Annotated in this window: 47 protein-coding genes (1 of these 47 running past the window's edge); 9 read left to right on the top strand and 38 right to left on the bottom strand. The window is 60.7% G+C overall.

The genetic code is table 11. The annotated features are described in order from the left end of the window. From JMN22_RS07250 to JMN22_RS07100, 31 genes are all read right to left on the bottom strand, one after another. Positions 1 to 54, bottom strand: the 5' portion of a protein-coding gene (locus JMN22_RS07250) for an STAS domain-containing protein (RefSeq protein WP_030141081.1). Its footprint begins 252 nt before the window's first position; the window shows 54 of its 306 coding nt (coding positions 1-54); it begins with the start codon at positions 52 to 54; its stop codon lies off the left edge, out of view. A gap of 101 nt (positions 55 to 155) precedes the next feature. Then, the gene (gene fliJ / locus JMN22_RS07245; RefSeq protein WP_198797723.1) at positions 156 to 605 is read right to left on the bottom strand and encodes a flagellar export protein FliJ; all 450 of its coding nucleotides are present in this window, start codon (positions 603 to 605) and stop codon (positions 156 to 158) included. Positions 606 to 611: 6 nt separating this feature from the next. Continuing rightward, on the bottom strand, positions 612 to 1,970 hold the full coding sequence (gene fliI, locus JMN22_RS07240; protein ID WP_030141083.1) for a flagellar protein export ATPase FliI: 1,359 nt from the start codon (positions 1,968 to 1,970) through the stop codon (positions 612 to 614). Next, positions 1,960 to 2,790, bottom strand: coding sequence for a flagellar assembly protein FliH (gene fliH, locus JMN22_RS07235; RefSeq protein ID WP_198797722.1), 831 nt, complete (start codon positions 2,788 to 2,790; stop codon positions 1,960 to 1,962). Before fliH ends, fliI begins: the two co-directional genes overlap by 11 nt. A 7-nt stretch (positions 2,791 to 2,797) precedes the next feature. Further along, entirely contained in the window at positions 2,798 to 3,817 is a 1,020-nt protein-coding gene (gene fliG / locus JMN22_RS07230) for a flagellar motor switch protein FliG (protein WP_007958288.1), read from the bottom strand. After that, positions 3,810 to 5,594 carry a flagellar basal-body MS-ring/collar protein FliF gene (gene fliF, locus JMN22_RS07225; RefSeq protein WP_030141085.1) on the bottom strand — a complete coding sequence of 595 codons (1,785 nt, stop codon included), beginning with the start codon at positions 5,592 to 5,594 and terminating at the stop codon, positions 3,810 to 3,812. The genes fliG and fliF overlap by 8 nt, the downstream gene beginning before the upstream one ends. Positions 5,595 to 5,609: 15 nt before the next feature. Next, on the bottom strand, positions 5,610 to 5,936 hold the full coding sequence (gene fliE, locus JMN22_RS07220) for a flagellar hook-basal body complex protein FliE (RefSeq protein WP_003199082.1): 327 nt from the start codon (positions 5,934 to 5,936) through the stop codon (positions 5,610 to 5,612). Between the two features lie 221 nt (positions 5,937 to 6,157). Continuing rightward, complete coding sequence (gene fleR, locus JMN22_RS07215; RefSeq protein ID WP_030141086.1) at positions 6,158 to 7,543, bottom strand: sigma-54-dependent response regulator transcription factor FleR; 1,386 nt, start codon at positions 7,541 to 7,543, stop codon at positions 6,158 to 6,160. A gap of 5 nt (positions 7,544 to 7,548) precedes the next feature. After that, positions 7,549 to 8,757, bottom strand: a complete 1,209-nt coding sequence (locus JMN22_RS07210; RefSeq protein WP_272929131.1) for a sensor histidine kinase — start codon at positions 8,755 to 8,757, stop codon at positions 7,549 to 7,551. 110 nt (positions 8,758 to 8,867) lie between these two features. Then, positions 8,868 to 10,343, bottom strand: coding sequence for a sigma-54 dependent transcriptional regulator (locus JMN22_RS07205; RefSeq protein ID WP_030141088.1), 1,476 nt, complete (start codon positions 10,341 to 10,343; stop codon positions 8,868 to 8,870). A 173-nt stretch (positions 10,344 to 10,516) separates the two neighbouring features. Then, positions 10,517 to 10,813 carry a flagellar protein FliT gene (locus JMN22_RS07200; RefSeq protein WP_198797721.1) on the bottom strand — a complete coding sequence of 99 codons (297 nt, stop codon included), beginning with the start codon at positions 10,811 to 10,813 and terminating at the stop codon, positions 10,517 to 10,519. A gap of 11 nt (positions 10,814 to 10,824) precedes the next feature. Beyond that, on the bottom strand, positions 10,825 to 11,220 hold the full coding sequence (gene fliS / locus JMN22_RS07195) for a flagellar export chaperone FliS (RefSeq protein ID WP_039593095.1): 396 nt from the start codon (positions 11,218 to 11,220) through the stop codon (positions 10,825 to 10,827). 130 nt (positions 11,221 to 11,350) lie between these two features. Further along, positions 11,351 to 12,781: a flagellar filament capping protein FliD gene (fliD, locus tag JMN22_RS07190; RefSeq protein WP_198797720.1), complete on the bottom strand. Its 1,431-nt coding sequence runs from the start codon at positions 12,779 to 12,781 to the stop codon at positions 11,351 to 11,353. Between the two features lie 82 nt (positions 12,782 to 12,863). Next, complete coding sequence (locus JMN22_RS07185) at positions 12,864 to 13,229, bottom strand: flagellar protein FlaG (protein ID WP_198797719.1); 366 nt, start codon at positions 13,227 to 13,229, stop codon at positions 12,864 to 12,866. A gap of 72 nt (positions 13,230 to 13,301) precedes the next feature. Beyond that, entirely contained in the window at positions 13,302 to 14,150 is an 849-nt protein-coding gene (locus JMN22_RS07180) for a flagellin domain-containing protein (protein WP_198797718.1), read from the bottom strand. Positions 14,151 to 14,430: 280 nt separating this feature from the next. After that, positions 14,431 to 15,357 carry a ketoacyl-ACP synthase III gene (locus JMN22_RS07175; RefSeq protein WP_198797717.1) on the bottom strand — a complete coding sequence of 309 codons (927 nt, stop codon included), beginning with the start codon at positions 15,355 to 15,357 and terminating at the stop codon, positions 14,431 to 14,433. Positions 15,358 to 15,806: 449 nt separating this feature from the next. Continuing rightward, positions 15,807 to 18,701 (bottom strand): TIGR00180 family glycosyltransferase, encoded by a 2,895-nt coding sequence (locus tag JMN22_RS07170; protein WP_198797716.1) that lies wholly within the window; start codon positions 18,699 to 18,701, stop codon positions 15,807 to 15,809. A 63-nt stretch (positions 18,702 to 18,764) separates the two neighbouring features. After that, positions 18,765 to 22,346 carry a glycosyltransferase gene (locus JMN22_RS07165; RefSeq protein WP_198797740.1) on the bottom strand — a complete coding sequence of 1,194 codons (3,582 nt, stop codon included), beginning with the start codon at positions 22,344 to 22,346 and terminating at the stop codon, positions 18,765 to 18,767. A gap of 109 nt (positions 22,347 to 22,455) precedes the next feature. After that, on the bottom strand, positions 22,456 to 24,021 hold the full coding sequence (locus JMN22_RS07160) for a flagellar hook-associated protein 3 (protein ID WP_198797715.1): 1,566 nt from the start codon (positions 24,019 to 24,021) through the stop codon (positions 22,456 to 22,458). A 13-nt stretch (positions 24,022 to 24,034) separates the two neighbouring features. Continuing rightward, positions 24,035 to 26,101 carry a flagellar hook-associated protein FlgK gene (gene flgK / locus JMN22_RS07155; RefSeq protein WP_198797714.1) on the bottom strand — a complete coding sequence of 689 codons (2,067 nt, stop codon included), beginning with the start codon at positions 26,099 to 26,101 and terminating at the stop codon, positions 24,035 to 24,037. 10 nt (positions 26,102 to 26,111) lie between these two features. After that, on the bottom strand, positions 26,112 to 27,410 hold the full coding sequence (flgJ, locus tag JMN22_RS07150; RefSeq protein WP_198797739.1) for a flagellar assembly peptidoglycan hydrolase FlgJ: 1,299 nt from the start codon (positions 27,408 to 27,410) through the stop codon (positions 26,112 to 26,114). A gap of 14 nt (positions 27,411 to 27,424) precedes the next feature. Then, the gene (locus JMN22_RS07145) at positions 27,425 to 28,495 is read right to left on the bottom strand and encodes a flagellar basal body P-ring protein FlgI (protein WP_162488974.1); all 1,071 of its coding nucleotides are present in this window, start codon (positions 28,493 to 28,495) and stop codon (positions 27,425 to 27,427) included. Positions 28,496 to 28,555: 60 nt separating this feature from the next. Continuing rightward, entirely contained in the window at positions 28,556 to 29,251 is a 696-nt protein-coding gene (flgH, locus tag JMN22_RS07140) for a flagellar basal body L-ring protein FlgH (RefSeq protein ID WP_198797713.1), read from the bottom strand. A gap of 63 nt (positions 29,252 to 29,314) precedes the next feature. Further along, positions 29,315 to 30,100: a flagellar basal-body rod protein FlgG gene (gene flgG / locus JMN22_RS07135; RefSeq protein WP_039593104.1), complete on the bottom strand. Its 786-nt coding sequence runs from the start codon at positions 30,098 to 30,100 to the stop codon at positions 29,315 to 29,317. A 49-nt stretch (positions 30,101 to 30,149) separates the two neighbouring features. After that, the gene (locus JMN22_RS07130) at positions 30,150 to 30,887 is read right to left on the bottom strand and encodes a flagellar basal body rod protein FlgF (protein WP_123342203.1); all 738 of its coding nucleotides are present in this window, start codon (positions 30,885 to 30,887) and stop codon (positions 30,150 to 30,152) included. Positions 30,888 to 31,192: 305 nt separating this feature from the next. Beyond that, a complete protein-coding gene (locus JMN22_RS07125; protein WP_198797712.1) occupies positions 31,193 to 34,699 on the bottom strand; it encodes a glycosyltransferase family 2 protein in 3,507 nt (1,168 codons plus the stop codon). A gap of 112 nt (positions 34,700 to 34,811) precedes the next feature. Beyond that, positions 34,812 to 35,369 carry a GNAT family N-acetyltransferase gene (locus JMN22_RS07120; RefSeq protein ID WP_198797711.1) on the bottom strand — a complete coding sequence of 186 codons (558 nt, stop codon included), beginning with the start codon at positions 35,367 to 35,369 and terminating at the stop codon, positions 34,812 to 34,814. Next, positions 35,366 to 36,346 carry a hypothetical protein gene (locus tag JMN22_RS07115; protein WP_198797710.1) on the bottom strand — a complete coding sequence of 327 codons (981 nt, stop codon included), beginning with the start codon at positions 36,344 to 36,346 and terminating at the stop codon, positions 35,366 to 35,368. The genes JMN22_RS07120 and JMN22_RS07115 overlap by 4 nt, the downstream gene beginning before the upstream one ends. After that, a complete protein-coding gene (locus JMN22_RS07110) occupies positions 36,339 to 37,097 on the bottom strand; it encodes a WbqC family protein (RefSeq protein ID WP_198797709.1) in 759 nt (252 codons plus the stop codon). The genes JMN22_RS07115 and JMN22_RS07110 overlap by 8 nt, the downstream gene beginning before the upstream one ends. Further along, on the bottom strand, positions 37,094 to 38,212 hold the full coding sequence (locus JMN22_RS07105; protein WP_198797708.1) for a DegT/DnrJ/EryC1/StrS family aminotransferase: 1,119 nt from the start codon (positions 38,210 to 38,212) through the stop codon (positions 37,094 to 37,096). The genes JMN22_RS07110 and JMN22_RS07105 overlap by 4 nt, the downstream gene beginning before the upstream one ends. A 177-nt stretch (positions 38,213 to 38,389) precedes the next feature. Then, on the bottom strand, positions 38,390 to 39,949 hold the full coding sequence (locus tag JMN22_RS07100; RefSeq protein ID WP_198797707.1) for a sigma-54-dependent transcriptional regulator: 1,560 nt from the start codon (positions 39,947 to 39,949) through the stop codon (positions 38,390 to 38,392). A gap of 328 nt (positions 39,950 to 40,277) precedes the next feature. Between JMN22_RS07100 and phhA the strand changes: the two genes are divergently transcribed. From phhA to JMN22_RS07085, 3 genes are all read left to right on the top strand, one after another. Beyond that, positions 40,278 to 41,063: a phenylalanine 4-monooxygenase gene (phhA, locus tag JMN22_RS07095; protein WP_198797706.1), complete on the top strand. Its 786-nt coding sequence runs from the start codon at positions 40,278 to 40,280 to the stop codon at positions 41,061 to 41,063. 99 nt (positions 41,064 to 41,162) lie between these two features. After that, positions 41,163 to 41,519: a 4a-hydroxytetrahydrobiopterin dehydratase gene (locus JMN22_RS07090; RefSeq protein ID WP_030141118.1), complete on the top strand. Its 357-nt coding sequence runs from the start codon at positions 41,163 to 41,165 to the stop codon at positions 41,517 to 41,519. Continuing rightward, entirely contained in the window at positions 41,519 to 42,712 is a 1,194-nt protein-coding gene (locus tag JMN22_RS07085; protein ID WP_198797705.1) for an amino acid aminotransferase, read from the top strand. The genes JMN22_RS07090 and JMN22_RS07085 overlap by 1 nt, the downstream gene beginning before the upstream one ends. Positions 42,713 to 42,905: 193 nt before the next feature. Here JMN22_RS07085 and JMN22_RS07080 read toward each other — a convergent pair whose 3' ends face one another. Further along, entirely contained in the window at positions 42,906 to 43,469 is a 564-nt protein-coding gene (locus JMN22_RS07080; protein ID WP_198797704.1) for an NAD(P)H nitroreductase, read from the bottom strand. A gap of 155 nt (positions 43,470 to 43,624) precedes the next feature. On the opposite strand from JMN22_RS07080, the gene JMN22_RS07075 reads away from it, so the two are divergent. Beyond that, complete coding sequence (locus JMN22_RS07075; protein WP_030141121.1) at positions 43,625 to 45,079, top strand: TrkH family potassium uptake protein; 1,455 nt, start codon at positions 43,625 to 43,627, stop codon at positions 45,077 to 45,079. Here the strand turns inward: JMN22_RS07075 and JMN22_RS07070 are convergent. Beyond that, entirely contained in the window at positions 45,036 to 46,091 is a 1,056-nt protein-coding gene (locus tag JMN22_RS07070; RefSeq protein WP_198797703.1) for an AraC family transcriptional regulator, read from the bottom strand. The two genes, JMN22_RS07075 and JMN22_RS07070, sit on opposite strands and share 44 nt — an antisense overlap. Positions 46,092 to 46,248: 157 nt before the next feature. Between JMN22_RS07070 and JMN22_RS07065 the strand changes: the two genes are divergently transcribed. Both JMN22_RS07065 and JMN22_RS07060 read left to right on the top strand, forming a co-directional pair. After that, entirely contained in the window at positions 46,249 to 46,560 is a 312-nt protein-coding gene (locus JMN22_RS07065) for a DUF962 domain-containing protein (RefSeq protein ID WP_030141123.1), read from the top strand. An 11-nt stretch (positions 46,561 to 46,571) separates the two neighbouring features. Next, positions 46,572 to 47,156, top strand: a complete 585-nt coding sequence (locus JMN22_RS07060) for an HD domain-containing protein (RefSeq protein ID WP_030141124.1) — start codon at positions 46,572 to 46,574, stop codon at positions 47,154 to 47,156. 129 nt (positions 47,157 to 47,285) lie between these two features. Here JMN22_RS07060 and JMN22_RS07055 read toward each other — a convergent pair whose 3' ends face one another. Then, complete coding sequence (locus JMN22_RS07055; protein WP_030141125.1) at positions 47,286 to 48,104, bottom strand: UDP-2,3-diacylglucosamine diphosphatase; 819 nt, start codon at positions 48,102 to 48,104, stop codon at positions 47,286 to 47,288. Between the two features lie 135 nt (positions 48,105 to 48,239). Between JMN22_RS07055 and JMN22_RS07050 the strand changes: the two genes are divergently transcribed. Continuing rightward, positions 48,240 to 48,989, top strand: coding sequence for a helix-turn-helix transcriptional regulator (locus JMN22_RS07050; RefSeq protein WP_198797702.1), 750 nt, complete (start codon positions 48,240 to 48,242; stop codon positions 48,987 to 48,989). Between the two features lie 92 nt (positions 48,990 to 49,081). Next, positions 49,082 to 49,972 carry a DMT family transporter gene (locus JMN22_RS07045; protein ID WP_030141127.1) on the top strand — a complete coding sequence of 297 codons (891 nt, stop codon included), beginning with the start codon at positions 49,082 to 49,084 and terminating at the stop codon, positions 49,970 to 49,972. Positions 49,973 to 49,978: 6 nt separating this feature from the next. On the opposite strand, the gene JMN22_RS07040 is transcribed toward JMN22_RS07045, so the two are convergent. Continuing rightward, the gene (locus JMN22_RS07040) at positions 49,979 to 50,266 is read right to left on the bottom strand and encodes a SelT/SelW/SelH family protein (protein ID WP_030141128.1); all 288 of its coding nucleotides are present in this window, start codon (positions 50,264 to 50,266) and stop codon (positions 49,979 to 49,981) included. Positions 50,267 to 50,337: 71 nt separating this feature from the next. On the opposite strand from JMN22_RS07040, the gene JMN22_RS07035 reads away from it, so the two are divergent. Beyond that, positions 50,338 to 52,539: a patatin-like phospholipase family protein gene (locus JMN22_RS07035; RefSeq protein WP_030141129.1), complete on the top strand. Its 2,202-nt coding sequence runs from the start codon at positions 50,338 to 50,340 to the stop codon at positions 52,537 to 52,539. 131 nt (positions 52,540 to 52,670) lie between these two features. Here the strand turns inward: JMN22_RS07035 and JMN22_RS07030 are convergent, their stop codons facing one another. The 3 genes from JMN22_RS07030 to recQ all read right to left on the bottom strand — a co-directional run bounded on the left by JMN22_RS07030 (position 52,671) and on the right by recQ (position 57,425). Then, entirely contained in the window at positions 52,671 to 54,635 is a 1,965-nt protein-coding gene (locus JMN22_RS07030; protein WP_198797701.1) for a FimV/HubP family polar landmark protein, read from the bottom strand. Positions 54,636 to 54,746: 111 nt separating this feature from the next. Continuing rightward, a complete protein-coding gene (locus JMN22_RS07025) occupies positions 54,747 to 55,181 on the bottom strand; it encodes a MarR family transcriptional regulator (RefSeq protein ID WP_030141131.1) in 435 nt (144 codons plus the stop codon). 117 nt (positions 55,182 to 55,298) lie between these two features. Beyond that, positions 55,299 to 57,425, bottom strand: coding sequence for a DNA helicase RecQ (recQ, locus tag JMN22_RS07020; RefSeq protein ID WP_030141132.1), 2,127 nt, complete (start codon positions 57,423 to 57,425; stop codon positions 55,299 to 55,301). Positions 57,426 to 57,671 lie beyond the last annotated feature (246 nt).

Below are 57,671 nucleotides of genomic sequence, written 5' to 3'. Positions count from 1 at the left end.
GATCGAGATCGTCAGTTTTTGCCCATCCGGAGATACTTCGGTAATGACAGACATATTCACTTCCTTGTCATGGACATACGTGTACAAGGTTTAGCACTTGGTAGAGGTCTGAGCAAGGTTTCAATCGCCTACCCGACAAAACCCTACCGCCGTTATCAATACGGATCGTGGCGCGGCAGCCGCTGGGACAGCTCGTCCAGCAATTTCTGCTCACGCTTGTCCTCCAATTGCCGCGCCTCGTCGATGTAGCGCTGTACGAGTTTGCGCAACCCTTCGACGCGGGCGAACGCCTCTTGCCAGCTCTGGCGGGCCTTCTCCAGGTTGTTCTGGTGCCAGACCAGACTCTGGCGCTGCTGGTCGATGGCCGTACCCAACTGCGCGAGGAATCCTTGGTAGCCCAATAGCCATTGCCCGGAAACGCCATGGCTGCCGCGGGCGATCCATTGCTCCTGGTATTCGAGGCGAAAATTTTCCAGGTCCGCCAACTTGCTTTCGGCAACTGCCACCTGCCCCTGAAAATAGGCCAGCCGCTGGACGGCGGTCTTCTCGGCCTTTTCGGCCATGTCCACCACTGGCGCCAGGCGCGCCGCACGACTCGTGGCCATGATCGGTTACGTGCCGGAGACAGGGGCGAAAATGGTTTGCAGGTGCGCTTCGCTGGCGCCCATGCCGATGCTGTCGTTAAGCGCCTGGCGCAGATATACCGCCATGGACGGGTAGAGGCTGATGGCCGTGTCGGTCTCACGATCGCCGCCAGGTACATACGCTCCGACGCTGATCAGGTCGCGACTTTGCTGGTAGCGAGACCAATACTGCTTGAACTGTTGCGCACGCTTCATGTGCTCGGGGCTGATGACCGATGGCATGACCCGGCTGATCGACGCCTCGATATCGATAGCGGGGTAATGCCCCTCCTCCGCCAGGCGTCGGGACAACACGATGTGGCCGTCGAGCACGCCTCGGGCCGAGTCGGCGATCGGGTCTTGCTGGTCGTCACCCTCGGACAGCACCGTGTAGAACGCCGTGATGGAACCGCCGCCCTTCTCCGCGTTACCGGCACGTTCCACCAGCTTCGGCAGCTTGGCGAACACTGAAGGCGGATAACCCTTGGTCGCCGGCGGCTCGCCGATGGCCAGGGCGATTTCCCGCTGGGCCTGGGCGAAACGGGTCAGCGAGTCCATCAGCAACAGGACGTTCTTGCCCTTGTCGCGGAAATATTCGGCGATGCGCGTGCAGTACATCGCAGCGCGCAGGCGCATCAGCGGCGCATCGTCCGCCGGCGAAGCGACGACAACGGAGCGCTTGAGCCCTTCCTCGCCGAGGATGTGCTCGATGAATTCCTTCACCTCGCGGCCCCGCTCGCCGATCAGCCCGACCACGATGATGTCGGCCTCGGTGAAGCGGGTCATCATGCCCAGCAGCACACTCTTGCCCACGCCGGTACCGGCGAACAGGCCCAGGCGCTGACCGCGTCCGACCGTCAACAAACCGTTGATGCAACGAATGCCCACATCCAGCGGCACGCTGATGGGGTCGCGCTTGAGCGGGTTGATCGTCGGGCCGTCCATCGGCACCCAATCCTCGGCCTTCATCCCGCCCTTGCCGTCCAGCGCCCGACCAGCGCCGTCCAGCACGCGACCGAGCATGCTCATGCCCATGGGCAGGCGGCCGGTATCGGCCAACGGCACCACACGGGCACCCGGGGCAATGCCGGCGACACTGCCGACCGGCATCAGGAATACCTTGCTCCCGGAAAAACCCATGACCTCGGCTTCGACCTGAACCGGGTGATAGCTGTCGTCATTGATCACCAAGCAGCGACTGCCCATGGCCGCACGCAATCCTTCGGCTTCGAGGGTCAGGCCGACCATGCGCAACAGGCGACCTTCCAGGATCGGTTGGCCGGCCAGTTCGGTGGCCTCGGCGTAGCTGCCCAGGCGCTTGCCGAAGCTGGTTCGCTCAAGGCGCATCGTGGCCTGCCACTTCAGGTGTGATCGGCTCGCCGCTGTCGGGATCGACGATGGCGGCCGGCTTGGGTTCGTCCGGCAAGTCCAGGCTCAGGTCGGCGGGCGCCGGGTGCAAAGCCTGTTCGTGCAGTTGGTCGAACAGCTTGGCCATGATCTGGCTGATGCGGGTCTCGACGGTAGCGTCGATGCGGCTGTGCTCGGTTTCCACGCGGCAACCGCCCGGCAGCAGGGTTTCATCTTCGACGATGCGCCAGGTTTCCTCATGGCGCTCGCGCAAAGCCTTGACCAGTTCGAAGTCCTGCGGGTTGATGTACAACCGCACGTTGCCCACACCCAGCGGCAACAGCTTGAGGGCTTCGCGCATGACGTGTTCGATCTGGCTCGAATCGATGGCCAGTTCGCGCTGGATCACTTGCCGGGCGATGTGCTGCACCAGCCCGACCAATGACTTTTCAATCTGCGTGTCCTGCTCGGCGATGGGCTCGAACAGGTTCTGCATCAACGATTCCAACGCGCGCAGCTTGGCCGTGAGCGCCACGTCGGCTTCCTGACGGACCTTGATCGTGGTGCTGTGGAAACCTTCTTTTTCGCCAATGGCGAAGCCTTCGTTGTAAGCCTCCTGGCGGATGCTCTCGACTTCTTCGAGGGTCAGTGGCTGGACTTCTTCCAGCGGCACCTCTTCCATCTCCGGCAGTTCTTCCACCGGTTCCGGCTCGGGCTCGGGCACGTAGGGGTCGAAGCTGGGCAGCGACCAGACGTCGAAACCACCGACGTCACGGGCGCGGATCAGGTCGCTGGGTGAATCATCACTCTTGGCAGACATAACGACCTTAGATCATCTCTTCGCCGCCCTTGCCACCGAGCACGATTTCTCCGGCTTCGGCCATACGGCGGGCGATGGTGAGGATTTCCTTCTGTGCGGTTTCCACGTCGCTGACGCGCACCGGGCCCTTGGCCTCGAGGTCGTCGCGCAACAGTTCGGCCGCCCGTTTGGACATGTTCTTGAAGATCTTTTCCTTGACGCCTTCGTCCGAACCCTTGAGGGCCAGGACCAGGACGTCGGAGGACACTTCGCGCAACAGTGCCTGGATGCCACGATCGTCGACATCGGCCAGGTTGTTGAACACGAACATGAGGTCTTCGATCTGACCGGACAGGTCTTCGTCGACTTCGCGGATCGAGTCCATCAATTGACCTTCGATCGAACTGTCGAGGAAGTTCATGATGTCCGCCGCGCGCTTGATGCCGCCCAACGTAGTGCGCGAAGCATTGGAGTTGCCCGAGAACTGCTTCTCGAGGATCTGGTTCAATTCCTTCAGGGCGGCCGGCTGTACGGTGTTCAGCGACGACACCCGCAGGATGATATCGAGGCGCACCTTGTGGTCGAAATTGCCCAGCACTTCGCCGGCCTGGTCCGGGTCGAGGTACGCCACCACGATCGCCTGGATCTGGGGGTGCTCGTAACGGATCACGTCAGCAACGGCGCGTGGTTCCATCCACTTCAGGCTGTCGAGGCCGCTGGTGTTGCCACCCAGCAGGATCCGGTCGATCAGGCCGTTGGCCTTGTCCTCGCCCAGGGCCTGGGTGAGCATCTTGCGCACATAGTCGTCGGAACCGACGCCCAGGCTGGTCTGGTCGCCGACGATGTCGACGAACTCGCTCATGACCTGCTCGACCTGTTCGCGGTGCACGTTACCCATCTGGGCCATGGCCACGCCGACGCGCTGGACCTCCTTGGGCCCCATGTGACGCAGCACTTGGGCGGCGTCGGTCGACCCCAGGGACAGCAGCAAGATCGCGGCTTTGTCGACCCGGGACAATTTGGCAACAGCGGCTCGATTATCACTCATCTGCGTTAATCCACTCTTTCACGACCTGGGCCACACGACCCGGATCTTCTGCCACCAGACTCTTGATGGCGTTCAACTGAGCGTCATAGCCTTCGCTCGGGCTTGGCAGCAGGATGCTCTGCGGCCCGCCGAGGCTGACGCGATCGTTGGCCAATTCGCCATCCAGGCCGCCCATGCCTCCCAGCTCTACATCACCCAAGCCAGCCAACTGCTTGTTCTTGCCGCCACCGGTAATGTTGTTGAGCACCGGACGCAACACACCGAACACCAGTATCAGGATGAACAGCACACCCAATACTTGCTTGACCACATCCCAGAACCAGGGTTGCGAATAAAACGGAATGTCGGCGATTTCTTCACCGCGCTCCAGGGAGAACGGCACGTTGATCACGCTGACGCTGTCGCCACGGCTGGCGTCGAAACCGACCGCGTCCTGCACCAGGCGAGTGAAGCGCGCCAATTCGTCGGCGCTCCACGGTGCACGGCTGGTTTCGCCGTTGGCCGGGTTGATCTTGACCTGATCGTCCACCACCACGGCGACCGACAGGCGATTCAAGCGACCCTGTTGCTGCTTGGTGTGGCTGATGGAACGGTCGAGCTCGAAGTTCTTGGTGGATTGTTGACGCTTGTCGGCCGGGTACGGCGCGAGCATCGGCTGGCCGGTGGCCGGGTCCATGATCTGTTGGCCGTTGGCATCGATCAGCGGCTGGCCTGGCTGCACCATGCCTGCGGCGGCGGTGGCGCCACCGGTGGTTTGCGGCGCGCTGGCCGGCGACGGCGGCTGGTTGCTCAGGGCACCCGGCACGCCTTGCGGGCCATTGCTGGCAGTGCGCTGTTCGTTCACCGACTGCTCGCTGCGCAACGCCGGCTGATCCGGGTTGAACTGCTCGGAGGTCGATTCAACCGCACTGAAATCCACATCCGCCGACACTTCGGCCTTGTAGCGGCCGTTACCGAGGATCGGTTGCAGGATGTTATGCACCCGCTGAGTGAACATGCCTTCCATGCGACGGCTGTAGTCGTATTGCTTGCCGGCCATGGTCAGTTCGGAATTTTCCGCCTGGTCGGAGAGCAGGTTGCCCTTCTGGTCGACCACGGTGATCTGCGACTTGCTCAGCTCGGGAACGCTGGTCGCCACCAGATTGATAATGGCCAGGACCTGGCCTGGCTCCAGGGAGCGGCCGGAATACAGTTCAACCAGGACCGACGCACTCGGCTTGCGCTCATCGCGCACGAAGACCGAGCTTTTCGGGATCGCCAGGTGCACACGGGCACCCTTGACGTTGTTGAGGCTGGAGATGGTGCGCGCCAGTTCGCCTTCCAGGCCGCGACGATAACGCGTCGCTTCCATGAACTGGCTGGTGCCCAGGCCCTGGTCCTTGTCGAGAATCTCGAAACCGATGTTGCCATCGGTCGGTGTGACACCCGCGGCAGCGAGCTTGAGGCGCGCGCGCGCCACGTCGTCGGCCTTGACCAGCAAGGCGCCAGAGTTGGGTTCGACAGTGTAGGGAATGTCGGCAGAAGCCAGGGTTTCCATGACTTGCTTGGCATCCATGCCTTCCAGGCTACCGTACAACGGACGGTAGTCTGGCTGCTGGGACCACAACACGACGGCGAAACCAATCGCCACGCTGGCAGCCAGGCCGACCAACAGGCCAACCTGACGCAGCATGGTCATCTCGGAGAGGTTTTCCAGGAAAGACAGACCGAACAACGGCGGTTTGCCGTCTACCGGAGTGGCCTTGGCTGGAACGTTATCAACGGCTGCTTCTGCCATGACTCAATAGTTTCCTTAGACCGGCATCTGCATGATGTCTTGGTAGGCTTGAACCAGTTTGTTGCGTACCTGGGTCAACGCCTGAAACGAGACACTGGCTTTCTGCGAAGAGATCATTACGTCCGTCAGGTCGACGCCACTTTTGCCAATTTCAAAAGCACTGGCCAACTGGTTCGAAGCCTGCTGGGTATCGTTCACTTTATTGACGGCCTGACCGAGCATGTCGGAAAAGCTGCTGCCACCCACCTGGGGGACCGCGACCGATTTCGGCTGGGCCATGGCGTCCATTTGCATGGCCCGCATGTCCAACATCAATCGATTAAATTCAATACCTTGGCTCATGGTCTATTCTCTCTGGCGGCCCGCGTTTTTTTGACACTTACTCAGCGGGTACGTAGGTATTAGCAACAAGGGTGCCAGCTCGATGGCCGGCAGAAACAATTGCGCGCACCGCTCCACTGTGGGAGCGAGCTTGCTCGCGATGCCATCACATCCGACATCAACTTGACTGACCCACCGCTATCGCGAGCAAGCTCGCTCCCACAGGGATTGGTGGCGAATATTCAACTGGCGAAAAGGTAGGCCTCCACGTCCATCCCCGCATCACGCATCTGCGCCAGCTTGTAGCGCAGGGTCCGCGGGCTGATGCCAAGGCGTTCGGCCGCCTCCTTGCGACGGCCGCGCTCGGCACGCAGGGTGTCGATGATCATCTGGAACTCGCGTCGACGCAGGTCGTCCTCCAGCGCACCCGCGGATTCCGCCACTTCCATCGGCGGAACCACCGCTGGGGCTGGCTGCAAGACCGGCAACGGCGCACAAGCCACCGGACCGGCCAGGCAAAAATCTTCGGGCTGGATCAAGCCGCCCTGTTGCAGGATGAGGGCCCGCTGGATGGCGTTATCCAGCTCACGGACATTGCCAGGCCAGGGATAAGCGATCAGGCAAGCCTGGGCTTCGGCGGACAGTCGCGCCGTTGCATGCTTCATTTTATTGACGTGCTTGGCCAGCAGGCGCTCGGCCAGCGGCAGGATATCGGCGGTGCGCTCGCGCAACGGACGCCAGGCCAACGGAAAAACCGACAGCCGGTAATAAAGGTCTTCCCGGAAACGCCCCGCCGCCACTTCGCCCGCCAAGTCGCGGTTGGTCGTCGCCACCACGCGGATGTCCAGGCTGATGGGCTTGCGCGCGCCGACCCGCTCCACTTCGCGCTCCTGCAGTACACGCAACAGCTTGGCCTGCAGGCCAAGGGGCATTTCGGAGATCTCGTCCAGCAGGATGGTGCCGCCGTCAGCCTGTTCGAACTTGCCGGCCTGGGCCGCGATGGCGCCGGTGAACGAGCCCTTCTCGTGCCCGAACAATGTGGCCTCGAGCATGTTGTCGGGAATCGCCGCGCAATTGATGGCAATGAACGGTTCGTTGGCGCGACGGGATTGCTGATGGATATAGCGGGCCAGTACTTCCTTGCCCGTACCCGACTCGCCGGAAATCAACACGGTTGAATCACTGCGGGCCACTCGCGCGGCCAGCTCCAGCAATTGCGCGCTGGCGGGCTCGATGGCCACCGGCCCTTCACCCTCGACCGCAGGGCTTCCCAGGGCATGACGCGCCACCAGATCAAGCAGCGCCTTGGGCTCGAACGGTTTGACCAGGTAATCCGCCGCGCCTTGGCGCATGGCATCCACCGCACGCTCGACCGCACCGTGTGCGGTCATCAACAGGACCGGCAATTGCGGCTGGCGCGCACGCAGCAAACCCAGCAGTTGATGGCCGTCCATGCCTGGCATGTTGACGTCGCTGACCACCAGGCTGAACGGCTCGCGGGCAACGGCCAGCAGCGCCTCCTCCGCCGAACCGACGGCGGCATGATCATGCCCGGCCAACAGCAGCGTATCGGCCAGCGCCTCGCGCAGCGCACGATCGTCCTCCACCAGCAAAACCTTGATCGCCATTGCCTTCACTCCACCCCTGGCGCACTGGAAAACAGCGGCAGGACGATCAGCGCACAAGTGCCACGCCCCAGCCGCGAGCGCAGCAGCAATTCTCCCTGATGGGCACGCGCAACGGCCTTGACCACGGTCAGGCCCAAGCCCGTCCCAGTGGCCTTGGTGGTAAAAAACGGCTCGCCCAGGCGGGTCAATACGGCTGGATCGATGCCACTGCCGCTGTCGCTGACACACAGGCGCAACGTGCTGCCACGGGTGTACAGATGAACCTTCAACCGGACGTCACCGCCGCTGGCCTGGATCGCATTTTCAATCAGGTTCAATACCGCGCCCACCAAGGTGTCACGGTTGCACAAGACCTCGCCCACATGGCTGTCGCACTGCCAGCGGATCGGCAGATCCTGCACATGGGTCAACGCTGCGGCCTGCAAGGATTGCAGCAACGCCTTGGGTGTCACGCGGTCGGTCAACGGCAACTCGCCCCGGGCGAATACCAGCATGTCGCGCACCTGGTGCTCCAGCTCATGCAGGCGTTCTTTCAAGCGGCCAGCAAAGCGTTGCTGGGTGTCCATGGGCAATTGCTGTTCGGTCAGATGACTGGCGTAAAGCAACGCGGCGGACAGCGGCGTGCGGATCTGATGGGCCAGCGACGCCACCATCCGGCCGAGGGACGACAGGCGCTCGTGGCGAGCCAGTTGATCTTGCAGGTGACGGGTTTCAGTCAGGTCATTGAGCAGCACCAACTGCCCAGGCTCGGCATCCAGCGAACGGGTCGAGATAGAGAGACGCCGACCGTCCTTGAGGGAGATTTCGTGGCCATCGTCTTCGCGAGGGGCGAAGCAGCGGGCGATGACGTGCCGCCAAAGCTCGCCCTCCAGGGGCAGGCCGAGCAGCTCGCACGCCGCCGGGTTGGCTTCGCGCACGAAACCGTGCTCATCGATGACGATGACGCCGCCAGGCAAGAGGTCGAGGAGATTTTGCAGCCGATTGGCCAGGCGTTCTTTTTCCGCCAGTTCCTGCATGCGCTGGGCGCTGACCACCGCCAGCTCACCCTTGAGTTCGGTCACCCGAGCTTCAAGCAGGCTGTAGGAATCGGTCAACTGGCTGGACATCTGGTTAAACAGCGAAAACGCCTGTTCAAGTCCAAGCCGGCTAGCCTGTTCGGCGGACGGCATGTGTCCCGGCTCGGGGACAGGCGACATCAGGGCGGCTTGGGTCATCGTGCTCTCTCGCTTGGCTGACCGTCAGTTAAACGGAACGTTGCGAGGGCTGTAGCAATACCCGTGCCGAAAAAAAACCGCCTGAAAATCAGGCGGTTGCAAAACAGGCGTCAATCATCCGCCTGTTCATCTCCTTCGCGCCGGCTCATGCCGTACTTGCGCATCTTTTCTACCAGGGTCGTACGGCGGATACGCAAGCGCTCCGCCGCGCGGGCCACGATACCGTTGGCATCGTCCAGGGCCTGTTGGATGAGGCCTTGCTCCAGGCCGCCCAAGTAGTCCTTGAGGTCCAGGCCTTCCGGCGGCAGCAAGGCGTTGCTGGTGAAATCCGGCGTATGGCCGTTGATCGCCACGCGCTCTTCCAGGTCGCTGCGCAGGCTGTCGACCATTTGCTCGTCTTCGTCATCGACGTAGCGGAATTTCTTCGGCAGCTCAGCGACGCCGATCACACCGTAGGGGTGCATGATCGCCATGCGCTCCACCAGGTTCGCCAGCTCGCGAACGTTGCCCGGCCAGCCATGGCGGCAGAGGGACATGATCGCCGCCGAGTTGAAGCGGATCGAACCGCGCTTCTCATGCTCCATGCGCGAGATCAATTCGTTCATCAGCAGCGGGATGTCTTCGACGCGCTCACGCAGCGGCGCCATTTCGATCGGGAACACGTTGAGGCGGTAATAGAGGTCTTCGCGGAAACTGCCGACCTCGATCATGCTCTCGAGATTCTTGTGGGTCGCGGCGATGATCCGCACGTCGACGCTCTGGGTCTTGTTGCTGCCCACGCGCTCGAACGTACGCTCTTGCAGCACGCGCAGCAGCTTGACCTGCATCGGCAGCGGCATGTCGCCGATTTCGTCGAGGAACAGCGTGCCGCCATTGGCCAGTTCGAAACGCCCGGCGCGGCTGGTGATTGCACCGGTAAACGCACCCTTTTCGTGGCCAAACAGTTCGCTTTCCAGCAGCTCGGCAGGAATCGCCCCGCAGTTGACCGGCACGAACGGCGCCTCGCGACGCTTGGAATGGTAATGCAGGTTGCGCGCGACTACTTCCTTGCCAGTACCGGACTCGCCCAGGATCAGCACGCTGGCGTCAGTGTCGGCCACCTGCTGCATCATCTGGCGCACGTGCTGGATCGCACGGCTGGTGCCGACAAGGCTGCGGAAAAGATTGGGTTCACGGTGCCGACCGCGCTCGCGGGCCTGGTCGTACATCTCGCGATAAACCTGGGCACGGTGCAGCGAATCGAGCAATTTGCTGTAGCTCGGCGGCATTTCCAAGGTGGAAAGTACCCGGCGGCGCTGGTCCTCAGGCAAGTCAAGGGAAGAATTTTCGCCCATTAACAAAACTGGAAGGAACTCATCCCAGGTTGAGAGTGTCTTTAGCAAGCCCAAAAGCGAAGCGGGAGCATTTACGGTCCCGATAAGGACACAAATGACTTCACGGCTGGACGACAAAGAGCCGACAGCCTGCTGCCAATCATGGCTGCCGCAGGGCAAATTTTCTTCGCCAAGAAAATTCAGAATCACCGCCAGGTCACGGCGGCGGACGCTATCGTCATCGATCAGGAGAATTTTGGTTTCACGCCACATGCAATAGCAACTTCCCTAGTCAACTCAGTGCCCGAATTTGGGGGCAAGCTAGACGCTTGCAGACTTGTCATGCCTGTAGACGCCTGAAATCTGTAAACAGCCACTAGTTAAGTCAAAAAATCGTGCACAGTCAAATTTATGGCGCACTTTGTTCGGATTAAATGAAAATTAAATCATCCGAACAGGTTGTAAACCTTCGCCGCGTTCTGTGACTGATGAATCTGCGACATTTCGTTCACGATCGCCTGGCGCTCTCCCGTCGCCGCCTCCAGCAACTGCCGATACACGCCAAGCAATTCTTCCAGGTTATTACGCAACGCCGCCTCGTCCACCTCGGACTCGCTCAAGACGTCTTCCATGCAGGAACGGCACGCCAGGTCCAATTGACCGATGGCCTCCCAATTGCGCTCAGCCAAGGCGCCAACCAAGGCATCGCGGGTTTGTTCAATTCGCTGCAAGACAAGACTCATGAGCATATTCCTCAGAATTGCGGGCCAGGCGTGGCAATGGCGTCCCAGCCTTCCTTGACCGTGCGAAGCAGATCAGCGACTTCGTCGAGGATCTTCGGATCGGCCTTGACGTTGGCCTCAGCCAAGCGTTTCATCATGTACGCGTAAAGAGCATCCAGTTCTGCGACCGACTCGGCCCGATTTTCCAGGTCCAAGCCTTCTCGCAAGCCGCCGACGATGCCGATGGCCTTGCTGATCAGGATGCCTCTGTTTGCAATATCCTTGCGCTCCATCGCGCCCTTGGCTTGGGCGATACGGTCCAACCCGCCTTCCATGAGCATCTGCACAAGACGATGGGGACTTGCTTCGGAGGTTTGCGCTTGGGCGCCAATCTTCTGGTATTGGCGAAGGGCCAACATCGGATTCATGTTCTACCTCTTCAAAAAACTTCGGTTCGTATAAACAGCGTATCGACGCCGCGTCAAAAAACTTTAGACCGAAAAGCCGAAAGCCCGGAACGTTGTCAAAACGTTGCCGGGCTTTTTGCATCGGTCAAAGTCAGCTGTTTTTCTGTTGTGCCGTCATCGCCTCGAACATCGAGGTGATGTTGCTCGCAGTGGCCTTCAACTTGCCGACCAAGGTATCCATGTCGTTGTACTTCTTAGTCAACACTGCGGTCAGGGTCTCGACCCGACGATCCAGAGCCTCCTGATCGGCCTTCAAGCGGGTCTGGGTCCTGGTCAGCGCTGTGTTCCGCTGGTCGAGAATGCCACCCGTCTGGCTGAAGGGTTCGATCGCCTTGCCCATGCGTTCCAGCAGACCGTTGGTGCCCGTGAACAACGTCTGGACTTCACCGCTGAGCTTTTTATCGTTCATCGCTTCAGTGAATTTGACGCTATTGAAATTCAACGCGCCCGTCTTCTGATCGGTGGTAATACCCAGTTGGGCCAGCGACGTCAGCTTGTCGCCAGCGCCGGTTTCAGACAAGGGCGTTCGAATCGCCGCCAGCAGCGAGCGAGGCAACGCGTCACCGGTCAATTTTGCCGGCACTGTCAGCTTCCCATCAGCGTCGAGCGACGGCTTGGTCAGTGCGGTGATGCTATTGGCGACCGCGTTATAGGCATCGACGAATTTCTGGATCGAGGCTTTCAGGCCATCATTGTTCGGCGCCACGGTAACGGTTGCAGTGCCCCCGTCTGCTACGCCGAGCAAATTCAACGTCAATCCGGAAATCGCCGTGCTGACCGTATTGCTCTTGCTGGTCAGCACCATGCCATCGACGGTGAAACTGGCATCCTTGGCCAGGGCACCGATGGCGCCCGCCGAAGTGGCAGTCAGCGCGGTATTGCCAGCGCCCACAACGTTCGTGCCATCGATCTCCAGCCCTGCGATGCCGCTCACCGAGATATCGGAACCTGCACCGGTCGTGGTCGAACCCAACACCAGGCGCGAACCAAAGGAGTCGGTGATGATGTTCGCACTGACACCGGCAGCCTTGAGCGCAGAGTCGGCGTTGATCGCGTCGCGAACCGATTGCAAGGTGGAGCCATCCGGCACATTGAGGTTGTAGTTGTTACCCCCCTGCGAGATGGTCATCGTACCCGTCGGAATGGCACTGGTCGTACCACCCGCGAAGGCCGCCGAAGTGACCTTGGACGCAGTGGCCAGGTTGGTGACTTTGATCGCGTAAGTGCCGTTCACCGCCGTGTTACTGGCGGTAGCCGTGAGAACACCGGGAGCTGAAGATGTCGCAGCAAAACCCGAGAATTGCGGGGTCGTTGTGCTGGACAAGTCCTTCATGGCGGTATTGAAAGCTGCCAACAATGACTTCAGGGTGCCCACCCCGGAGATACTGTTGGTAGTCGTCGTCGTCGCTCGGGTGATCTGACCTTGCTTGGCCGCCTTGTCGGAATCGACCAGCGCCTTGACGATAGCGCCGGTATCAAGGCCAGAGCCTAAACCCAAGCCAGGTAGAATTGGACTTGCCATGTGGGACTCCCTTCAGTGTGTCGCCGGCCTTTTGACCTTTACAACGCCCAAAAGAACATAACAACAAAATTCGTGCCGGTTGTCAGGCTTCAGCGCTGAACAACAAGCTGTTTGCATCATTCAAACTGTTGGCCAGCTTCAGAACTTCTTCGTTCGGGATCTGGCGAATTACTTCACCGGAACCACTGGCGATCACTTTGACCACTACTTTGCCTGAAGGCTCATCGATAGAGAACTCCAGATTGCGCTTAACCGACTGGACGAACTTCTCGATTTCCTGAACGGCCTTTTTGAGCTTGTCCTGCTCGGCGGCAGCGTCTTTAGGCGCTTGCTTGACCGGTGTCACGGTAGCAACGTCGGCTTGAGGCTTCTCCACGGGCTTGTCGGCCACCGTGGGTGCCGGCTTCGCCGTTGGATAAGACAAGTTCAGCTTCACGCTCATATCCATGTCCATCACCTCTTGAACGGAAAAAGCGAGAGAGCACGCAAGCGCACTCCCCCGCTAAAACTCATCCGGCTATTACTGAAGCAGCTTCAGTACAGCGGATGGCAGTTGGTTGGCCTGGGCCAGAACCGAAGTAGACGCTTGCTGCAGAGTCTGCTGCTTGGTCAGTTGTGCAGTTTCAGCGGCGAAGTCGGTATCTTGTACGCGACCCAGTGCAGCACTGGCGTTTTCGTTGATGTTCTGCAGGTTGGAGATGGTGCTGGAGAAACGGTTTTGTGCAGCACCGAGGTCGGCACGAGCACTGTTGATGGTGTCGAGCGCGCTGGTGATTGCGTCCATGGCAGCCGAGAAGGCGGTTTCAGCAGCAGCGCTGTCGGAACCAAGGATGGTAACTGCCGAACCAACACCCAGGCTCGTAGCGTCGAAGCTGGCGCTCAAGGTCAGGGAGATCTGGTTGTCAGCACCGGTGTTCGAACCGACCTGGAAGGTCATGGTGCTGGCGGTACCGTCGAGCAGGTTCTTGCCGTTCAGGTTGGTGCTGTTGGCGATACGGGTCAGTTCGTCGCTCATCTGCGAGAACTCTTTGTTCAGAGCGACACGGTCGTCTGCACTGTTGCTGTCGTTACGGGACTGGATGGCCAGTTCGCGCATACGTTGCAGAATGTTGGTCTGCTCCTGCATCGCGCCTTCAGCGGTTTGCGCCATGGAGATACCGTCGTTGGCGTTTTTGATCGCCATGGTCTGACCGCGGATTTGCGAGGTCATACGGGTAGCGATCTGCAGGCCGGCGGCGTCGTCTTTGGCACTGTTGATTTTCAGGCCGGAAGACAGGCGGGTCATCGAAGTAGAAAGAGCGTCGGAAGCGCGGTTCAAGTTCTTCTGAACGTTCAGCGAAGTGGTGTTGGTGTTTACTGTTAAAGCCATGACGAATTCCTCGTTGGTTGGGTACTGCGGCTTCCGGCCCTTGGCAACCGCCGGGGGTGTGGCCTAGAGAACCTTCGTAATAGTTATCGTCGGGTTGGGAACTTGCTTGAGGGCTTTTTTCAAAAAATTTGCTAGCAGACTGCCACCCCTTGAGAAACAAGGGCTTAGCGGCAAACAAAAGCCCAAAAAATGGCGTCAAGAAACGGCGGGGATAGCGTCACGCGCAAAAAAATAGCGCTTCAGGCGAACCTGAAGCGCTATTGGAAGCACATAAATCGGATCAGTCGCGATAGAGAATCGCAGAGCCCCATGACAGGCCGACACCGAAACCGCTGATCGCCACGCGCTTCCAGTCGGCATCCAGGACGTGCTTCTCCAGTAACAGCGGAATGCTCGAAGACACGGTATTACCGGTCTCGACCATGTCCTTGATGAACTTTTCAGGCTCACCCTCGAAACGCCGCGCCACGGCATCGACAATTGCCGCGCTGCCCTGGTGGATACAGAACGCGTCGATATCGCTGGGTTGCAATGACGACTCGTTCAGCAGTTCATGCAAATGAGCCGGCACTTTCAGCAAGGCGAAGTTGAAGACCTGGCGGCCATTCATGAAAAACACACCGTCGCTCACCTTCAGGTGCGGCGCACCGGAACCGTCAGTCCCGAACTTGGACTTGCCCAACTGCCAATTGGCCCCTTCGGCCATCCAAGTGGCCGTGGCGGCGTCGCCGAAGAGCATGGTGGTGTTGCGGTCTTCAGGGTCGACGATTTTCGAATAGGGGTCGGCGGTGACCAGTAACCCGTTTTTCAGCCCTGCGGCCTCCATGAAGCCTTTCAGGGCATAGATGCCATAGACATAGCCCGAGCAGCCCAGGGATATGTCGAACGCCGCCACATGGGTTGGCAGCCCGAGTTTGTCCTGCACGATGGCGGCCGTGTGCGGCAATCCTTCCTCATCACCGTTCTGGGTGACGACGATCAGCGCGTCAATCGATTCGCGCGAAAGCTGTGGGTTGTTGGCGAACAGCGCGTTCACTGCTTCGACACACAGGTCCGATGTTTCCTGATCAGCGTCTTTGCGCGGCAGGAACGCCGAACCAATCTTGCCGAGGATGAACTCTTCATCCTTCTCGAATTTGGCACCCTGAGCGTAGTTATCCACACCAGCGGTCGGCACATAACTCGCTATGCTTTTTATGCCAATCATCATGGCTTCCCGATCATGTACTGCGACTAGGTTCACCCCCAAAAGCTCAGGGGCGCTTCAAAATGGTTGATTTCCGAGGGCGGAAGCCTTGCCAGGCGAACGAACGGGCCTCCACTCCGGGGAATACAATACAGTGAAGATGCACTTTATGACCTATGCGTCACGCTGTTTTGTCCTCAAGGGGCATTTTTTCATGACAAATGAAGCAGTGTCATTTCTCGCGATCGGATTGGACACCGGACAGGAATGTAGGGGATGGCGATGCAATTGTGTGAGAGCGACGGTAGATTTACCTGCCGTACCCGGTGGGAAACTGCAGAAGGCGTTTGATTAATTGTGGCGAGGGAGCTTGCTCCCGCTGGAGTGCGAAGCGCTCACAAAAGGGCTGCTTCACAGCCCAGCGGGAGCAAGCTCCCTCGCCACGATTCATCCGCACGGATATGCGGCGGTTAGTTCAGCAAGTCGGTCCAAGGTACGTTGCGCACCGGTCCGAGGGTAAAACCCACCCCTTGCAGCGCCAGGTTGCCGTTGTAGAACCGATCCTGGGCGAACGCCCCGGACCACTTCTCACGCAGCGCCGCAAGCGCCTGCGGCGTACTCGCCAGCACGCCGGGCTGGATCACTTGCACATGCGGCGTCCATACCGTCAGATAACCTGCCTGGCCAACCCGGAGGCACAAGTCGACGTCACCCAGCGCATCGTCGAACAATGCCGTATCAATGCCGTCGGCCGCTTCGAACAATTGCTTGGCAATCATCAGGCAGGCGAAAGACACCGCCGAACAGTTCTGCTCGACTACCAACCTGTTCATGTAGCCCCGGGCGGTCTTCGGCTCACCGACGAAAGCCGAGCCGACTGTGTCGTTCAGTCCCAGGATCAGGCCAGCCTGGGCGATGCTTCCATCGCGCTCGACCAGCTTGGCGCCGACCACGCCGACCTCCGGGCGCAACACTTGATTGAGCAGCGATTCGATCCAGTTGACGTTGACCACTTCGCTGTCGGCCGCCAGTGTCACCAAATAGTCGCCCTTGGCTTCCTGGCTCGCAGCGTTGATCAAAGTCCCCGTCGCGACGCCCGCGTCGATATCGAGCAACCGAACGCGACTGGCCTGGTGCCCCTGGCCGCCGAGCCAGGTACTCAGGGGGGGATGGTTTGCGGCCGCGGTAGGAACCAGCACTTCGTAGCGCTGATATCGGGTGCGCTGCAGCACGCTGAGCAAGCACCGCTGTAGCGCCGTCAGGTCACCGATGCCATGGACAACGATCGCCACCATGGGGCGGTCGGCAAAGCGATAATCGATTTTGTGCGTCCCGGGCACGGCCGCGCTCACGTCGGCTTGATAGCCACGTACCGCCAGGTGACGCAGCAATGTCTTGCGCTCATCGGCATTGTCCTCCACCGGCGCCGCCTGGCAAATCAACAGTGGCTCATCCAGGTGGGCAAGCCCCTCCAGGCCGTCCTGCTCGATCAGGCGCAACAGCAGGTCGAACTCCATCGCGTTCTTGAATTCACGCGAGTAACCGCCGAGCTTCACCAGCGTCTCGCGACGGATCAGCCAATGGCGGGCCATCAGCGTCGGATTGCTTTGCAGCAAGTCCAAGTTGAACCCAGGCCGGAACACTTCAGCCAAGGTCCCATCAAGCTGGCGCTGGAACTCGTCCATTGCCACGGCCTGGCACTGCGCAGCGTCCAGCAGTTCCACACCCGCACGGAACAGACCCGCCGGTGTCAGCTCATCGCCGGCCTCGGTCATGACCATCCAATCACAATCGCTCAGGTTAACCACCTGATTGATTTTGTCGACGTAATTGCTTTCGTTGACTTTGACAAAATGCAGGACATTCTGTGGCGTCGTCTCGGCCGGCAGGTCACCGGTGGTGAACACCACAATCTTGAACGCCCGGCAGTAGCCATTGATGATGCTGTCGAAGGAAGCCTGCATCTTGAAAACATCGGCGTCCAGATCCAGGATCAAAATGCCGAACGTAGGACCACCGTTGCGAGCAGCCAGGTATTTGGAAACTTTCTGGGCTTCACTGGCGCTCGGTTCACGCGCCTCGAGCCATCGCAGCAATTGACCGGAGCGCGTGGCGTCGAACAATCTCGCGGTATTATCAAACCCCGCCGCGTCGAGTCGCAGCTTCCACGCCTCTAGCATCTGCACGTAGCGCTCGTCGCCCTTGGCCTGCATGAGCCCCAGGAGTTGCTTCACCAGATCCTGGTTGAAGGCATAGCTCAGGAAAGCTCTCGCCAACTGTTCATCAAGCGGCTCGGCACTCGTGTTGCGCTGGGGGCGGGACAATTCCTTCTGCTTGAGCATGACCGCTTCCAGCTCTTTCAACTGCACCTGTCCACTTGGCGCTACATGAATCAAGAACTCCAGTTTGGTGAGCACGTTAAAAAAAGCCTGGTTATAGAACGGTAACTCGACGTATTGGGTCGGCTCGAAACGACGAACCGGTTCGCCCCGCCGTGAATCCCAGATCGACTCGAACAGTTTTCCGGCCTGCGGCACCGAACGTTCATCCAGCTTCTTGACGATGGCCCTGGCGTGTTCTCGCACCGAAGCATCCGTGCCTAAGGAACAGGCCAAGGCCGCAGCCATACGCTCCTGTTCCGCGACCGCACGCAAGTCTTGAGAACTAGGCGCCATCACGACCGCGCTCTGCGGCTTCGCCACACGACTGCGCTCATGCACACCATAGGCGATGTCGAGCAAGCGGACCCTTGCATCCGCCACCAAACCATAAGAATGGCCAGCCTCCTGCAGCCGCGGGTCAAAACCTGAGGGCAACGAAGCGTAACTGCGCCGCAGGGTTTCAGTGCGCGTCAGTGCGCTCATCAGTGACGGACAATCCTCAGCAAACACCGCCAGCCGAGCTTCGGCCGATGCGTCGGAGTAATCTTCGCAGCCCTTGCGGTCGAGCAAGTAATAGTCGACACGGTCAGCATGGGCCTCGAACGCCAGGCTGTAGCCTTGGCAGGCGCCGTATTCAGCATTCGCCTCCAGGAAACTCAACGATTGTTCGAGCGCCTGGAGCAGCAGAAAACTCTCGGCATCGGCAATCGCCAGGTAAGGCGTGGCAACGTGCTCGACGGCCTGACGAACCTTGTCGCCGAAGCCACTCGCCTCAGGCGCATGCAAGAACTGCACCCCGGGGAATGCCGTCGAAATATCGGCATCGATCCGGCTTGATGAGTCGATCACCAACACGGCGAACGAACTGGCGCGGTAGTAGCGCAACGCCCGCCGCAGGGCGGTCGACTGGTCATGAGCCAGCAGTACCAGCGTAAACCGTTCATCCAACGGCGCGGTCGTTCCTGTTGGGACATTGCTTTGCATATTAATTCCTTAACGAGTGGATGGCCGCATTAGCGACACCGTGAGTTTCGCGATGGAAACGCCTCAATCCGGTAGCCAACCATTGGCCCAGTACTGCAAGTTATCGCCGCGCAAGATAAAGTCGCGTAGCACCACTTCACGTAATTCGTCGCCCATCCGGTAACTGGCAACCGGGTCTGCCAGATGCATGCGGATCGCCTCAAGCCATTCTTCGGTGCTGTTGGTAAGGACCCGAGTGCAAGGCAGGTGCCCCCTATAAGCTTCGGTATCCGAACAGATGACCGGGTACCCGCACGCACCGTACTCCAACAAGCGCAGGTTGCTTTTGCAGTCGTTGAAAATATGAAATTCCAACGGCGCCAAGGCCAGGTCGAGGTTCAAGCTGGCAAGTTTTGCCGGATAAAGTGCCAGGCTCACGCCAGGATGAAACTCATGGACATAGGGCTTGAGCAAATCGGGGCACATGCCAAAGAAAACCCATTCAACTTCATCGGCCAGTTCCCGAACGACATCGGCGATGAGCTCCAGGTCGCCACGATGGCTGGTACCACCGCCCCAACCGATACGCGGCTTGCTTGAGGTTGCACGCTGGCTCCGGAGCTGGTTCCACAGGCCGGCCGCCAGCATGTTGGGCACCACGCGGATGTCGTGATGCATGCTGGACAAGACGTCCGCCAGTGGATGGGTGGACACCACGACCCGATCGCACTGGGCGATCCCTTGGCGGAGCAAGTCCTCGAGGTTGTCCGGCATATTGCGACGGTGTTCGTTTTTTTCCGGAACCCTGGCAATGTAGTCATCCAATTCGTAGATGCGCATGGCATTGGAGTAGGTCTTGACTTGAGCGATGTCCTTGAATTTACCGACGTTATAGCGACCTTGAAGAATGATCACATCCGGTGACTGGCGTTCAATGTCGATGATCGAAGGCGTATCGTAGGCAACGCGCCCGACGATTCGACCCGCCGCTTCCAGTTCGAACAGCGGCTGGCTAACCCGGTAATGTCCCACCGCCGAGGTGTTGATTGCCATCCCGAGGATCGAAGGAACGTTGCGGGTGATCAACGGATTCCAGCCGGTACGTGGCCCGGGTTCAAGGCTGAAGCTTTTCCCAGTCAGGGTCAGGTTACGATTGTAGGCGGGATCGTTGGCGATCCTGCGTAGCCAGCGCTGATAAAAAGCCTCTTGTTCGCGCTCCAGGCGCTCCTTCCACGAAGGATCACGACTGGCCTCGACGCCGGACGCCAGCACGACATCGCTGTAGGGTGTGGTGACGATCAGGTAACCGTTTTTTCCGACCTGCAGGCACAACTCCAGCGAATTGATGCGCTGCGTTGTGATCGACTCATCGAACCCGCCAACTTCCTCCAGAACTTGCTTGCGCACCAATAGGCAGTGGTCGCCGACGGCGCTCCAGTTTTGCACCGTCTGCAAGCGTTGCATATAGCCGCCAGACGCCACCGATTCGTTGACGAACGCCCTGCCCGCCAACCCGCCCAACCCCATGATCATACCGGAGTCGATGACCCGACCTTGCTGGTTCAGCGTGCGAGGCCCCACGATACCGACCTCGGGACGTTGCCCATGATTGAGCAGTTCATCCAGCCATGCGGCTTCCAGCGCGATGCAACTGGGGTTGAGCAACAGCAGGTATTCGCCGCGGGCCTGTTGCAAGGCGAAGTTGCGGAGTACCGCTTCGCTGCTGCTCCCCGGATGTAAGAATATCCGCAACTTTTCACTGCCCAGCTCGGCCATCGCCCTCAGCCAATGCTGCAACTCGGGGGCTTCACTGGCGTTGTCGACAATGATGATCTCGTAATATGGATACGCGGTCGTACTGAGCAGACTGTTGACGCAACGTTCCAGCGCACTCAGGTCATCCTTGACGCTGATGACAATCGACACCAGCGGACGCTCGGCGAATAGGTATTCAATGCGCGGAACCAACGCGAGGAGCGGCCCGGGGTGAAGCCGGTGCTGCACGCCGATACGCTGCAGATGCGCGCCGATCAGCCGCGTGTTTTGCTCGATGACCTCCGACAGCGACAGCCATTGGGCAAACGAAAACGTCGACTCGACCTGGACTTCAGGGATATGACCAATTACTTGCGGCCCGTCCGTTTCCACGAGTCGCCAGATCAAGTCATGGGGCGCCAATTCGCCCAAGCTCGAATCAAATCCGCCCGAGGCCAGGAATCGATCACGCTCGAAAGCCAGTGTCCGACCAACGTAGGGATAGCCACGCATCAGGTCGAGGTTGAAGTCGGGCTTGAAGATAGGCTCTGCCGATTTGTCATCCACTAGCGCGCCTTCATCGCTGTAGATGCAGGCAGCACTCGGCGAGCTGACAATCCGGTCGGCCATTATCAGGAGCGCAGATTCGGTCAAGCGATCGCCGGCACGCAGCAGGTAGAACCAATCGGCGCCGTCCAGTTGAGGCAACAGCCCATTGAGCTGCTGCGTCCAGTCAGCTTGCAGGCGAAGGCGCAGGACATGGTTGTCCACCGCCTGGCCACCGTTGGACAGCAGCAGCACCGATTCGCAGGCATAGGCCTGGGCCGCGATACTCTGCAGGGTAATATCCAGCGCATAAGAATCGTCCTGTTCATCGATGATCACAGGGACGATCTTCGGGCGGTAGGCCCAGCGCGCGATCTGCCGGGACAAGACTTGCTTGCGCAATGGACTGAAGTGCCGGCATTCCAACCACTGCACATAGAGGTCCGCGTAGCTTTCGATGTCCGTGCCGACTTGCGAGCCGATGACGCCCTGGCGAGTCGCAATCACCGAGTAGACGTTGAGTTCTTCCCATTCGGGCGCCCCTGGCTCCCTAGGCTGCCCCAGCGCCTGGTAACGCACCCAGCCACTGGCTGGCGCCGGCTCGCCGCTGCGCTGGGCGAGCATTTCCTTGAGCCATGTCAGTTCCACCGTAGCCGCTTCAAGCATTTTGGCCTGACGCGCCAGGCGGTCCGGATGCAAGCGCTGGCCGCTTCCCTCGGCGTATAGCTGGACCAGGTTACCCCGGCGCAGCAGGCAGATGAACAAGGCAAAATCAAGGACCGCCTCGAAGCCTTCACCGGGCCGCGCCAACGCTGGCAGCAAAGCCTCGACATCGGTACGGCGCATCATTGCACCACTTAAACCGCCAAGAATGTTACGGGTGATTTTTTCAAAATACGCCAGCATGTCGCTGCCGTTGAACAGCGCATCGAACTGCGTGATGCCGGTGTTTTCAACACGGACCGGCAAGGCGTAGCTGTCTGCATCGATCAAATGATGCTTGTTGATCACCAGCGATACTTGGGCATGCTCCTGCAGGATGGCCGCCTGTTGGCTGACGCAGAACGCCAGCAACTGGTCATCATCGCAGAGAAACTTGAGGTACTCGCCCCGGGACTCTTCGAGGCAGCGCAACAGGTTCTGCTGGAACCCCAGTCGGGTCGGGTTGCGCAGGTAGCGCACTGCAACATTAGAGCCTGCGCCAAGTTCCTGGACAATCCGCTCGACTTCATCGGTGCGGCAATCGTCGCAGATGACAATCTCAAGGTTCTCGTAGGTTTGCTCGAGCGCGCTTTGCAAGGCGAGGCGGAAAAAGCGTGAGTGGTACGCGGGGATGGCAATGCTGACAAGAGGAGCTGATTTCACACGCATGGCTCTCAACGGCAGGCGCCAACTCAGGCGAGAGCAGGACGTCCTGAATCGTATAAAGGAACGGGTTGGGGACCGCTTATAGCGTCACGGTCCCCGCCCTGGATCACACTTTATTGAACAAACCCAATTGAGCGATCTTGCTGAACGCCAACTGAGACGCTTGAAGCATAGTCTGCTGCAAGGTCAGGCGCGTCATCACTTCCGCCGGGTCGGAGTCACGAATCGCCGACTGGGTTTGCGAGTTGGCGAGGACGAAGCTCTGGTTGGTATCGCTCTGGGTATCGAGCGACTGGCCACGCCCGCCGACCGAACTCAATGCGCTGGTCAAGTGGTCGGTGCCGCTGGCCAGGTTACCGATACCCGAAGCCAGCGCCGCATTCAGCTTCTGAAGGGCGATGTTGTTGCCATCGGCCGGGGTGTTCAAGGCAGTCCGCAACTGGCTCACGGTGTCGAGAATGTTCTGCGTCTCGTGGGTATTGACCGCGATGCTGAACTGATCGTTGGCCGCCGGGGCACCATTGAGGGTGAAGCTCACGCCGGATGCGGTGGCGACGTTGCCCGCCAGGGTGCCGCTGGATACCGGCTTGCTGTCGGCGGTCAGTGGCGCGGCGTACAGGTCGAAATCCGTGGCACTGGTGAACTTCAACACGGCCGAGCCCGTCGGAAAACTGGCGTGGTAAGCCGTCGGATCGGTGATCTGGCTACCCGTGATTTGAGTCAGGGTGGTGTTGCCCGGACTGCGAGCCGGCGTGAAGCTATCCGGTTTGGCTGCCAGGGTGAACGTGTGCCCGGGCAACACTGTACCTGCCACATCGCCAGCTTGAAGGTTGACGTTCAAGGTCAAGTCGACACCGCGAAAGCTTACGGTCTGCCCGGCCTGGTTATTCGGTTCGATGACACCACCCTTGCTGGCTTCGGCGGTCACATCGTTGCCACCCGAGTCAGTGATTTTCAACTGGGTGCCGCTGACGAATTCCACGGTATACGGCTCGCCACCGCGGAACTGGCTGTTGTAGCTGACGCTGGACGACACTTGGCCGTTGGTCAACACCACACGGCCATCATCCACCGGCGGCGCGGTCATGGTGACCTGGGTGCGACTGGTGTTGACCGCTTGCTGAAACACTTCCCAGCCGGTGCTGTTGGTGGCCATCGACATGGTGTCGCCGATCGGCAGGTCCAGGGTCACCTGATCGCCGTTGTAGCTGTAGGTGCCGTCGTCATTGCGGGTGAACGGCACGACATCGCCCTTGGAGCCGGCGAAGATGTATTTGCCGTTCTCATCCTTGGTGTTCATCAGGCTGAGCAGCTGTTCTTCGAGCGAACCCAATTCCGAAGCGACCGCTTTACGGTCTGAGTCAGTGTAGGCGGCGTTACCGGCGCTGACGGCCAGTTCCTTGGCGCGCTGCAGCACGTTGCCGATGCTGTTCATCACCGCTTCGGTGTTGCCCAGGGTCGCCTTGATAGTGGTGACGTTGGCTTCGTACTGCGACAGCATCGAAGCCTGGTTACCCAGTTGCAGCAAGCGCGAAGCACCGACCGGATCATCGGCGGCGGTGTTCACACGCACCAGGCTGCTGGCCTCCTCGCTGCTCTTGACGACCTTGGCGAAGTTTTTCTGATAGTTCGCAGCCGTGCTTTCGTAGAACTGAGAAGTGGAAATGCGCATGGGCTACGGCTCCTTAAAGACTGTTGATCAACGTGCTGAAGATTTGTTGCGCCGCCTTGATGATCTGCGAGGACGCGGTGTAGTACTGCTGGAACTTGACCAGGTTGCCGGTTTCTTCATCCAGGTCCACGCCGGACAACGAATCGCGGGCGTTCTTGGCATTGTCCAGGATCGCGCCGGTGGCGGCGCTGTCGAGCTTGCCCTGGGCGGCCTTGGCGCCGACGCCTTCCACCAGCTTGCCGTAGGCATCGTTCAGGGAAATGCCTTTGCTGGCAGTGTTGGTGTCTACGGTCTTGGCGGTCTGCAAGCCGGCCAATGCCGTACCGTTACGGTTGTCCAGGCTGCCGGGCTGGCTGAGGCTGATATTGATACCCGCCCCTTCCGATGGTGCACCGGCGATCGACATGTCGAACGTGACGGTACGCTGCACCGGCGGTACGGACGAATCCATGATCGGGGCACCCGTGGCGTCCTTGAGCGGAACGCTCAGGCTCAGGGTGTTGCTCTGGCCGGGTATGATCGTACCGCTGCTGATCAAGCCACCCTGGGCATCGCGTAGTTGGTAAGCCTGGCTGGAGCCACCGGCCGACGTCGCGCCGAACACCACCTTGACCGGCATCGAGTTCTTGATGCCGTTCTGGATGATGCTGGTGGTGGCCTCGTCGTAGATGTCCAGCTTGGTGGTCATGGTCGGCTGGCCGCTCGCCGGAATGGTCAGCGTGCCGCTGCCACCTGGCGTGATGGCAGCGCCCAGCGGCGCGGCAATCGCCAGCCGCTTGGAGTCGGTCATCTCGGTCTTGATGCTGCCCGCCGCGTTGCGGGTCGGGGTGATCTTGAACGAATCACCGGCCACCGCCGGGCCACCGCCGAAGGTCAAGGCGAAACCATCGACCACCGGTGGAGGCGTAGTCGCGGTGTTGAACGCCCCCATCGGCGTGTTATCAGGCAAGCGCTGCACAGTGTAGTCGGTAGCGCTGGTGAACGTGATCTTGTAGTCGTTGGTGGTCAGCTTGCCGGTGTCTTCGATGGACACGTTGAAGTTGCCGGACCCGGCGCTGTTGCCCAGCGAGGCGACGCTGCGCTGGCTCATCTGGGCGGCGCTGTTGATGCTGCTGAACAGGTTGGAACCAAACGCACCGTTCTTGTCGATGCCCGAGGCCTGGATGCTGTTCATCTGATCGGCGACGACCAGCGCCACGCGGCCCAGTTCGTTCATCGCGGGGTCGAGCACGGTGCTGCGGTAGCGCATCAGGCCGCCGATTTCACCGCCGGTCATGACTTGGGTGATGTCCATGACGCTGGAGCCGCTGTTGAGCTGGATGCCTATGCGACCTGGGTCGTTCTTGTCCGGCACCGCTTCGAGTTTGTTGGTGATATTGCCCATCACCAGTGGCTGGCCGGAACCCAGGTAGATGTCCAGGCTGCTGCCGTTCTCGACGACCTGAGTGCCAGTGAAGGTGGACAACTGGCGAATGGTTTCGCTACGGGCGTCGAGCAGGTCGTTCGGAGCGCCGCCGGAGTTGGAGACTTCGGCGATTTTCTTGTTCAACTGGGCGACGGTGGTGGCCAGGCTGTTGATCTGGTCGACCATGTTAGACAGGTTGCCGTTGATGTTCTCGTTCTGCGCGGTCAGCTGGCTGGCAACCGAGTTGAAACGGTTGCTCAGGGCTTGGGCATCGCTGAGCAGCAACTGGCGGGAGGCATCGTCGCCCGGCTTGGCGTTGACGTTTTGCACCGAGGCGAAGAACTTGGTCAGTGCGCCATTGAGGCCGGTACCGCTGTCCGACAGCAGGGAATCGAGCGGAGTGATCTGCCCCTGGTAGGCCGCCGCATCGCTGTTGAGCGAGGTGGTGGTCTTCAGTTGTGCTTCAAGGTACGAGTTATAGACCCGGCGCACATCCGCCAGGGTCGTGCCGGAGCCGATGAACACGTTGCCGTACTGGTTCGACGCCTTGGTGGTCTGCACGGTCTGCTGACGCGAATACCCAGCGGTATCGACGTTGGCGATGTTGTTACCCGTGGTCACCAGTGCGGTCTGGCTTGCGGACAGACCCGACATCCCGATATTGAGCAAACTCATGGTTCAGACCTTATAAAGTCGTGGTGGCACCGGCCGAGGCGTAGTTTTGGTAACTCGTCATCTGCCGGGCTATGTTCGAAATCTTGTTGGCGTAGTTCGGGTCGGTGGCGTAACCGGCCTTCTGCAACTCGCGTACAAACTGTTCCGGGTTATCGGCCGACTTCAGCACAGCTTGATAGCGACTGTTGCTTTGCAGCAGGTTCACCAAATCATGGAAGCTGTCGCGGTAAGAGGCGTAGGAACGGAACTCGGCCGTCTCCTTGACCATCTCGCCATTGCGGAATTCGCTGGTGATCGCCCGCGCCGAATCGCCCGTCCAATTCTTGCTGGCCTTGATGCCGAACAGGTTGTGGCTGCTGCTGCCATCGGGCTGGCGCATCACCGATTTGCCCCAACCGGTTTCCAAGGCGGCCTGGGCCACCAGGTAACGAGGGTCGACACCGATGCGGTCGGCGGCTTCCTTGGCCATCGGCAGCATGGCATTGACGAATTCATCGGCATCGCGGAAGGCCTTGCGCGCCGGTGCCAACGGTGGCTGGGCCACGGCGCGACCATAGACCTGCATGTCGCCTTTGGGTTCGGCAGCCTTGAGCGCGGCCAGCCAGTCACCGTTGGCCAGCTCACCGGTAGCAGGCTTGACGGCGGCAACGGCACGATCCGGCAAGACATTCTGCGCCACGGCCTCAGGCTTGACCGACGCCGAAGGCACCAGCCCGGCGAGCAGGCGGTCGGCCAGTTTCGGCGGCAGGGCCAGGCGACGCTGGTTGATCAATTCCATGTCGTTGCGGTGGATGCCCTCGGCTCCTTGCGGCGCGCTCACAGCCCGCGAGGCCCAGAGTGGGCGCTGGCCGTTGCTGCGCGACAAAGGCCCATCGGGCAGCGTTCCGGCCGCCACTGGCGTGGGCACAGGCGCCTTGGCCTTGTCCAACGCATCTTGCTGCTTGGCGGCCGACAAGGTGGCCGCCTCGCCCGAGGCCAGCGGCTTGTTCTTCGACATCTGGCGCAGCAGCACGTCGGCCAGGCCGATACCGCCGCCCTCGCGGGACATCGAAACGGCCAACTGCTGGTCGTACATTTCCTGGTATTGCTTGGCTTCCGGCGTATTCATCGGATTGTCCTTGCCCAGGGCCTCGGTGGCCGAACGCATGGACTTGAGCATTTCGCCGAGGAACAACGACTCGAATTCCTGCGCCACTTTGCGCAGGTTGCCTTCGCTGTTCTTGTCGCCGACCTTGAGCTGGTTCAGGCGATTGAGGTCCGAATAGGACGCTGAATCCCCACTGATCAAGGCGCCTTTGCGCATATCCACCATGACCGCTTTCCTTAAATCACGATCAGGTCGGCTTGCAACGCGCCGGCCTGCTTCAAGGCTTCGAGAATCGCCATCAAGTCACCCGGTGCCGCGCCGACCTGGTTCACCGCCCGGACGATTTCATCCAGGGTGGTGCCCGGGCCGAACTTGAACATCGGCTTGGCTTCCTGCTCGGCATTGACTCGCGAACGCGGGACCACGGCGGTCTGGCCGTTGGACAACGGGCCCGGCTGGCTGACGATCGGGTCTTCGGTGATGGTCACGGTCAGGCTGCCGTGGGTCACGGCGGCCGGCGAAACCTTCACGTTCTGGCCGATCACGATGGTGCCGGTGCGCGAGTTGATGATGACTTTCGCCACCGCCTGGCCCGGATCGACTTCGAGGTTTTCCAGGATCGACAAGTAGTCGACACGCTGGCTCGGATCTAGTGGTGCGGTGACGCGAATCGAGCCACCGTCGATGGCCTGGGCCACGCCTGGGCCGAGCATGTCGTTGATCTTGTCGACGATGCGCTTGGCCGTGGTGAAGTCGGAACGGTTGAGGTTCAGCGTCAGGCTATTGCCCTGGTTGAAACCGCTCGGCACCGCACGCTCAACCGATGCACCGCCAGGGATGCGACCCGCCGACGGAACGTTGACGGTGATCTTCGAACCGTCGCGGCCCTCGGCGTCGAAACCGCCGACCACCAGGTTGCCCTGGGCGATGGCGTAGACGTTGCCGTCGATACCCTTGAGCGGCGTCAGCAACAACGTGCCGCCGCGCAGGCTCTTGGAGTTACCGATGGACGATACGGTGATATCCACTTGCTGGCCGGGCTTGGCGAATGCCGGCAGATCGGCACTGACCGACACCGCCGCGACGTTCTTCAACTGCACGTTGCCGGAACCGGCCGGCACTTTGATACCGAACTGCGACAACATATTGTTGAAGGTCTGCAGGGTGAACGGGGTCTGGGTGGTCTGGTCGCCGGTACCATTGAGGCCCACGACCAGGCCGTAGCCGATCAACTGGTTGGAACGCACGCCGGAAATGCTGGCGATGTCCTTCAAGCGCTCGGCTTGAGCAGTGAAGGCTGCCGACATCACCAGGGCACCGATCAACAGCTGTTTAAGATTCAACCGCTTGAGATTCAACTTGGCCACCTAGAAAGGGAACTTCGGGCTGAGGAAGAAACGGTCGAACCAACCTGGCTGACTCGCATCGGCAAAGGCACCAGTGCCCGAATAGGTGATGCGCGCATCGGCCACGCGGGTCGATGGAACAGTGTTGTCGGTGGAAATGTCATCGGCGCGAACCATGCCGGCAATACGCACCAGCTCATCGCCCGTGTTGAGAGTCAGCCATTTCTCGCCGCGCACGGCAATGATGCCGTTGGGCAGCACATCGGCGACGGTCACGGTGATCGAACCGGTCAGGCTGTTGCTCTGGCCGGACTGGCTGTCGCCCTTGGTGGCGCGGTCAGCACTGTATCCGGCGTTGAGGCTCAGGTCGTTGCTGCCGATCGGGTTGTTGGTGGTCAGGCTCGAACCGAACAACGACGTCAGGCCGACGCTGGTCTCGCTGGTCTTGTCGATCTGCGAATTGGCGTTCTTGCTGGCCTGGGTCCGCTCGTTCAGGGTGATGGTGATGATGTCACCGACCCGGAAGGCCTTGCGGTCGCTGTACAGGTTCTGTTCGAAACCGGCCTGGTAGATCGAGCCATTGTTGGCGGCGGCCGGCAACGGCGTGCGTGGCAACACCGGAGCGTAGTACGGGTCATTGGGCTTGGGCGTTGGCGCGACACAGCCCGCCAGCGCGGTAATCCCACTCAATGCCAGAACAGATACAAAGCGATTCATGACCCTACCTCTTGGTGTTGCAGGCGGCCTCAGGCCGCCCTGTCTACGGATTTTGCGACGCGATTACAGATTCTGCGTGACGAACGAGAGCATCTGGTCGGCGGTGGAGATCACCTTCGAGTTCATTTCGTAGGCGCGCTGGGTGGTGATCATGTTGACCATCTCCTCAACGGTGCTCACGTTCGAGGTTTCCAAGGTGTTCTGCAGCGTGGTGCCGAAACCGTTCAGGCCTGGGGTGCCGACTTGCGGCGCGCCACTGGCGGCGGTTTCCATGAACAGGTTGTTACCCACAGCTTGCAGGCCGGCCGGGTTGATGAAGTCGGCGGTCTGCAGGTTGCCGATCACTTGGGAGGCCGGGTTGCCCGCCACGGTGATGGACACGGTACCGTCACGACCGACGGTGAAGGTCTGGGCATCGTTCGGGATGACAATGGCCGGTTCCAGGGCGAAACCGCTGGCGTTGACGATCTGGCCATTGGAGTCGAGGTGGAAGGTACCGTCGCGGGTGTAGGACGTGGTGCCGTCCGGCTGCAGGATCTGGAAGAAACCGCGACCGTCGATGGCCATATCCAACGGCTGCTCGGTGGTTTGCAGGCTGCCGGCGTTGAAGTTTTTCTGGGTGCCGACGATGCGCACACCGGTACCCACTTGCAGGCCCGACGGCAATTCGCTGTCTTGGGTCGACTGGGCGCCAGGCTGGCGTTTTACTTGGTACAGCAGGTCCTGGAACTCGGCGCGATCACGTTTGAAACCCGTGGTCGAGACGTTCGCCAGGTTGTTGGAAATAGTGGACAGGTTGGTGTCCTGGGCGGACAGACCTGTTTTGGCAACCCAAAGAGCCGGAAGCATTCGATTCTCCTCTTACGCCTGTTTTTCGGCGCAGCGCTGTAATTAATGATTAGATCTGCAAGACCCGAGCCATGGCCTCATCGCCTTCTTTGGCGGTGTTCATCATCTTGACGTGGAGCTCGAATTGCTTGGCCAGGGCCAGCACCGAAGTCATCTCATCCACGGCGTTGACGTTGCTCGCCTCCTGGAAGCCCGACACCAGTTGCACGTTGCCGTCGATGGGCGCCGGCTGGCCGTCCTTGGTGCGGATCGAACCGTCCAAGCCCTTGGTCATATTCTTCAGGTCAGGATTGACCAGCTTGATGCGGTCCACTTCAGCCATCACGCGCGGGCCTTCGCCCATGGCGCGGATGCTGATGGTGCCGTCCTGGCCGATTTCGATTTTCTGCTCCGGTGGCACGGCGATCGGACCGCCATTGCCCATCACCGGCATGCCGTTGCCGGCCCGCAGCACGCCCAGGGCGTCAACGTTGAGGCTGCCGGTGCGCACGTAGCTTTCACCGCCGTCGGGGTTCTGCACGGCCATCCAGCCCGGCCCGCTGACCGCCACGTCCAGGTCGCGACCGGTTTCAACCAGCGCGCCCGGGGTGAAGTCAGTGGCAGGCCGCTCGGACATGGCAAACGCCCGCGCCGGAAAGCTGTCGCCGAACACCGGCATCGAACGTGCCTGCTCCAGGTCTTTCTGAAAACCATTGGTGGAGATGTTCGCCAGGTTGTTGGCATGGGCCCGTTGCGCCAGTGCGTTCTGGCTGGCGCCGGTCATTGCCACATAAAGGTACTTGTCCACTGTCGTTCCTCTGCATGCCGGACGTTTGCCGCCCACTGCTGTGTTGCACAGCCTTAAGCAAATTGCAGACCAACTTTTTTCTGGCGGGCCCAGGCCCGTAAAACAAAGGGCTCGTGGGTTTCGGTGAGGAGTTTGGAAATGAGTCGAAGACGAAAAACCGGCGGTGTCTTGCCGATCAGTGGCAAGTACCGGTCGTTGATCATTGCGCTCCTGCGTGGCGCGGTTCGCGCAAGCTGACCATTGAGTGGTCGGATGAATAAGCGGGCGGCCGGGCGCACTTCCCTGCCGCCGCCCTCAGGCTTCCTTCAGCTGGGCAACCATCCCTGAACCCAGCGCGCAGCACAGGCATCGTCGAAGACCCAGTTATCCAGTATTTGCTTGCGTAGTCGCTCGCTCTGCAGCCGCGAGGCCTGCCGATCTGCCAGGACAGCACTAATCGCCCCAAGCCATTGCTCCTGGCGATCACCCATACGGGTGTTGACGAGATCGCCCAGGTTATCGGCGACATTGCCGCCAATCACACTGTAGCCGCAAGCGCCATACTGCAGGTTGCGGAGCAGACTGTCGCTGTCGTCGGCCAGGCCAAAGCCTTGTGGCGCCAGGACCATCTCCAGGTTGAGACTGGCCAGCACCTCGGGATTGTCGTGAACGCCATCATGGACTTCGCTGGCGAGCGGTCGCAGATAAGCAGGCACATCCCCCCAAAGCACCCACTCCACTTGACCCGCCAACGCCTCCATCAGACTCAGGATCAACGGCTGGAAAAAAGGCTGCGTCGGATCAATCGCGCAGCCTATGCGAGGGATGCCAGATGTCTGGCGCCCGCTGGCCAAGTTGCGCCATTTGCTCCCCAGGCGGGTTTCGAGTACACGAATATCCTGATGCAACCCAGCACAGGCCTGGGCCATCGCAGGCGTCGGCACAACGATGCGGTCGACCAGGCTTGCCGCGTGTTGCAGCGAAGACATCCACCCCGGAACCTGCGATTTCAGCTCATCCAACTCAAGAATCTTGAACGCTTTGGAGAGAACATTGATGTGCTGCATCTGCTCCAGGAGCTGCGAGTCAGCCTGATATTGGAAAACAATGACATCGGGGTTGTAGCGCGCAAGCGTTGTCGCCGGCAGGAGACTGTTGCTGATACAACCTTCGATGTTGCCGCCATCACGCAAAGCAGTGAACGGCTCGACAATACGCAGATTTGCGGCTCTTTCGCACTTCCCTGGGTGCACCAATACCACCGGAAGTGGCCGCCACGACAGCGGTCGCCAAGTCAGTTCGTTAATGGCTTCAAGTTCGAAGCCAGCACCCCGCAGCGACAGGTTACTGTTATAGGCAGGATCATTGGCCAGGACGTCCAGCCATTTGCTCAAGGCGTGATCTTGCTCCATGGCAAAACGTTGACGGTTGAGTGGATCCTTGCCGACGCTTGACCAAGTCGCTCCCCCCTCATGCAAGAGCACGGCATGAGGGGTCCAGACATTCAGATAGCCAAGGTTCGCCACCTTCAGGCAAAGGTCCAAATCGTTGCAGGTGACCTGGAACAACGCCTCATCCATGCCTCCGGCTTCCAGGTAGATCGCCGTGCGGATCATCAGGCACGCCGCGCTGACCGCGCTGGTGTTTTGATCGACGACCAGGCGCTGCATATAACCGCCGCTGCTGGCAGCCTGGTCGATGAAAGGGCTGGCGGCAGGGCCGCGCAGCCCGGTAATCAGGTTTGCATGCTGGAGAGTGCCTGCCGGGGTGATCAGCTTGGCGCCAACAACACCCACTTCCGGACGCAAGGCATGGTTGAGCAGCTCGTCCAGCCAATCATCCTGAATGACCGCCGTATCGTTATTCAACAACACCAGGTACTCGCCGCGCGCCTGGCTGGCTGCCAAGTTATTCATGGCACTGAAGTTGAAAGGATAGGGGAAACGAACGACGCGGACCTTGTCTCCTCCGATCAACTCCATCTCGCTCAGCCAAGAGAGGGCTTCTTCAGCCTCGCTGCCGTTGTCGATCAGGATAATCTCGAAGTACGGATAACGCGTTTTTGACAACAGGCTTTCCACACAACGCTGCAACAGCGGCAACTGGTCCCGGGTCGGAATCAGGATCGACACCAAGGGCTGTTGATCATGGCCGTACTTGATGTGGTAATGCCGGGTCGGCTGCTGCAGGACCCTGGCGTTCGTGTAGCCGCGGCTGTCCAAGTGCCGTTGCAGGGTTTTACGCTCGTCCGGGTTATCGGCCAAGGTCGGCGCGTTGCTGACCACCAGCGGTTCGCTCAGATGGGCAATGCCGTTCATGCTCCCGGTTTCTATCAGTCGCAAGATGAGATCCAACTCAAGCGCCTCGGGCACTTGCGGGTTGTAACCACCGATCTCCAGCGCCAGTTCGCGACGGATCAACCAATGGTTGGCCATGGCCAATGGCAGGCTCAACAGGTAGTCGAGGTTGATGCAGGGGCGCAAGACCGCTTGAGGGCCGTTCTCCGAGCGATACATGCCATCGCAATAAATCATCCGGCAACCATCGGCACCTGGCAGCTCCAGATCGAGCATTAACGTGCCGCCGGGCAGGACCTCATCGCCAGCGGTAAGCAGCATGATCCAGTCGCTGTCGTCTGCCTGCACAATCTCGTTCAGTTCGACGGCGCCGGGGTCGACACAGGTCAGCCAGTGCAGATTGTCGGGAAGATTATCAGGCGTCGGCGAGGTGCTAAGAACCACCATGCGCAAGCTGATCGATGAGCGTGATCGCCACAGCGCAAGACTTTCCAAGGTATCGCTCAAGGCATTGAAATCGCCCAAGGGATCGCGCACCAACAACGTCAGGCTGGTTTGTCCGCTTAGCTGGCGGCGACGCTGGTCGACAAGCTGCTGCTGGATCGGCGTCAGTACACGGGTGCGCAGCCAGTCCTTGACGGAGGGTACGCGAGCATCAATGGCGTGCTGGACGGCAACCTGCTGAGTGATATCGACGAAGCGCTCCAACTGAGGCCAAAAGGCCTTTTCTATGTCCAGCCAGCGCCTGCGCGCCTGCATCACGGTTGCTCGTGCACGCTCCAGTCCGCCGGGCTCACCATAGAGCGCCGCGCCCGCATCGCCGAACTGCTCGATGAAAGGCAGGGTCTTGACGTGACCGCCGGGCATATAGATAACCGGACAACCACAGAGCATGGCCGCCGTGCAGGTCGATGATATCTCGTATGTGTAAAGCGTTGAGGCCGTTCGAAAAATCTGCGCTAGCTGGGCCAGAGTCTTCGGATTGAGCATGCTCAGGACTTCGATATCGTCCGGCAGCATCGAGTAATCGACCTTGGACTTGTCGAAGCGGTGCAAATACAGGTAGTTGCCACTGCGCTGCACCGGCTCGGTTGGCGGCGAGAATAACTCCGAGTCGATGACGGGCAACAGGAGCAGGTCGCTGCTATCACTGCCACCACCGAAATCCTGCGTGTAATAGAAAAACAGGTCTGACTTCTGCACATTGATTGCGCGGCCAGTTAGAAAGCCGTCACGGTTGAGCATGTAACGAACCACGATCGGTGTGCCAATCGGGTTGCCGTCCGTCACTTCGGGATAGACCGCGATCGGTGCCAGGCCGAGCGAGCGATGGCGCTGGCGCAGTTCCTCGGTCAGGATCGGCGTGCGCAGTTTCGGATTCACCTGGCAAGGGGTGAGATAGGCCTCGTAACCGGACAAGTTCAGCACGTGGCAGAGATAATGCAATACGCATACGCCCGAGGAGGTTTCCCGGTAATGGGGCGCACCAATGTAATAAGGGTGACGCGGCTTGCCATGCAGGGACGGGGTAGTCATACAGTTGCCTTGGGGCTGGAGGGGTCGGATTTCTCAGGCGCGGTGTGCGAACCCGGCAGGAATGGGGTCGCGACGACGTAGCCGTTCGCTTGCAGCACTTGCAACTCTTGGCTCATTGGCTATCGCCCCGCGCGGCTTGCCAGGCACGGTACTCTTCAGCGCTCACGCCCAGCATGATGCGGTCCCAACGCTGGCCCTTGCGGTAGTACCACTGGCGCTGCACGCCCTCGATGACCCAAGGGGTCTTGCGGGTGTAGGTCGCCAGGGACGCGGCGTTGTACTCGATGATAGTGGTCGAAAGCCGGCTCAAGCCCAGTTCGTCGAAGGCATAGCGCATCACCGTGGCGATCACGTCGGTGCCATGGCCTTGGCCACGCAGGGAGGAATCACCGATCATCATGCCGTGCTCGGCAGTGCGGTTTTTCCAGTCAATGCCAACCAGGTTTGCCGTACCGATCAGGCCGTGGCCCGGAACCTCGATACCGAAGCGCTGGTTGAGCGAGTCGCTCTTGAGACCCAGCAGCCAGTCCCGTTGCGCTTCCCGCGAGGTGGGGAAATGCCAGCCGCCCAGCAGGCTCCAGAGGGCCTCATCGTTGGACCACTTGTGCAGCAGCGGCAAGTCCTCGAGCTCCAGCGCTCTGAGCAGGATGCGTTGACCTAGAATGCTCATGATTTCCCCGTGTTCTGAAGGATGGCGTCGGCAAGACGATTCATGTCATCGACGTTGTATCGCTGGTCGATCGGCAGCGGCAGCAGGCACTGCGCCCAATCTCTTTCAATGGGCGGCGCCGTTGGACTGCTCAATACTTCACGCCAGTAGCAAGGTACGTAGATGTGCTGGTCCAGCAGGTGAGCGCGCAACCGGGTTGCCATCTCGGCAGACTCGACCAGCAGCGGGTAACACAATGCCGCAACGGGTTGCACGGGCCAGATGGCGAAGCGATTGAGGTGGTCCAGGCGTCCGCGCAAATGCGCCAGGTTGTCTATCCGGCGTCTGGCGATTTCGTGGTAATCGATGCTGTCGAGCAAGCGTGCGGTACTGGCGGACATGGCCCTGATGCCATCGATTTCCAATGCCTGCTCCAACACCTGGAATGCTGCATAGTGGTGTTGCGGAGCGTCTTCAAGACGCCCCAGCAGCGCGGCAAAACGCTCCTGAGAGCAGCTTCTCTGCGCTTGCGGCAGATCAGCAGGCGCATTAGCCAGCCAACCGCCATCAGCTACACCAACGAACTTGCGGGGCGAGTAAAGGGTTGCAATCCCGGGCTGCGGCCGGGAAAAAAGCGCCTGGGAATTATCGACGATCAATTGCCTGCCGTAGCGAACGGCAAGTACTTGGCCGATGTAGTCAGCCTTGAGTCCGAAGTAATCGACGAACAACAGGGCTTCATCGGCTTGCAGGACTGGGAAGTCCGGCAACTCGAGACGTTCGCTCAACGCATAGCGCAACACCTCGATGCCGGATCCGCGAAGCACGTCCTGCATGACATCGCAGATATAGACAGGCAAATGAACCCGGCGCAGGTTACGCGCCATGACCAGCGTCTTGAAGGCCGAGCGGGCCGAGTTAAAGGCAGCGGCCTCAGGGTAAGGATTATGTCCTTTGCGCAGCTCCAACTCGAAATAACCACCGATAGCTTCAGGCACGGACAATTTCTCCACCTTTTGCCCAGGCTCCCACGGTCTGTGCGTCGTTGTACATCAAGGCATCGAGGATCGACAGGCCGGGCACAAAGGGTTGTTCATCCCCACCCTGCCGATAGACGGGCAAGGTCGCCTTGAGCAATTCAAGGGCGATACCGACCTGGTGGAATGCCTCGGCCTGGTAGAGATGACCACCATTGACGGGATTGAGGTAATGAGTGCCAGCGCAGGCCTGGACTATTTCGAGTACTCGGTCCTGTGCTTTGGTATCCGTGCCTATTGGCAGATCGCTGGAGCGGATGATCGGCGTATGCAACCCAATCAGGGCACAGCAGGCCCGCAGTATCCGCTCGTTGAGCTCGGCAATGTTCGAAGCAGGCTCGACCAGCAGCGACTCCAGCCAGGCCAGCATGTTTGGCGCGTGGGGTGCACGGCGATAGGCGAAGCTCAATTTGTTGAGGATATCGCCTGGGTCAAACGTTTCGGCAATCCGTTTCTCCATGATCTGCTGGGTGTGACTACCGTTGCTTAGCGGTACCCGGAACCACTTCGGTTCCTGCCCCAGCAAATAACGGTTGCGTTCGATCCATCCATTCTTGATGAACTGCACATTGTCGTAGAGGACAAAACAGTCGACCGCAGCGATCAGTTGGAAATAGCCCAGGTAAGGCAGGAAATAAGGTTGCATTAGCGCAATCCGGTGCTGCTGGTCAGCTTCCGGCATGCACATCTGCGAGGTAAGGGCCTGGCTCATGCCTCTCGGGCCTTGAGCAGTACCTCAATGATTTTCGACTGGGTCTGAGTATCTAGATCCGGATAAATCGGCAGGCACAGCACCTGGCGGGACAGGGTGTAGGCATTGCCCAGTTGAGAGAGGTCTGAACTGGGAAGGCCGCGGTACATCGGAAACTCGCATATCAGCGGATAGAAGTACCGGCGCACAAGGATGTTTTCTGCACGGTAGCGGTCATATACCTCGTCCCGGCTCACCCCGAAACGCTCGCCATCGACCAGGATCGGACAATAGGCATAGTTCCAGTCCAGTCCCTGCGGTTGTTCCAGCAGGCTGATACCGGGGATGCCTTCCAGGGCGCTCCGATAATATTCAAACACCTTTTTCCGACGGCTGAGCGCTTCATCGATGTAGCGCAACTGCAGCACGCCGAATGCTGCCTGCAACTCGTTCATCTTCCCGTTGATACCGGGAGCCATGACCGTGACTTCATCGGCAAAACCGAAATTCTTCAGGTAATCAATACGCTGCTTGACCTTTTCGTCTCGGCAGATAATGGCGCCACCTTCAAAAGTATTGAATACCTTGGTGGCGTGAAAACTGAGGATCGACAGGTCGCCGTGATTCAGAACGCTTGCACCGTCCTGTCGGACCCCAAAAGCATGTGCCGCGTCATAGATAACCTTGAGTCCATAGGTATCGGCGACGGCCTGGATGCCCTCGACATCACAGGGAATGCCATAGCAATGGACCGGCAGAATCGCCGAAGTCGCCGGGGTGATCGCCTCAGCGATACGTCGTGGGTCAAGATTCTTTGTCACCGGATCGACGTCCACGAACACTGGCTTGAGGTTATTCCATAGCAGCGAGTGGGAAGTGGCCACGAACGAATAAGGCGTCGTGATGACTTCGCCGGTAATGCGCAAGGCCTGCAGCGCGGTCACCAAGGCCAGGGTACCGTTGGAAAACAGCGATAAATGCTGGACACCGAGGTGCTCGGCCAACTCCTGTTCCAACTGTTCGTGGAAGGGGCCGCCATTGGTCAGGCGCTTACTTTCCCAGATTCGCTGCAGGTAGGGCGTGAACTCTTCCAGAGGAGGTAGCAGCGGGCTGGTAACGGTAATGGAATCGGCCATGGGAACACTACTCGGTGACTGAAAAATGGCACACGGCTCGGGAGCTCCTCTGACGCGGCGTTGCATCGCGGTCTATGTCGGCGGGCTGCAACGCCATGAAACCGACAACTGACTCTGGATGTGCGGGTACCCCAGCAAAAAATCGGCCAACTCCCCGCCACTCCGATGATCAGGTACCTAGGGTGATTCTTTTCCCACCTCATACTCCCGCAACTTATTAGCAATGGTCGTATGGGAAACCCCCAACCGCTTGCCCAGTTGCCGGCTGCTCGGGTGTTCGGAATACAAGCGTTCCAGCACCGCTTTCTCGAAACGCCCAACGATCTCGTCCAAGCCACCCTCAAGGGAAAAATCGCCAAGGGGTTGGCGTACGCCGTAGTCTGGCAGACGAATATGCTCGGCCTTCACCGTGCCGCCGTCGCACAGGGAAACGGCCTGGAACAGCACGTTTTCCAATTGCCGGACATTACCCGGCCAGTGGTAATGGCTGAGGCGGTCCATGGCCGCCGGAGCAAGCTTTGGCAAGGGACAACCGATCTGGCGACTGGCCTGGTCGAGAAAATGCTCGACCAGCGGGGCCAGCCCGTCGAGGCATTCCCGCAGCGGGGGGATGTGCAGGGAAAGCACATTCAGGCGATGGTACAAGTCCTGGCGGAATTCGCCTCGGGCACAGAGTTCGGACAAATCGACCTGGGTCGCGCAGATCACCCGGACATCCAGGTACACCTCTTCATCGCTGCCTACGCGGCGGAAGCATCCGTCCTGCAGGAAGCGCAGCAGTTTCACCTGCAGGCGCGGGCTCATTTCCCCGACCCCGTCGAGAAACAACGTGCCGCCCGCCGTCAGTTCCAGCAGCCCGAGCTTGCCTTCAGCCCGGGCCCCTTCGAAGGCGCCGGGGCCATAGCCGAACAGCTCGGTCTCAGCCATGGATTCGGGTAACCCGGCGCAGTTGAGCGCCATTAATGGCGATTGCCCGCGCGGGCTGGCCAGGTGACAAGCGCGGGCCAGCAGTTCCTTGCCCGTGCCGGTTTCGCCTTCGATCAACAGTGGCGCGTCCAGCGGCGCCATGCGCCGGGCCTCCCGGACCACCGCTGCCATAACCTTCGAGCTTTGGAAAATACTGTCGAAGCCGCGCAGTTCCTGCTTGCGCACGTTATAGATGCGTTCGCCCACCCGATCAGCGCGGTGCAGGGTCAACACCGCGCCGGCCATGGCCTCGCTGTCGTCGTGCTCCGATTGCAGCGGTGCGATGTCGGCCAGGAACACGTCGCCCTTGACCTTGACCCGCAACCCATTGATCCGCGACTGGTTGGCGCGCACCAGCTCCGGCAGGTCGAAATCCTCGGCGTAGCGGGACAACGGGATTCCCGGCACTTCGTCCACACGCACGCCGAGCAACTGCGCCGCCGCCCGGTTGGCCGCGACGATGGAGCCACCCATGTCGATCGACAACACCGGGAACTCCAGGGCGCCGAGCAAGGCGTTGAGCTCCATGTGCCGACGCTCGCTGGGCATCAGGCCTACGCGCTTGACGCCGAATACCCCGGCAATGCCTTCGAATTTCGGACGCAACGCCTGGAACTGGATGTTGATCAGGTTCGGGCAGTGCAGGTAGATCGCGTTGCCATGCTCGCCCCCCACTTCACCCCGGGCGACGTTGATGCCGTATTCCACCAAGAGGTTGAGGATGTCTCGCAGGATGCCGATGCGGTTCTGGCAATGGACTTTGATGCGCATGAAAAGGCCCGATGTGTTTGCAAGCATGAAATGGGGGGCTACTTCGTAGCCCAGCGGGAGCAAGCTCCCTCGCCACGGTTTTCTGCGCTGCGGCGCAAATAGCCGTCAAGATTATGTGACAGTTGTAGGAAATTTCCCAAACGAAAATGCCCGAAACATCGAGACGCGCCCATTTATGTAACGAAAGTTTTACGATTTTGATGGCGACGGGCCGTTAAACCCCGGAATAGCCTGCTGCGCAGATATCTACTTCAAGTTATCTCTACTGCATCGCTGGACATAACAACAAACAAGTCATCCCCCTGAGGGAAATCAGCAGGAGAGCAGCATGAAGCAGACGCAGTACGTGGCCCGCGAGCCCGATGCGCAGGGTTTTATCCACTACACCGCTGAAGAACATGCGGTGTGGAACACGCTGATCACCCGCCAGCTCAAAGTCCTTGAGGGCCGTGCGTGCCAGGAATACCTGGACGGCATCGACAAGCTGGGCCTGCCCCACGACCGCATTCCGCAGTTGGGGGAAATCAACGAAGTCCTCGGCGAAACCACTGGCTGGCAGGTTGCCCGGGTGCCGGCGCTGATCCCCTTCCAGACGTTTTTCGAATTGCTTGCCAGCAAGCAGTTTCCGGTCGCGACGTTTATTCGCACCCGTGAAGAACTGGATTACCTGCAAGAGCCGGACATCTTCCATGAGATCTTTGGCCACTGCCCGCTGTTGACCAACCCCTGGTTCGCTGAATTTACCCACACCTACGGCAAACTCGGCCTACAGGCATCCAAGGAAGAACGCGTCTATCTCGCTCGCCTGTATTGGATGACCATCGAGTTCGGCCTGGTCGAGACCCCGCAGGGTCGGCGTATCTACGGCGGCGGCATCCTGTCCTCGCCCAAGGAAACCGTGTACTGCCTGTCGGACGAGCCGGAGCACCAGGCCTTCGATCCGCTGGAAGCCATGCGCACGCCTTACCGCATCGACATCCTGCAACCCGTGTACTTCGTGCTGCCCGAGCTCAAGCGTCTGTTCGACCTGGCCCACGAAGACATCATGGGGATGGTCAAGCGCGGCCGGGAACTGGGCCTGCACGCGCCGAAATTTCCACCGAAAGCGGCGTGAACCGCCATTTTTGATCTCAATTGAGTCTGTTGCACGACACGGCTTTGCTTTAGCGTGGATGCATCGACGTTTTCCAAATATTCGATCCGGGAACACACCATGAACACTCTGAACCAAGCCCATTGCGAAGCCTGCCGCGCCGACGCCCCACAGGTCAGCGACGAAGAACTGCCGGTACTGATCAAGCAGATTCCGGACTGGAACATCGAAGTGCGCGACGGCGTGATGCAATTGGAGAAAGTTTTCCTGTTCAAGAATTTCAAGCACGCCCTGGCGTTCACCAATGCGGTCGGTGAGATCTCCGAGGCCGAGGGGCATCACCCAGGCCTGCTTACCGAGTGGGGCAAAGTCACCGTCACCTGGTGGAGCCACTCCATCAAGGGCTTGCACCGCAACGACTTCATCATGGCCGCTCGCACCGACGAAGTGGCCAAGACCGCCGAGGGCCGCAAGTAATGCATTTCGATGCCATCGGCCGGGTGCCCGGCGACCCGATCCTCGGCCTGATGGAGGCCTACGGGGCGGACAGCAATCCTGGCAAGTTCGACCTGGGCGTCGGCGTCTACAAGGACGCCCAGGGCCTGACGCCTATTCTTCAGTCAGTGAAACAGGCCGAGCAGCGGCTGGTGGATCGCCAGGTCACCAAGACTTACATCGGCGGTCATGGCGACGCCGCGTTCGGCCAGTTGATCAATGCACTGGTCCTGGGGGCGGGCTCACCGCTGATCGCCGACCAGCGCGCCGGCGCCACCCAGACCCCGGGCGGCACCGGCGCCCTGCGCTTGAGTGCCGACTTCATTGCCCAATGCCTGCCGGGCCGTGGCGTGTGGTTGAGCAACCCGACCTGGCCGATCCACGAAACCATCTTCGCCACCGCGGGGGTCAAGGCCAGTCATTACCCTTATGTAGGCACTGACAATCGCCTCGATTTCGAGGCCATGCTGGCAACGCTGGACCAGGTGCCGAAGGGCGATGTGGTGCTGTTGCATGCGTGCTGCCACAACCCGACCGGCTTCGACCTGTCCCACGACCAATGGCGCCAAGTGCTGGACGTGGTGCGCAACCGCGACCTGCTGCCATTGATCGACTTCGCCTACCAAGGCTTTGGCGATGGGCTGGAGCAGGATGCCTGGGCCGTGCGGTTGTTTGCCGAAGCGTTGCCCGAAGTGCTGGTCACCAGCTCCTGCTCGAAAAACTTCGGCCTGTACCGTGACCGCACCGGTGCGCTGATTGTCTGCGCCCGCGATGCCGAAAAGCTGGTGGACATTCGCAGCCAGCTGGCCAACATCGCCCGCAACCTGTGGTCGACGCCGCCGGATCATGGCGCGGCGGTGGTAGCGACGATCCTCGGCGACCCGGAACTCAAGGGTTTATGGGCCGACGAAGTGGAAGCCATGCGCCTGCGCATCGCGCAACTGCGCAGCGGCCTGCTGGAAGCGCTCGAACCCCATGGCTTGCGTGAGCGCTTTGCCCATATCGGCGTGCAACGCGGGATGTTTTCCTACACCGGCCTGACACCGGGGCAGGTCAAGCAGCTGCGCGAGCGCCACAGCGTCTATATGGTCGGCACCGGCCGGGCCAACGTCGCCGGCATCGATGCGACGCGCCTGGACGCGCTGGCGGTGGCGATTGCGGATGTTTGCAGGTAGCTTTCTGTCGCCGCTGGTCTCGTGGCGAGGGAGCTTGCTCCCGCTGGGCTGCGCAGCAGCCCTAAAGTAGAAGCTTAGGATTGTCAGGCTGTCTCTGCTCGACACTTTGGGGCGGCTTCGCCGCCCAGCGGGAGCAAGCTCCCTCGCCACGATGGATCCAAACAGCCTCAAGTCATCCGCCGCCCTTGAGAAGTTATTGCCCCGTCCACTCCCGGACAAACAGCCCGATATCTTCCTGCGGCGCTGTGCGCGCTTCTTTCTGCGGGGTGCCGAGGTAGAGGAAACCAATCACTTCTTCGCCCTCTTCAAGCCCCAGCCCCCTGGCCACATGCGGCGAGTAAGCCAGTTCGCCCGTGCGCCAGACCCCGCCGATTCCCTGGGCATAAGCCGCCAGGAGGATGCCATGGGCCGCGCAGCCGGCCGCCAGCAGCTGCTCGGATTTCGGAATCTTGAAATGGTCCTGCAGGCGGGCGATCACTACCACGACCAGAGGCGCGCGCAGTGGGCCGTTAAGCGCCTTTTCCACCACGGCTTCGGCCACCAGCGGATCATTGAAGCGTGCAGCTTCGGCCAGCAGTTCCCCCATGCGATGGCGCGCCTGCCCTTCGACCGTCAGGAAACGCCATGGCCGCAACTGACCATGGTCGGGCGCGCGCATCGCGGCGGCGAACATCACTTCGCGCTGCTCCGGCGTGGGCGCCGGGTCCACCAGGCGCGGGACGGAAACACGGTTGAGCAAAGCGTCGAGAGCCTGCATCGGCCACCTCCTGGAAAAATTGTTCGGCTATTCTAGAGGCTTGTGCGACCAGTTCGTTAGTTCAAATTCAGTTACAAGCGAAGTAGGACGCCGGTTTACATGCCACCTGTCGCAGGTAGAATGGCGCCCTTTCCTCTTCAGCCCGAGCGGACTTCATGGCGTTGCCGACCCTGCGGATCATTGGTTTCATCATCGGCATCTTCCTGATCACCCTGGCGATCTTCATGGTCGTGCCGATGGCGACGCTGCTGGTCTTCGAACGCACCAGCGACCTGCCCTCGTTCCTCTGGTCGAGCATGATCACCTTTGTCGCCGGCCTGGCCCTGATCCTTCCCGGACGCCCGGAACACGTGCACCTGCGCCCCCGGGACATGTACTTGCTGACCGTCAGCAGTTGGCTGGTGGTGTGTGTCTTTGCCGCGCTGCCCTTTTTGCTGACCCAACACATCAGTTACACGGATTCATTCTTCGAAAGCATGTCGGGGATTACCGCCACCGGGGCGACGGTGTTGAGCGGCCTGGATACGATGTCGCCGGGCATCCTGATGTGGCGTTCGTTGCTGCACTGGCTCGGCGGTATCGGCTTTATCGGCATGGCCGTGGCGATCCTGCCGCTGTTGCGCATCGGTGGCATGCGGCTGTTCCAGACGGAATCGTCCGACCGCTCGGAAAAGGTCATGCCGCGCTCGCACATGGTGGCACGGCTGATCGTGGCGTCCTACGTGGGCATCACCATCCTCGGCACGCTGGCGCTCTGGTGGGCCGGGATGAGCCTGTTCGATGCGATCAACCATTCGATGTCGGCGATTTCCACCGGTGGTTTCTCGACCTCGGACCTGTCGCTGGCCAAATGGACCCAGCCAGCGGTGCATTGGGTCGCGATCGTCATCATGATCCTCGGCAGCCTGCCGTTCGCCTTGTACGTTTCGATGCTGCGAGGCAATCGCCGGGCGCTGATCAAGGACCAGCAAGTCCAAGGCCTGATCGGCGTGCTGCTGGTCACTTGGCTGGTGCTTGGCACCTGGTATTGGGCGACCACCGACCTGCATTGGCTCGACGCGCTGCGACACGTGGCGCTGAACGTGACCTCCATCGTCACCACCACCGGTTTCGCCCTGGGGGACTACAGCCTGTGGGGCAATTTCTCGCTGATGCTGTTCTTCTACCTGGGATTCGTCGGCGGCTGCTCGGGCTCGACCGCCGGCGGGATCAAGATTTTCCGTTTCCAGGTTGCCTATATCCTGCTCCGGGCCAACCTTAATCAACTGATTCACCCGCGTGCGGTGATCAAGCAGAAGTACAACGGCCATCGCCTCGACGAAGAAATCGTGCGCTCGATCCTGACCTTCTCGTTCTTCTTCGCCATCACCATTTGCGTGATCGCCCTGCTGCTGTCCCTGTTGGGCGTGGAATGGATGACGGCGTTGACCGGCGCGGCGAGCACGGTGTCCGGCGTCGGCCCGGGGCTCGGCGAGACCATCGGCCCGGCCGGCAACTTTGCCCCGCTGCCGGACGCGGCCAAATGGATTCTCTCGGCTGGCATGCTGCTGGGCCGATTGGAGATCATTACGGTGTTCGTGCTGTGTATTCCGGCGTTCTGGCGTCACTGACCGGCTTGGCCACGCCCCGCGCCCGATAGTCGCCAGGCGTGGTACCGAACCAACGACGGAAGGCCCGGAAAAAGTTGCTCGGGTCGGCAAACCCCAACAGATAAGCAATTTCCAGCAGGGTCATGCTCGGCTGCGCCAGGTATTGCTCGGCCAGCTCACGTCGGGTGTCGTCCAGCAGACTCTGGAAACTGGTGCCCTCTTCCTGCAAGCGCCGCTGCAAGGTGCGTTGCGACAGGTGCAGCGTCTGCGCCACCACGTCACGCTTGGGCTCGCCCTGGGGAAGCAGCCGACACAGCACTTGGCGCGCCTGGTGAGTCACGCGACTGCCGGAGAACCGCGCCAGGTACTCCCCCGCAAACCGGTCATGGAGCAGCGCCATGGCCTCGTTGGCGGTGGGCAACGGCGCCTCCATGTCGCCTTGCTGGAAAATCAGCGCGTCGCAGGAAGCATCGAACACCAACGGCGCACCGAAGGCTCGTTGATAAGGTGCAATGTCAACGGGTTCGGCGCCCTGGAACAGTACCTTCACCGGATGCAAGGGCCGTCCGGTCAGCCAGTTGCACAGGGCCAGCGCGCAGGCCAGCGACGCTTCGGCGCTTTGCCGGGTCGGTGGCAGGTGATCGCCGTGGACGGTCAGGATCAACCCGTAGCCTTCCTCCAAGTGACGGAAGCTCAAGTCAGCACTTTCGGCAATGATCCGCTGATAACGCACCAGCCGCTGGAACCCTTCGGCCAGCGTGCGGCTGGACATCAACGCGTAACCGACCACATGGAACGATGCCGGGCGCACCACCTTGCCCAGGTTCAGGCCGATGGCCGGGTTGCCCGACAACTCCACCGCCAGTTGCCAGAGCCGCGTCATCGAGTCCTGGGGGAAACGCGCATCAGGATCGTCCAGCGCCGCGAAATCCAGCCCCAGTTGCTTGAACAGCGCCCGACAGTCCAGGCCGTCCATTTCCAACGCCTTGACAATCCCCATCGCCCAGCTTGAAGAAGTGGTTCGTTCGCTCATGACGTTTACTTGCATGACGAGCCGCAGGGTACGGCTGGATTTGCGAAGGATACTAAAGTGGCGCTGATTGTCACTGGCTGTTACGAGTGACCGCTCTAAACTCAGATCCGATACCCCTGAAACATCGGTTCACAACAAAACCAAAGAGCCTGCAGTCTTGGAAAACACCAAACACTTCAACACCTTCGCCGAGTTCTACCCGTACTACCTCAGCGAACACAGCAACAGCATCTGCCGACGCTTGCACTTCGTCGGCACTTCGCTGGTCTTGCTGGTTTTCGCCATGGCGCTGGTGGTTGGCGCCTGGTGGCTGTGGGTCGCCCTGCCAGTGGCGGGCTATGGCTTCGCCTGGATCGGGCATTTTTTCTTCGAGAAAAACCGTCCTGCCACTTTCCAACATCCCCTCTACAGCCTGCTCGGTGACTTCGTCATGTACCGCGACATGCTGCTCGGCAAGGTGGCGTTCTAGGAGGATTGCCGGTGGATACTCATGCGCGCTTCACCCACATGCAGGACGGGACCCGGGATGACTGGGCGATCATCGCGGCGGACTTCAGCGCCTATGCGCGGCAGTTGCCGGGGCGGGTCCTGGCCCATCTGAAATTACTCGACGGCGATTTTGGCGGGTTCCCGGTGGATCGCCTGACCCACTCCCTGCAAACCGCCACCCGCGCCTACCGTGACGGGCGGGACGAAGAGTACGTGGTCTGCGCCCTGCTCCACGACATCGGTGACACGCTGGGCAGCTACAACCACCCGGACATCGCCGCGGCGATCCTCAAGCCGTTCGTCAGCGCCGAAAACCTGTGGATGGTGGAGAAACACGGGATTTTCCAGGGCTATTATTTTTTCCATCACCTGGGCATGGATCGGCATCTGCGCGAGCAGTTTCTCGAACATCCGCAATACCAGGCCACCATTGATTTCTGCGCAAAATACGATGCTGCGGCGTTCGATCCCGAGTACGACACGCTGCCGCTGAGTTTCTTCGAGCCGATGCTGGAAAGGGTGTTCGCCGCGCCGAAGCAATCGATCTACAAGGCGGCGATGGCAGAGCAGCCCTGATTTATTGCAGACGCAGCAAATTCCGTGGCGAGGGAGCTTGCTCCCGCTTGAGTGCGAAGCGCTCACAAAAAGGGGCTGCTGCGCACCCCAGCGGGAGCAAGCTCCCTCGCCACGGGCCTTATGTGGTCTTCAGGCAGGCTCAGCCACTTTCAATTCAGCCTTGAGCAGCGCCTCCCGCGCCTGGGCGTCCGCCAGGCGATACAACTCGATCGTCCCGTCCCAATGCTCGATCAGCGCGGTGCAGGATTCGACCCAGTCGCCGCAGTTGAGATACTCCACCTCGCCGACCTGACGGATCTCGGCATGGTGGATGTGCCCGCACACCACGCCATGCAGTTCTCGCTTCACACATTCATGGGCGATGGCTTCTTCAAAGTCGCTGATGAAACTGACGGCGGTCTTGACCTTGTGCTTGAGGTATGCCGACAGCGACCAGTAACCATAGCCATAGCGGGCCCGCCAGTGATTGAGCCAGCGGTTGAGCGTCAGCGTGAATTCGTAGGCCGAATCCCCGAGAAACGCCAGCCAACGGTGATAACGAGTAATCACATCGAACTGATCGCCATGAATCACCAGCAGATGCCGACCGTCGGCGGTCACATGCACCGCCTCGTCCACCAATTGGATATTACCGAGGATCAGTTTCGAATAACGCCGCAGGAATTCGTCATGGTTGCCGGTGACATAGATCACCTCGGTGCCGCGCTTGCTCATGGTCAGCAAGCGACGAATGACGTTGGTGTGGGCCTGGGGCCAATACATGCCGCCACGCAGCTTCCAGCCGTCGATGATATCGCCCACCAGGTAGATTTTGTCGGCGTGGTAGCCCTTGAGGAAGTGCGACAGGTGCTCGGCCTGGCAATCACGGGTGCCCAGGTGCACGTCGGAAATCCACAGGGTGCGAACACGCTGCTTGCGGCTGGGTCTGGCGAGCTCGGCGCTGGTCATTGGGCAACCCTCTGATCGTTTTCACCACAGTGCACCCCAGCGGTTAATGCCCCATGACAACAATAAGTCGATTGCATGACAGCGCGAGGCGCCGCGCCCTCGGTGTAGACTGACCGCCAACGACGGGAGACTGCGATGAGACCGATCCTCACGCTACGCCACTACAGCCACGATCTGATTGACCACAGCCACGACCACGCGCAACTGGTGTTTGGCTTGTCCGGCGCGCTGGACTTCGAAGTCGAAGGGCGTGGCAGCCAGGTGGTGCAGCAGAGTTTCGTGGTCGTGCCGGCGGGCGCCCATCATGCGTGCGGCAGTCCACAGGGCAGCCGCTGCCTGGTGCTGGACGTGCCGGACGATGAGTGGGTCGGGCAATGCCTGGGCGATCATGCCGACGCGAGCCGTCGCTTGCTCGACAGCAATACTCGCCTGCTCCTGGATGCAGGGCAAAGCCAGTTGGTCAGTTGGCTGGCCGGCAGCCCGGTGCACGACCCGGTGATCGCCCAGCAAGGCGCGGTATTGTTGCTCGCCAGCCTCAACGGCGGGCGCCAGGAAACCACCGGCGGCCGACGCCTGCCCTATGCCGCACTCAACGCCCACATCGACCAATATGCCGCCTACCCGCTGCAAGTCGCGGACCTGGCGCAGGTCGCCGGGCTTTCCAGTGCGCGCCTGCATGCCCGTTTCGTCGCCGAATGCGGGCAGACGCCAATGGACTACATCCGCAGCCGCCGCTTGCACAAGGCCGTGGCGTTGCTGCGTGACTCGCACCTGCCGATCGGCGAAATCGCCCAACGGGTTGGCTACAGTTCGCAAAGCGCCTTTGCCGCGGCCGTGTTGCGCGAATTCGGCGTCTCGCCGGGCAAGCTTCGGCGGCCACGCTAGTCTCGCGCTAAAAATCGCTAGGATCGCGACAGACAAAAACGGCTGGCGACGGGCTTAATAGCCAGACGTCCAACCGTTGAACAAGGATTGCAATGACACCCCGTACCGCCCTCGGCGCCCTGCACATCGGCGCACTCATGTTCGGCCTGACCGGCGTCTTCGGCAAACTCGCCGCGGCCTCGCCCGCCGTGATCGTGTTTGGCCGCGCGGTATTCGCCGTGCTAGCCCTGGCGGCGTTTGCCCGATTCGCCAGCCCTACCCGCTGGCAGAAACTCCAGGGCCGGGACATGCGCCGGTTGCTGCTGGGCGGCCTCTTGTTGACCGGGCACTGGGTGAGTTTCTTCATTTCGGTGAAAGTCGCCGGCGTCGCGATCGCCACGTTGGGATTCGCCAGTTTCCCGGCCTTCACCGTGCTGCTCGAAGGGCTGGTTTTCCGCGAACGAATCCGCGCCAACGAAATCCTCCTGGTGGTCCTGGTGAGCATCGGCCTGGTGCTCGTGACGCCGGACTTCGACCTGGCCAGCGGCGCCACCACAGGCCTGCTCTGGGCGGTGGCCTCGGGGCTGTTGTTCTCACTGTTGTCGCTGACCAATCGCGCCGGCTCCGCCCATGTGCCGCCGGTGCAGGCCGCGCTGTGCCAGAACGTCGTGGTCGGCCTCTGCCTGTTGCCGATGGCTGCACCGCAACTGAGCGACGTTCGCCCCCTCGACTGGTTGTGGATCGGCCTGCTGGGCGTGTTCTGCACCGGCCTGGCCCACAGCCTTTTCGTCGCCAGCCTGGCGGTGATCAAGGCCCGCACCGCCGCCGTGGTGTTCGCCATGGAGCCGGTCTACGGCATTACCATCGCCTGGTTGCTGTTCGATGAAAACCCGACGCTGCGCATGTTGCTCGGTGGCGTGCTGATCATCGTTGCGATCGTGGTGTCGAGCCAACTGGACGGCACGAAGAAATCCAGCGCCGGTGCCCAGGCGCCGTCTCACTGATCCCGTTCATTGAATTCTGTCGTTGTGCCCCAGGTCGCGCGCCGGGTCGATCTGGTCACGGACCCGCTGCTTGAGCACCTTGGCCTCGGGGAATCCACCGTCGGCCTTGCGTTCCCAGATCTGCGTGCCATCGCAGCCAATATGAAAAACCCCACCAGTGCCCGGCACCAGGGACACCTTGCCGAGGTCGTCGCCGAATGTGCTGAGCAGTTCCTGGGCCAGCCAGGCGGCCCGCAGCAGCCATTGGCACTGGGTGCAGTAAGTGATGATGATTTCCGGTTTGTGTGCGCTCATTGCGGCTGAACTCCTGGTTACAAAGGCGTCGTTATACTACTCGCCTTTGATCGCCCGCTCCGAGATCGACCATGCGCCGCCTGCTGCCTTGCCTGCTTCTTCTGCTATTGCCCTTGCTCGGCCATGCCAACGAGCCTGCCGTTGAGACACCGCGCCCAAAGATCGGCTTGGTACTGTCCGGTGGCGCGGCCCGTGGCCTGGCCCACATCGGCGTGCTCAAGGCCCTGGAAGAACAAGGCATCAAGATCGATGCCATTGCCGGCACCAGCATGGGCGCAGTCATCGGCGGGCTCTATGCCTCGGGCTACAAGATCGATGAACTGGAGAAGCTCGCCCTGGGCATCGATTGGCAGCAAGCCCTGTCCGATGCCCCGCCCCGCAAGGACGTGCCCTTTCGGCGCAAACAGGACGACCGGGATTTCCTGGTCAAGCAGAAACTGAGCTTTCGCGACGACGGCAGCCTCGGCCTGCCGCTGGGGGTGATCCAGGGACAGAATCTTGCCCTGCTCCTGGAAAGCCTGCTGGCCCACGCCAGTGACACCCGGGATTTCGACAAACTACCGATCCCCTTCCGCGCGGTGGCAACCGACATCGCCACCGGCGAAAAAGTCGTGTTTCGCAAAGGCCATCTTCCCAAGGTCATCCGCGCCAGCATGTCGATCCCCGCCGTATTCGCCCCGGTGGAACTGGACGGTCGCCTGCTGGTGGACGGCGGCATGGCCGACAACATCCCATTGGACGTGGCTCGGGAAATGGGCGTGGACGTGGCCATCGTGGTCGACATCGGCACACCGCTGCGCACCCGCAAGCAATTGGTCACCGTGGTGGATGTGCTGAACCAGTCGACAACGCTGATGACCCGACGCAACTCCGAAGAGCAGTTGGCCACGTTGGGAAAAGAAGACGTGTTGATCCAGCCGGCCCTGGCAAGCTTCGGTTCCACCGACTTCGGTCGGGCGCAGGAAATAGTCGACGCCGGTTACCGCGCCACACGGATACTCGAAGCGCGCCTGGCGCACTTGCGGCCCGCCGAGCCGACCGACGCCGTGCTGATGGCGGCGCGTACCCCCAGTGAGCGCACTCCGACCATCACCGCGATCCGGGTGGAAAACGATTCTAAAGTCGGCGACGACGTGATCCGCTATTACATTCGCCAGCAGATCGGCGAACCGCTGGACCTGGGCCGCCTGCAGACCGACATGGGCACGCTGTACGGCCTGGATTACTTCGAGCAGGTGCAATACCGCGTCGTGCACAAAGGCGCGGACAACACGCTGGTGATCAATGCCCGGGGCAGACGCACCGGCACTGATTACTTGCGCGTGGGCCTGAGCCTGTCGGACGACATGCGCGGTGACAGCGCTTTCAACCTCGGCGCCAGTTACCGGGTCAACGGCATCAATCGCCTGGGCGCCGAATGGCTGACCCGGGCGCAGATCGGCGACAAACAGGAGCTGTACAGCGAGTTCTATCAACCGCTGGACGTCGGCTCACGCTACTTCATCGCGCCTTACGGGCAGTTCGAATCGCGCAACGTCGAGTCGATTCTGGATAACGATCCGGTGGCCCAATATCGGGTCGAGCGCTATGGCTTCGGTCTGAACCTGGGTCGCCAGATCGGCAACAGCGGAGAGATCCGCTTCGGGGTTGGCCAGGCCTGGGGCAAGGCGGACGTGCGTATTGGCGATCACGACCAGCCTAGCGAAAACTTCAACGAAGGCTTCTACGAGCTAAAGTATTCGTTCGACTCCCTGGACAGCGTCTACTTCCCCCATGAAGGTGAAGACATCGGCCTGTCATGGCGCCAATACGAACCTGGCCTGGGGTCCGATCAACGTTACCGCCAGTGGGAATTCAAGCTGGACAAGGCCCTGAGCAGCGGCCCGGACACCTTCATCCTGGGCGGGCGCTACGGTCGAACGCTGGACACGGCCGAAGTCGTGACCTCCAGTTTCGTCCTCGGCGGCGCGCGGCAATTGTCGGGCTTTCGCGAGGATGGGATATCCGGCCAGAACATGAGCCTGATGCGCGCCGTGTATTACCGCCGGCTCACGCCTCGGGCGTACCTGCCCTTGGATTTCCCCTTGTACATCGGCGGCTCGCTGGAGCGCGGCCGGGCGTGGAACAACGACAACGAGTTCGACAGTGGCTACATCAACGCCGCCAGTGTCTTCCTGGGTTTCGACACGCCGTTGGGGCCATTGAATTTCAGCTACGGCTTCAACGATGACGATGAGCAGGCGGTGTATCTGAACCTGGGGCAGACGTTCTAGAACCGTTTCAAATTGTGGGAGCGAGCTTGCTCGCGATGGCGATCACTCAGTCGGCGATGATGTTGGCTACGGCTCAGTCATCGCGAGCAAGCTCGCTCCCACGCTGGATTCCCGTCGGCCGCGCAATCGCCTCAACGAATCCCGGCCAACAAGACTCGGGCGGTTTCCCTGAGCGGTTCATCGCCCTCTTGCAACAACTCTTCCAGCAAGGTGATGGCGCTCTTCAGGTCGCCTTCATCGATGCAATTCTGCGCTTCTTCCAGCTTTTCCGAATGCTCCGACGCCTGCAGCTCGAAGGGCACAGGTTCCAGGGACAGTGACTCGAACTCAGGCTCAACGGACAGCGGTTCCAGTTCCAGCGCCTGCTCTTCGTCGGCAAACCCATCGAGGAAATCATCATCCAGCGACTCGGTTTCCAACGGTGCGCCCCATTGCAGGTCCGGTTCGTCGAAGCCTGATAGCGCCAGCGTGTCGGCACGGGTAGACGGCGGCGTTCCGGGTACAGGAGCCGCCGACGGATCATCGGCCAGGTCCCAACTGTTCTCCAGGGAGAGCCCATCCAGGTTCAACTCGAACTCATCACTGGGCGCGGCAACAGGTTCGGGGGCGAGCATTGGAGCCGGGGGCTCCGGGGGCGTCTCCATCGGAGCGTTAACCATGGCGATCTTGGGGTAGCGCTTGCGGGTTTCCTCCAGCGTCTGGTGATCGACGCCTTGGGACAAGAGGTGGTTCTCCTGGGCCTGGAAGCCGATGACATCGCCCTGCTTGCCCAGCACATCCAACAACTTGAGCCCCAGGTCGGTACGCTCCGGCTCGGCCAGCAATGCCGCGCGCAGCAGGCCGGCAGCTTCGGTGAAACGGCCATAGGTCAGGTAGATTCCCACACCTTCGAGCACGTCTCCCAGAGGAGCATCACCGTTGTTGAACGACGCGGCGACTTCGGGGGGCTCTGCATCCGCGCTCTCCATATAGGTGTCGGTGTTGTCGTCCAGGGCCAGGTCGGGACGGGCGGTCAATGGCACCGGGTCCGCCGTCTCCTGCTGTTGCCGATGACGCAGGAACAGCAAAAGCGCCAGCAACCCAAGCATTCCCGCCAATCCAGCCACCCACAGCCAGTCGATGCCTTCGGTTTCCGCCACTGGCGCCGCCTCGACTGCCGATGCGGGTTCGGTGGATTCGGCAGGTTCAGGGGCAAGTTCCGAGGTCATCGCAGGTGGCGAGGCCTGGGTCAGTTGCGCTTGAAGCTCGCTGATCTGCTGGCGTTGCCCGGCGATTTCCTGATCCTGGGCGTGGATCCGAGCCTGCAATTGTTCGATGGTCTGCTGTTGCTGCTGGCTTTGCAGCACGCTGGCGGCCAATTGCTCGGTATTGCTGTCGATCGCTGCGGGAGCCGGGGCGGCAGATTTTTGGGCTGGCGCTGGCAAGATGGCCGAATCAGGCAGCAACAAGCGCTGGCCGATGGAAAGTCGCTCGCTGCCAGGGTTCAGCGCCTGGATACCCTGCATCAGTTCATTGACCGACGCATTGCTGCCCGCATCATGCAGACGCTTGGCGATCACCCAGGGATTGTCGCCCTGCACGACGGTGTAGCGCTTGCCCTGTGTTGCCGGGGGCGGCTTGATGGCGGGTGTCGCCTCGGCCGAGCTGGAGGGTTCGTCGACGGTCGGCACCAGGCCTGGCGTACCGGGCGGATCGATCAGCACGGTGTATTCGCGCAACAGGCGCCCGTTGGGCTGGTTGAGCTGTACGAGGAAGTTGAGGAACGGTTCCTCCACCGGTTTGCTGGAGGTCACCCGGATGAAACTGCGTCCGCCCCGCAGCACGGGGGTGAAACGCAGGTTGTTGAGAAAAAAAACGCGCTCCACCCCAGCACGGCTGAAGTCGTCCGGACTCGCCAGGCTGGCGGAAAGATCTCCCTCGCTGAGTCCCGCCGCATCAACCAGGGCGATATCGGCGCGCAACGGTTGGTTCAAGGCGGAATGAAGCGTGATTTCCCCAAGCCCCAGCGCCGACGCCAAGGCGGGAAACCCCAGGGCACCCACGACGACCGACACGTTGATCCAACTGCGCAACGTGGACTGCAAACTTTCAAGCATGGGTATCCCTTTGATCAACGACCTGTGCGAAACGCTTCCAATACGATCGCCTAGTACTGGTTATAGTTCGCTAACCACCGAATCTCAAAGGTCTGGCGCCAGGGATATGCCTCAGGATCTTTCCAGGTTGGCCAGGATCGTGCCGTGGACCCGCATGCAAACGCGCATGTCCGCTTCGTCGACGCCTTCGAACAACTCCCGGCGCAACTGCGTGGCAATGGTTTCGATTTGCTCGATCAGCGGCAATGCCGGCGCGCACAGTACGATCTTCTTGGCGCGGCGGTCCTCGGCCACGGCCTGGCGTTGAACCAGGCCCTGGGTTTCCAGGCTGTCGAGCAAACGGGCCAGGGTCGGGCCTTCGACCGCAACGCTCTGGGCCAGCTCCCGTTGGGTCGGGGCCTGTTCGAAACGGGCCAGGTGCAGCAGCACCAGCCAACGCGCCTGGGACAGGCCCAGCCCGGCGAGGCGACGGTCCAGCTCGGCGCGCCAGCCACGGGACATCTGCGCCAGTTGCATGCCAAAACGGTGTTGATCGGTCAAAGGCATAAAAAACTCATCAAATCTGAAATAGAGAAAAACTAATTATTAGTCAGCTAAGCATGACCTTTGGATTCAGGCAAGGCTCGCGCTGTAGTGAATCGTTAAAGGAGCGTAACTGTTTGATCAGACTTCGAATTCCGACTGCAGTGCGGCCCTGACGCAATACAGGACCCCTTCCGGAACCCGCCCTGCGAACAACGCGGCGACTTCCGATACGGGAGGCAGCTCGCCTTCGCCATCGAGAAACGCATCCTGGACCTCGCCCATCAGTTCTTCAGGCAGGTCCAGCGCTTGCTCCAACGAAAGCTGTTGTTGACCAATGGCCTCGGCCAGCATCGTGTAGACGTTCTTTTCCGAGCACTGCAATTGACTGGCAATCTGCAGCGGGGTCATGCCGGCCCGCGCCAGGGTGATGAGTTCATGGCGAACGTCGGCCACCGCCGGCGGGGTCTCGGCTTCGCCGCCCAGCACTTGGAGGAAGGCCTCGCCGTAACGCTCCAGCTTGCGTGCGCCAACGCCGCTGACCCGGGCCATTTCCGCCAGGGAGGTCGGTTGGCTGCGGAGCATTTCCAGCAAAGTGGAATCGGGAAAGATGACGTACGGCGGCACGCCGTGTTCCTCGGCCAGCTTGCGGCGCAGGGCGCGCAATGCTTCCCACTGGTCACGCTCTTCGCCGCGCACCAATTGGCTGGCCTGGCTCTTGCTGCTCTTGACCGCGGTCGCCGGCTTGAGGTCGCGGCGCAGTTCCAGGGTGACTTCGCCCTTGAGCAAGGGCCGGCACGTCGCACTCAGGCGCAGGCCGCCGTAGCCTTCCAGGTCGATGTCCGCCAGGCCGCGCGCAACCAACTGCCGGAACAACGAGCGCCATTCACTCTCGCTGCGGGCCTTGCCCACGCCAAACACAGACAGGTGCTGGTGGCCGAAGCTGCGGACTTTCTCGTTGTCCTTGCCCAGCAACACATCCACCAGATGCCCGACGCCGTAGCGCTGGCCCGTGCGATAAATCGCCGACAACGCCTGGCGGGCCGGCTCCGTGGCGTCCCAGGTTTCCACGCCATCGACGCAATTGTCGCAATGGCCGCAGGGCTGGGGCATGTCTTCGTCGAAATAGGCCAGCAAGGTCTGGCGACGGCAGCGGGTCTCTTCGCACAGCGACAGCATGGCGTCGAGCTTGTGCTGCTCCAGGCGCTTGTGCCGCTCATCGCCCTCGGAGTTCTGCAACATCTGCTTGAGCATCACCACGTCTTGCAGGCCGTAGGCCATCCAGGCATCGGCTGGCAAGCCGTCACGACCGGCACGCCCGGTTTCCTGGTAATAGGCTTCCAGCGACTTGGGCAAATCCAGGTGAGCGACGAAACGCACGTTGGGCTTGTCGATGCCCATGCCGAACGCCACGGTGGCCACCATGATCAGGCCTTCCTCGTTGAGGAAGCGCTTCTGGTGATAGGCCCGCAAATCGTTGGGCAGGCCGGCATGATAGGGCAACGCCGGAAAACCCTGTTCGCTGAGGAACGCCGCCACTTCCTCGACCTTCTTGCGCGACAGGCAATAGACAATGCCCGCGTCGCTGCGTCGCTCGGCAAGGAACGCCAGCAACTGCTTGCGCGGCTGCTCCTTGGGCACGATGCGGTAGAAAATGTTCGGACGGTCAAAACTGGAGAGGAACCGCTCGGCATTCTGCAAATGCAGCCGGTCGACGATTTCCTCGCGGGTACGCTTGTCGGCCGTGGCGGTCAGGGCGATACGCGGGACGTCGGGGAACAATTCCGCCAACTGCCCCAATTGCAGGTATTCACGACGGAAATCATGGCCCCATTGGGACACGCAGTGGGCTTCGTCGATGGCAAACAGGGCGATTTCCAGGCTCTGCAAAAACGCCAGCATGCGTGGCTGCACGAGGCGTTCCGGCGCCAGGTAGAGCATTTTTACCTCGCCACGCTTGATCCTCGCGGCCAAGTCCCGTTGCTGCTCGGCGCTCAAGGTGGAGTTCAGCGCCGCAGCGGCGACACCCAATTCTTCAAGGGTGGCGACCTGGTCGTCCATCAAAGCGATCAGCGGCGAAACCACCACCGCCAGGCCGTTGCGCAACAGGGCCGGCACCTGGAAGCACAGCGACTTGCCGCCGCCGGTGGGCATGAGCACCAGGGCATCGCCACCGCTGGCCACGCGCTCAATAATGGCACCCTGGCGGCCACGGAAACTGTCGTAGCCGAAGATGTCCTTGAGAACGCGTTGAGCCTGTTCGAGCATAGAAACTCCAAAATCACCGAAACATCCCTGCAAGGCTGGTTCAGAATCACAAACGCTGCACCGGCAAATCGTAAGTGCGCGTTTCCAACCGACCGCAGGGCATCACAAAACGCGGCAGTATACCCGAGGGTTTCGTTGCGAAGGGGGCTGCTGACGGGAGGTGTGATGATCACGGCCGGGAGCGCACCGAACCTGTGGCGAGGGAGCTTGCTCCCGCTGGGCCGCTGCGCGCTGGAGCGCCAGCCC

Source organism: Pseudomonas sp. HB05, assembly GCF_016756915.1.
Taxonomy (GTDB): Bacteria; Pseudomonadota; Gammaproteobacteria; order Pseudomonadales; family Pseudomonadaceae; genus Aquipseudomonas; species Aquipseudomonas alvandae.
Note: the sequence above shows the minus strand (reverse complement) of the source record. Positions and strands in the feature narration are given on the sequence as shown.

Bases quoted from the DNA above. Each gene is read 5' to 3' on its own strand.
- fliJ (WP_198797723.1), bottom strand. From the start codon at position 605: ATGGCCACGAGTCGTGCGGCGCGCCTGGCGCCAGTGGTGGACATGGCC.
- fliI (WP_030141083.1), bottom strand. From the start codon at position 1,970: ATGCGCCTTGAGCGAACCAGCTTCGGCAAGCGCCTGGGCAGCTACGCC.
- fliH (WP_198797722.1), bottom strand. From the start codon at position 2,790: ATGTCTGCCAAGAGTGATGATTCACCCAGCGACCTGATCCGCGCCCGT.
- fliG (WP_007958288.1), bottom strand. From the start codon at position 3,817: ATGAGTGATAATCGAGCCGCTGTTGCCAAATTGTCCCGGGTCGACAAA.
- fliF (WP_030141085.1), bottom strand. From the start codon at position 5,594: ATGGCAGAAGCAGCCGTTGATAACGTTCCAGCCAAGGCCACTCCGGTA.
- fliE (WP_003199082.1), bottom strand. From the start codon at position 5,936: ATGAGCCAAGGTATTGAATTTAATCGATTGATGTTGGACATGCGGGCC.
- fleR (WP_030141086.1), bottom strand. From the start codon at position 7,543: ATGGCGATCAAGGTTTTGCTGGTGGAGGACGATCGTGCGCTGCGCGAG.
- JMN22_RS07210 (WP_272929131.1), bottom strand. From the start codon at position 8,757: ATGACCCAAGCCGCCCTGATGTCGCCTGTCCCCGAGCCGGGACACATG.
- JMN22_RS07205 (WP_030141088.1), bottom strand. From the start codon at position 10,343: ATGTGGCGTGAAACCAAAATTCTCCTGATCGATGACGATAGCGTCCGC.
- JMN22_RS07200 (WP_198797721.1), bottom strand. From the start codon at position 10,813: ATGAGTCTTGTCTTGCAGCGAATTGAACAAACCCGCGATGCCTTGGTT.
- fliS (WP_039593095.1), bottom strand. From the start codon at position 11,220: ATGAATCCGATGTTGGCCCTTCGCCAATACCAGAAGATTGGCGCCCAA.
- fliD (WP_198797720.1), bottom strand. From the start codon at position 12,781: ATGGCAAGTCCAATTCTACCTGGCTTGGGTTTAGGCTCTGGCCTTGAT.
- JMN22_RS07185 (WP_198797719.1), bottom strand. From the start codon at position 13,229: ATGGATATGAGCGTGAAGCTGAACTTGTCTTATCCAACGGCGAAGCCG.
- JMN22_RS07180 (WP_198797718.1), bottom strand. From the start codon at position 14,150: ATGGCTTTAACAGTAAACACCAACACCACTTCGCTGAACGTTCAGAAG.
- JMN22_RS07175 (WP_198797717.1), bottom strand. From the start codon at position 15,357: ATGATTGGCATAAAAAGCATAGCGAGTTATGTGCCGACCGCTGGTGTG.
- JMN22_RS07170 (WP_198797716.1), bottom strand. From the start codon at position 18,701: ATGCAAAGCAATGTCCCAACAGGAACGACCGCGCCGTTGGATGAACGG.
- JMN22_RS07160 (WP_198797715.1), bottom strand. From the start codon at position 24,021: ATGCGCATTTCCACTTCTCAGTTCTACGAAAGCACGGCTGCGAACTAT.
- flgK (WP_198797714.1), bottom strand. From the start codon at position 26,101: ATGAGTTTGCTCAATATCGGGATGTCGGGTCTGTCCGCAAGCCAGACC.
- JMN22_RS07145 (WP_162488974.1), bottom strand. From the start codon at position 28,495: ATGTCGGCAGCCTTCACTGCTCAAGCCGAGCGCTTGAAGGACATCGCC.
- flgH (WP_198797713.1), bottom strand. From the start codon at position 29,251: ATGAATCGCTTTGTATCTGTTCTGGCATTGAGTGGGATTACCGCGCTG.
- flgG (WP_039593104.1), bottom strand. From the start codon at position 30,100: ATGCTTCCGGCTCTTTGGGTTGCCAAAACAGGTCTGTCCGCCCAGGAC.
- JMN22_RS07125 (WP_198797712.1), bottom strand. From the start codon at position 34,699: ATGACTACCCCGTCCCTGCATGGCAAGCCGCGTCACCCTTATTACATT.
- JMN22_RS07120 (WP_198797711.1), bottom strand. From the start codon at position 35,369: ATGAGCATTCTAGGTCAACGCATCCTGCTCAGAGCGCTGGAGCTCGAG.
- JMN22_RS07110 (WP_198797709.1), bottom strand. From the start codon at position 37,097: ATGAGCCAGGCCCTTACCTCGCAGATGTGCATGCCGGAAGCTGACCAG.
- JMN22_RS07105 (WP_198797708.1), bottom strand. From the start codon at position 38,212: ATGGCCGATTCCATTACCGTTACCAGCCCGCTGCTACCTCCTCTGGAA.
- JMN22_RS07100 (WP_198797707.1), bottom strand. From the start codon at position 39,949: ATGCGCATCAAAGTCCATTGCCAGAACCGCATCGGCATCCTGCGAGAC.
- phhA (WP_198797706.1), top strand. From the start codon at position 40,278: ATGAAGCAGACGCAGTACGTGGCCCGCGAGCCCGATGCGCAGGGTTTT.
- JMN22_RS07090 (WP_030141118.1), top strand. From the start codon at position 41,163: ATGAACACTCTGAACCAAGCCCATTGCGAAGCCTGCCGCGCCGACGCC.
- JMN22_RS07085 (WP_198797705.1), top strand. From the start codon at position 41,519: ATGCATTTCGATGCCATCGGCCGGGTGCCCGGCGACCCGATCCTCGGC.
- JMN22_RS07080 (WP_198797704.1), bottom strand. From the start codon at position 43,469: ATGCAGGCTCTCGACGCTTTGCTCAACCGTGTTTCCGTCCCGCGCCTG.
- JMN22_RS07075 (WP_030141121.1), top strand. From the start codon at position 43,625: ATGGCGTTGCCGACCCTGCGGATCATTGGTTTCATCATCGGCATCTTC.
- JMN22_RS07070 (WP_198797703.1), bottom strand. From the start codon at position 46,091: ATGAGCGAACGAACCACTTCTTCAAGCTGGGCGATGGGGATTGTCAAG.
- JMN22_RS07055 (WP_030141125.1), bottom strand. From the start codon at position 48,104: ATGACCAGCGCCGAGCTCGCCAGACCCAGCCGCAAGCAGCGTGTTCGC.
- JMN22_RS07050 (WP_198797702.1), top strand. From the start codon at position 48,240: ATGAGACCGATCCTCACGCTACGCCACTACAGCCACGATCTGATTGAC.
- JMN22_RS07045 (WP_030141127.1), top strand. From the start codon at position 49,082: ATGACACCCCGTACCGCCCTCGGCGCCCTGCACATCGGCGCACTCATG.
- JMN22_RS07040 (WP_030141128.1), bottom strand. From the start codon at position 50,266: ATGAGCGCACACAAACCGGAAATCATCATCACTTACTGCACCCAGTGC.
- JMN22_RS07035 (WP_030141129.1), top strand. From the start codon at position 50,338: ATGCGCCGCCTGCTGCCTTGCCTGCTTCTTCTGCTATTGCCCTTGCTC.
- JMN22_RS07030 (WP_198797701.1), bottom strand. From the start codon at position 54,635: ATGCTTGAAAGTTTGCAGTCCACGTTGCGCAGTTGGATCAACGTGTCG.
- JMN22_RS07025 (WP_030141131.1), bottom strand. From the start codon at position 55,181: ATGCCTTTGACCGATCAACACCGTTTTGGCATGCAACTGGCGCAGATG.
- recQ (WP_030141132.1), bottom strand. From the start codon at position 57,425: ATGCTCGAACAGGCTCAACGCGTTCTCAAGGACATCTTCGGCTACGAC.